Raw genomic sequence first — 53304 nt, forward strand, 5'->3', positions numbered from 1 at the left:
CCGGCCGAGACGTCACACAGTTGACGTCTCGGCCGACGCGCGTGACGCCTCGGCGAGGTCAGTCGACGGCGTCGAAGGTCTCCGGGCGGTGCTCGACGCCGAAGCGGTCGGTGGGCCAGAAGACGACGGCGACGCGGCCGACGACGTCGGAGACGGGTACGAAGGCGTTCGAGCAGGCCTCGTCGCCAGACTCCTGGCGTTCGGGGCTGCACAGATGGAAGGACGAGTCGGCGGAGTTGGCACGGTTGTCGCCCATCACGAAGATCCGGCCCTCGGGGACGACGGCCTTCCACCCCCGGCAGCCGCCCTTGACGTACGACCCGTTGTCCTGCGCCATCGGGCCGTCGCAGGTGTCGGCAGGAGCGATGAAGGACGACGCGTCCAAGGGCGTGCCGTTGACGACGACGCGGCCCGACTCGCAGCACTCCACGGTGTCGCCCGCGACCCCGATGACCCGCTTCACCAGGTGGTCGCCGGTCGGGTAGAGCCCGATCTTGGCGAGCACGGCCCTGAAGCCGGTCGGGGCAGGTGCGATCTGATTGGCGGAGAGCCAGCCGCCGGGATCGGTGAAGACGACGACGTCGCCGCGCTCGGGCGTGCCGCCCATCCAGTAGGACGGCTTCTCCACCAGTACGCGGTCGTTGACCTCCAGACCTGGCTCCATCGACTCGGAGGGGATGTAGAACGCCTGGGCGAGGAACGTCTTGATGACGACGGCGAGCAGGATCGCCGTCACCGCGATGATCAGGATCTCGACGAGCGACCCCACAACTCCTCGCTGCCGTCGGCCTGACCCCACCGACGCCTCCCGCTCTGCCCCCATGCTGAGACCCTATCCAGACGACAGGTCAGGCCCGGACGCTATCCAGAATTCGCGGGCGCGCGACGCCGCCTCTGCCTTAGGGTTCCTCACTCATCCGGACCCGAGAGGGCGTCATGACCAACGCACTGGAATCCCCGACCCATGAGCGTGCCAAGACGGGCACGTGGGCGATCTGGACCGTCCTTGCCCTGGCCGTGATCGTCGCCATCGTGGCAGGAGTCCTCGGCTATCTGGGCGTCTTGCGGGCGACCAGCCAGGCGGGACCCAGTGCGCGGACCGTGACGCTCGCCGAGGCCCTCCCGGAGACCTTCAACCTCGCGGTCAACCTGTCCTTCGAACGCGATGCGATGACGGCCGGCGTACCTCCCGTCGTGCTCCGGCCGATGCAGCAGTCCACCGACGAGTCGGTGCGGGCGTGGCAAGCTCGGGCGCAGGAGATCGAGGGCGGCGACGATGAGCTCGACGCGACGCTCACCCGGATCGCCGAAGGCGTCGATGGCATCGATGAGCTGCGTACGCAGATGCTGGACGATCGCGCCAAGGGGACGGAGGGATACACAACCCTGACCAACGACCTGTTCAGCATCGCGGACGATCTGCCGAAGACGGGCGATGGCCAGGCCGCCTCGTCGATCGAGGCGATCGGCCACATGCCCGAGGCATGGGAGGCACTGGGCCAGGAGCGCGCGATCATGATGGCCGGGCTCGCCAGGTCACCGTCGCCCGGCAAGAAGGAGATCGGCGACGACGAGATCGCGGCGCTCACCGAGGCGGAGGCCGAACTGCGGCGCTCGCTCGCCGCCTTCTACGAGGGGTCGTCGGCGGACCAGCGTAGGGCTCTCGACGAGCTGACCGACGGCACGGCCGCGGAGGGTGCCACCGGCGTGCCAGCCCACCGGGCCGTCAATGAGGTCATCGCCGGTGGAGGCACCGCACTGACCCTGGATTCGTACGTCGCGTCCAGCAACGATTTCATGCGTGGCCTGCAGGAGGTGCTCATCGCCTCCGCCCAGGAGATCGCCGAGGCGTCGCGGGCCGACCGCGACGATGCCACACGCACCACGCTCGTCGCGATCGTTCTCACGTTCGCGGTCGTGAGCGTCCTCGTCGTCATCATGATCGTGCTCGTGGTCCTGCTGGTGGTCCTGGTCTCCCGGCGCCGATCCACGAACACGCGTGGAGCACGTGGATAGGGTCGGAGCGTGTCCGACCTCGACCAACGGCTCAACGCTCTCGAAGCGGATCTCAAGACTCGGGGAAGCGTGCTGGTCGCCTTCTCCGGCGGCGCCGACAGCGCCTTCCTCCTGGCGGCCGCGGCCAGAGCTCTGGGCAGCGACGACGTCGCCGCCGCGACCGGCTATTCGCACAGTCTTCCGATCGCCGAGAGGGATCCGGCCGCCGAGTTCGCGAAGGGTCTCGGCGTACGCCTGATCACCCCGCAGACCCACGAGATGGAGCGGGAGGGCTACCGGGCCAATGGCACCGACCGATGCTTCTTCTGCAAGGCGGAGCTGCTCGACACCCTCGTGCCGCTGGCCCGTGAGCTGGGCCTGGCCCACGTGGCCACCGGCACCAACGCCGACGACGCGATCGAAGGCCTCAACGGCCTCCGGCCCGGCATCCGTGCGGCCGCCGAGCGTGGTGCGATCACGCCGCTCAAGGACGCCGGGCTGACCAAGGCGCAGATCCGCGAGGCCTCGCGCCGCTGGGACCTGCCGACCTGGGACAAGCCGGCCGCGGCCTGCCTCTCCAGCCGGATCGCCTATGGCCTCGAGGTCACCCCGAGGCGCCTCGCGCGCGTAGAGAGAGCAGAGCAGGGCGTACGCAGCGTCCTGGCGGCCCGCGGCCACGACGCCGCCAGGGTGGACCTGCGCGTGCGTGACCATGGGGAGAAGGCCACCGTGGAGCTGTCCGCTACCCTCCTGCCTCTCGACCCCCATCATGCCGACGAGGTGCTCAAGACCGTGACCGACGCAGGATTCCCCGCCGCGGAGATCGACCCACGGGGCTTCCGCTCCGGATCGATGAACCAGAAGGCAGCCAAATGAGCGAGCGTCAGCGAGCGAATCACGGGCGCAACACGCTGTCGCCTTCGTATTCTGGCGCTTGCGCTACGGAGGTGGCGGCGTGAGCGAGCGTCAGCGAGCGAACCACGGGCGCAACACGCCGTCGCCTTCGTATTCTGGCGCTTGCGCTACGGAGGTGGCGGCGTGAGGGAGTTCTGGGACACGATCACCGCGACCCAGACCGTCCCCGAAGCGCCTTGGCTGATCGGCGCCGGGTTCGTCGCCCTGGTGCTGGTCGTGTGGCGTGGAAGCTGGCGCACCGTACGCCTCGGCGTCACCGTCGTCCACGAGGCCGGTCACGCCGTGGTCGCGGTCCTGGTGGGAAGGCGTCTGGCCGGGATCAAGCTCCACTCCGACACCTCGGGCGTGACCCTCTCGCGCGGCAAGCCGTCCGGGCCGGGGATGGTGGCGATGCTCGCCGCCGGCTATCTCGCCCCGGCACTCCTCGGCCTGCTCAGCGCGACCATGCTCGCCGCGGGTCACGCCCTGGGGCTGCTGTGGCTCCTGGTGGCGGCGATGCTCGTGCTGCTGCTGTGGGTGCGCAACGGCTACGGCCTCGTCGTCCTGCTGGTGCTCGGTGCAGCCCTGGGCGCGATCAGCTGGTACGCCGACGGCCGCATCCAGACCATCGCCGCCACGCTGGTGACGTGGCTGCTCCTGCTCGCCTCACCGAGGCCGCTCCTGGAGCTCCTCGGCCGTGGCGAGCGAGGTCGCCGCGGCTCCGACCCCGACCAGCTCGCCGGCCTGACCGGCATCCCGTCGGTGCTCTGGATCCTCGTCCTGCTGGCCGTGAACCTCGCCGGCCTCGTGGTCGGCGTGCAGACCCTGATCCCCGACCTGAGCTGGATCTAGAGCTCGAACTCGTCGGCGATCTGGCGCAGCGCGGGGGAGACCTTCTTGGCCAGCTCGCGGGTGGGCGGGCGGCCCTGGGCGTAGCCGTCGCGGATGTCGTCGAGGAGCTTGATCACGTTCTCGACGATCAGCTCCATCTCCTCGGGCTTGCGGCGCTTGGCGGCACGCTGGCGCCCGGCGACGGACGGGGAGCGCTCCAGAATGGTCACCGAGAGCGCCTGCTCACCGCGGCGCCCCTGGGCGATGCCGAACTCCACCCGGGTGCCGGCCTTCAAGGTCTTGGCAGCGCCCTCGGGGAGCGCGTCGGCGTGGACGTACACGTCCGGACCGTCGTCCTGCGACAGAAACCCGAAGCCCTTGGTGGCGTCGAACCACTTGACCTTGCCAGTAGGCACGGCAGCTTGCCCCTTCCTCGCGCATCAGCGCTTCAAACGTACGTCGCCCGGCGACTGTGACGGCCGACGCGGGAGAGCCTAGTCCTCAGCGCCCAGGGACGCGTGAGGTATTCCCCTCTCTGGCATCGACGGCATCCACGGATGGCTCGCCATGTCGTCCCTCGTGCGGGTGGGGCCTATACTCCGCCTACCCCTCCATAGATTTGCAAATGATTTCGTACACCATTGGTAATCGAGACCACTTATGACGTAAGTTTGCGTCGCCAAAGACTGCAGACAGGTACGCCCGGGTGCCAGCAGACTTCGCGGCGGGGGACTGGGGTGTGCATCACAGACGGTGCATGCCTCTCGGGAATGATGTGACATGGCCACGAGAGGGAGTAATGGCCGAGCCATACGCAAGCACAACCCACCGTCCGGAACGTAAGCCCTGGCAGGGAATTCGAGCGCGCCTCATCTTCGTGCTGCTCATCCCGACCATCGCGGCGATGGTGTTCGGCGGGTTGAGCATTTCGCGCGCCCTCTCAGCCCAGGCGGAAGCACGCCAGGCCGAGACTGTCGCCCAGGCACTGCCTGACACCTACCAGCTCGCGATCAACATCCTGTTCGAGCGTGACGGTGCGCTCGCGGGTGTTCCCGAGGTCGTCATGCGGCCGCTGCAGCAGAAGACCGACGAGTCGATCGAGGCCTGGAGCGCCAAGGCGAAGGAGATCGACGCCGGCGACGACAAGGACCTCGAGAACAGCATCGTCGAGATCCAGCAAGCGCTGAACGGCATCGACGACCTGCGTGCGCAGATCCAGGAGAAGGACACCGCGGTCGAGGCCCAGCTGGCCTACACGACCGTGATGAACAACCTCTTCGGGATCTCGGCGCAGATGCCGACCCTGGAGAACGACGAGGTCTTCTCCAAGATCTCCGCGATCAGCAACGTACGTCCCGCCTCGGAGGCCATGGGCGTCGAGCGCATGATCATGATGAAGGCGCTGAGCCAGAAGGCGGTCGCCGAGAGCAAGGGTGAGGTGAACCCCGACGTCCTCACCGACGAGGAGTTCGCAGAGCTTGCCCGCGCCGAGGCCAAGTGGCGTCTGTCCACGGCCGACTACTACGCGAAGACGTCCGACGAGATCCGCCAGCAGCTCGACGAGCTGACCAACGACACCACCGACCAGGGTTCGGTCGGCGCACCCGCTCACCGGGTCGTCAACCAGGTGATCTCCAGCGGCAGCACGGACCGGGTCAAGATGACCCCGGACCAGTACACCCAGGCCAGCACGGAGTTCATCCGTGGTCTGCAGAAGATGATCGTCCAGACCGCGCAGGAGATCAGCGACGACGTCGAGCAGATCAAGAGCGACGCGACCCGCGACGCCATCGTCATCGGTCTCCTCGTTCTCGGTGTTCTGATCTTCGCCCTCGCCGTCGGTCTGGTCGCGGCCCGCTCGATCCTGTCGCCGCTGAGCCAGCTGCGTCGCCTGGCCTACAACCTGGCCAACCACGACCTGCCTGAGCGAGTCGCCTACATGAACCAGGCCGAAGGCCCGGTGGATACACATGTGGAGCCTCTGGACATCGCGCGTCGAGACGAGATCGGTGACGTCGCGGACGCGTTCGACGCGGTCCACGTCGAGGCGATCCGGCTGGCGGGCGAGCAGGCCGAGCTGCGTACGAACGTCGACAAGATGTTCATGAACCTCTCCCGCCGTTCGCAGAGCCTCGTCGAGCGTCAGCTCCAGCTCATCGACCAGCTCGAGGCCAACGAGCAGGACCCCGACGACCTCGCGAACCTGTTCCGCCTGGACCACCTCGCCACCCGAATGCGCCGCAACGACGAGTCCCTCCTGGTCCTCGCCGGTGGCGAGATCGGCCACGCGGCTCGTGGCCCGGTTCCGGTCCTCGACGTGCTCCGTGCCGCGGCCTCCGAGATCGAGCAGTTCGCCCGGGTCGACATCGACTCCGACGAGAACGCCGAGTTCGAGGGTGCGATCGCGGGTGACCTCGTGCACCTGCTCGCGGAGCTGATCGAGAACGCCACCAACTTCTCCCCGCCCGACACCGCGGTCACGATCCGCACCTTCCGCGCCGGCCCTGCCGCGCCGCTGCTGGTCGAGATCGAGGACCTCGGTATCGGCATGACGCCGGAGGAGCTCGACGCGGCCAACATGAAGCTGCGCCGTGCGACCGGCCTCGACGCCGACGTCGCCCGGATGATGGGTCTGGTCGTGGTTGCGCGCCTGGCGGCGCGTCACGGTCTCTACATCGAGCTCGTTCCCAACCGCCCCCGCGGCGTGGTCGCGCGCGTCGAGATGCCGGTCACCACGATCGTCGGCGCTCACGCGGAGGCCCCGTCGGGCCAGCAGCAGGGCTTCGACGCCTACGCCTTCCAGCAGGGCGGCTACGGCCAGCAGGCCGGCGCCTACCCGGGCACCGGCGAGCTTCCGTACGAGATGCAGTACGGGATGCCCGCCTACGACGCCCAGCCGTACGCAGGTGGCAACCCCTACGACGTGCCGGTCGGTGCTCTTCCGGCGCCCGAGGCGCCCGCGGCCTCCGCCGCGGCGCCCCCGGCCCTGCCGAGCCGTACGCCCGGTGCGTCCAACCACCCCAACCTCTCCAACGGCGGTGCGTCGGCCTTCCAGCAGCAGGGTGCCAACGGCCACTCGGGCCAGCACAACGGCTTCGGTCAGAGCGGACCGCAGACGGGCCAGCAGCCCGCATACGGTGGTGTCCCGCCGATGCCGGGCGACCCGGGCTTCGAGGGTCCGGGCGCGCGCACGGGCAGCTTCCCGGCGCAGCCGCAGCAGTTCAGCGGTGGCCAGCCGCAGTACGGCGGAGACCCGTTCGGCGGCGACCCGTTCGGCGCCAACCAGCCGTCGGCCCCGCAGCAGAGCCCCAGTGGCCAGCAGCAGAACTTCCTGTCCAACATGCTGCCTGTTCGCAAGGCCGAGGACCTGGCCGCGCGCTTCCCCGACGGTCGCTTCGACCCGAGCACCGAGACCGGCGAGCTGCCGCGTCGCGACCCGGGCGGCCAGGGCGGCAGCCCGTTCGGCACCGACACCGGCGCGTTCCGCACCTTCGAGCGCCCCAACGAGCGCACCACGCCGCGTACGCCGCCGCCGGGCTTCGGTCCCGACGACGACCCGTTCGGTCCGGCCGGTGACGCGATCGCCCCGGGCCCGATGGCTCCGGAGCCGACCAACTCGCCGAACCCGCTCGACTCGACCACCGAGGTTCCGATCCTCGACGACGAGGGCAGCTCGATCTTCGACGACCTGCAGTCCGAGTGGTTCACCCGTCGCCGCCCGCTCGGCGCGCGCCGAGCGATGGAGTCCAAGGGCGACCCGCTCAGCGACCCGATCGCCCCGGCCGCCAAGGCCGGTCCGGGACCAAAGCGCGACGTGGCCCCTCCGGCAGCCGCCCCCGCGGGCGAGCCGGTCGACGAGCCGGTCGCGCAGGACGACGAGCCGACCACGCCGATGAGCTGGTCCTCGCCGGGCGACGAGGGCTGGCGCCGGGCGCAGGAGCTGGAGCAACTGCAGGAGCAGGAGCCGGCGACGATCACCCAGGGTGGCCTCCCCGTCCGTGTCCCGGGTCAGAACCTGATCCCAGGTGCGGCGCCTTCGGTCACACCACCGTCATCAGGTCCGCGTAACATGGACGCGCGCCGCACCCGTGGCATGTCCAGCTTCCAGAAGGGCGTCAGCCGCGCCCGCAACAATCCCGCTGATGCGGAAAGCAACCCCGAAGGTGAGGAGCAGCAGTGACAACGGCCCCCGCAGGACTGGACTGGCTTGTCGACAGCCTGACCCAGCGCACCCCTGACATCGCTCACGCGATCTTGGTGTCGGCTGATGGCATGCCGATGGCCAGCTCCGTCGACTTCCCCCCGGACCGGGCCGACCAGCTCTCGGCGATCGCCTCCGGTCTCACCAGTCTTACCCAAGGAGCAGCTCGGTGCTTCGCGGCGGGTAATGTCCAGCAGATGGTCATCGAGATGGACGGTGGCTATCTGGTCCTCATGGCGGTTGGTGAGGGCTCCAGCCTTGCTGCCCTCGCCGCCCCCGACTGCGATCTGGGACAGGTTGGCTACCAGATGCAGCTGTTGATCTCGCGTGTTGCCACCGCCCTCACCCCCGATACCAGAACCGGCGCCTGATCAGTGCCCCGACCCTAGGACCGAGATCGTGAGCAACCACGCATCCGAACCGCCGCCGCTGGTCAGGCCTTATGCCCTGACTCGTGGCCGCACGCAACCCAAGCGCGTCTTCCCGATGGAAGCACTGGTGATCACTGACCGTTACGTGATCGACGGCTACGTCCGGTCGCCCGAGGAGCGGACGATCGCAGAGCTCTGCCGCGAGAGCCGTTCCGTCGCTGAGGTCGCGGCGCTCATCCGGGTGCCCCTGGGTGTCGCCCGAGTCCTGATCGGTGACCTTGCGGAGCGCGGCGTGGTGCAGGTGCACGCCAGCAAGGTCCCGGACGCCCCGGACACCGCTCTCCTCGAGCGCGTGCTGTCCGGCCTGAGGAAGCTTTGACAGGAGTAATGCAGTGACCACCGACTCCAAGCAGGCGACGATGTCTGCGAAGATCGTCATCGCCGGCGGGTTCGGCGTTGGTAAGACGACCTTCGTGGGCTCCGTCTCGGAGATCGTCCCCCTGACGACCGAGGCCGTGATGACGCAGGCGACCGCCGGCGTCGACGACCTCTCCGCAGTGCCCAACAAGAAGACGACCACGGTCGCCATGGACTTCGGCCGAGTCTCCCTCGACTCCGACCTGATCCTCTACCTGTTCGGCACCCCCGGTCAGAACCGGTTCTGGTTCATGTGGGACGACCTGACCCAGGGCGCCATCGGCGCCGTGGTGCTCATCGACACCCGTCGCCTCGCCGACTCCTTCGGCGCGATCGACTACTTCGAGTCCCGCAACGTGCCGTTCGTCGTGGCCCACAACGTCTTCGGCGCCAACCAGGCCTACAAGCCGGAGCAGATCCGCGAGGCCCTGGCTCTGCGCCCGGACATCCCGATCGTCACCTGTGACGCTCGCGACCGCCAGTCGACCAAGGCGACGCTGATCTCGCTCGTCGAGTACGTCCTCTCCATGGTCTCCACGCGCGCTCTTCAGTAGCCGAGCGTCACCAACACCCGCCGCAGCCACGCTCCGGCGGGTGTTGGCCGTTTCAAGGGCTGTCGTGACTGTGCAGTAGAGGCGTACGTCTGGGAGGATCACGCGTTGTGCGGAAGTTCAGGTTGTGGTGGCGCAAGGTGACCCCGAAGTGGCACCTGAGGCGCATGTGGGTGAAGATGTGGTCCGTGATCACGACCCCGTACGCCGATGCGACGGCCGTCGCTGCCGTCGACGAGGCCCGCGCCGCGCTCCTGTCCGACGTGCCAGCCGGTGACGTCGGAGAACATCTCGGCCATGTGGTCGAGAAGGGTGCCGGCCCGGGCGTAGTGACCCACCTGTTCGCCTGTGCCCGCAAGGGCTACGTCGGGTGGCACTGGTCGGTCACGCTCGTCACCGTGCCCTCGCTCGACGGCCCGGGATTCGGTGTCGATGCGCCGGTGACCATCAACGAGGTCGTCCTCGTCCCCGGTGACGCCGCGATCGTCGCGCCGGCCTGGGTGCCCTACCGCGAACGGATCAAGCCGGGCGACCTCTCGCCCGGTGATCTGCTCCCGGTCGAGGACGACGACGCGCGGTTGGTCCCGACGTACGCCTTCGGTGACGACCCGCTCGACGCCGACGAGAAGGCTCAGGTGCGCGAGGTCGCCAAGGATCTCGGCCTCGGCCGTGTCCGGACCTTGTCCATCTCCGGCTTCGACGCCGCCGCCGAGCGGTGGTACGCCGGTGACGGCGGCCCCGAGGCGCCGCTCGCGCAGGCCGCCCCCGACCAGTGCCACAGCTGTGGCTTCCTGGTCCGGCTGACCGGCCACCTGGCCACGAGCTTCGGCGTCTGCGCCAACGGCGACGCCAACGATGACGGCAAGGTGGTCAGCCTCAACCACGGGTGCGGTGCGCACTCGGAGGTGCGGCTGGCGAAGAAGCACGAGCCGCAGCCGCTGCCGGACCCGGTCTTCGACACGATCAGCGACGACGCCGAGGCCTTCTAGCCGAGCGGTTCTAGGCGAGGCCCTCGGCGCGCAGCCGACGGGCCTTGCGGCGCCGGGTCAGCTCGATGCCGATGGCGCCGATGCCGAAGGCGGCCAGGCAGGTCCAGATCCACCAGGTCCAGCCGCGGTCGTTGAGCAGGCCCCAGAAGGGGAGCAGGGCGACGAACCCGACCAGCCAGCCGAGGGTGGCGAGCTCGAAGGCGCGGATGCCGTCCTGGTCGACGAGCTCGATCTTCGGCTCAGGGGCGGCCTGGACCGGCTCCTCGACAGGTGGCTCGTCGTAGCCGTAGTCCTGGGGGTAACCGCCGTCCTCGGTGTAGTAGTCGCCGTTGTACCCGTCGTACTGCTGCTCCGGGTAGGTGCCGGAATAGTCGTCGTCGCGGTACTGGTCGCTCATACCTCCCAACCTTAGTGGCACTTGGGTGGGCGATAGTCTGGGGCTGTCGAGCATCTCTCGGCATCGCCCCGACGACCTGGGAGGTCCCTGATGGCTTCGCTCCGCTGCCCCTGTGGCACCAACTTCCGCACGGAGACCGACGACGAGCTGGTCGAGAAGGTGCAGGAGCACCTCGCGGAGGCTCACCCCGGCCGCACCTACAGCCGCGACGACATCCTGATGCTCGCTGCGATGTCCTGACTCTGTGACGGCGCCCTCACCAGGGCGCCGTCTCTTGCCGGAATAGTTAGCGCCGGTAAGCAGTTATGCTTGCCGACATGCCTACCGCACAGCCAGCCTCCGCGCCCGACGCGGCCTCCGACATCCCCGAGGTCGCCTCGGTGCTGCGCACCTCCGTCATGCGGATGCGCCGCCGCCTGGCCAACGAGCGCCACCCCGACAACGACCTCTCCCTGGGGTCGATGGCGGTGCTCGGGGCGTTGTACGCCAACGACGAGATGACCCTCGGCGCCCTCGCCGGGCGCGAGCGCGTCCAGCCGCCGAGCATGACCAGGATGGTCAACTTCCTCGAGGAGGGCGGCTACGTCGTCCGTCGCCAGGGTGAGACCGACCGCCGCCAGGTGCTGGTCTCGATCACCGACAAGGGCCGCCGGACCGTACGCAAGGACCGGCTCAGCCGGGACGCCTGGCTCGCCCAGCAGCTCGTCGACCTCGATGCGGACGAGCTCGCCGCCCTCCGCACAGCCGCTTCGATCATGGAGAGAATAGCCACCAGTTGAGTCCCACGTTCCGTTCCCTGCGCAGCCACAACTACCGCCTCTACCTAGCCGGCAGTGTCGTCTCCAACGTCGGCACCTGGATGCAACGCATCGCCCAGGACTGGTTGGTCCTGAGCCTCGGTGGCGGGGGAGCGGCACTCGGTATCACCACCGGTCTGCAGTTCCTGCCCATCCTCCTGCTCAGCCCCTATGCCGGGGTCATCGCCGACCGATTCCCGAAGCGCCGCCTGCTGCAGGCCGCCCAGGGTTGGATGGCCCTGATGTCGCTGCTCCTCGGTGTGCTGGCGGTGAGCGGCCACGCCGAGGTGTGGATGGTCTACGTGATCGCGTTCCTCTTCGGCACCGGCGCCGCCTTCGACGGTCCGGGCCGGCAGTCGTTCGTCTCGGAGATGGTCCACCCCGACGACCTCACCAACGCCGTCGGCCTCAACTCGGCGTCGTTCAACCTCGCCCGCCTGATCGGACCGGCCCTGGCCGGGCTCCTCATCGGCTCGCTGGGAAGCGGCCCCGAGGCGACCGGCTGGGTGATCCTCATCAACGCCGTCTCCTACCTCGCAGTGATCGGCCAGCTGCAGCGGATGAACACCGCCGAGCTGCACTCGCCCGACCCTGTCGCCAGGCGGAGCGGGATGCTGCGCGAGGGCATCGGCTACATCCGTACGCAGCCCAAGATGTTGATGGTCCTGGTGATCATCTTCTTCGTCGGCACCTTCGGGGCGAACTTCCCGATCACCTCGGCGCTGATGGCGACCGAGGAGTTCGGCAAGGGCGCCAGCGAGTACGGCCTGCTCGGCACCGTCCTGGCCATCGGCTCGCTCTCCGGCGCCCTGCTCGGTGCCCGCCGCACCCGGATCCCGCTCAAGCTGATCGTGCTGGCGGCGACCGGGTTCGGCCTCACCGTCATGGTGTCCGGGCTGATGCCGACGTACGCCCTCTTCGCCCTGATCTCGCCCGTGCTCGGCTTCTTCACGATCACGACCCTCAATGCCTGCAACGCCACGATGCAGACCGAGGCGGCCCCGGAGTTCCGCGGCCGGGTGATGGCGATCTACATGACGGTCCTGATGGGTGGCACCCCTCTGGGTGCCCCGCTCATCGGCTTCGTCGGCGAGCACTTCGGCGCCCGCACGACCCTGTACGCGAGTGGCGCTCTGGTGCTGTTGGGTACGCTTGCGGGGGTGCTGGTCCTCGCCGCACTCAGAGGTGGTATCCGGGCCGTTTTGACCCCCTCTCAAGCCGCCGGGTAGCCTCTGAAGCGTGTCTGGGACAACCAGGCCGTCGCGCGTGCCCGGAACAAGCTCGAGAGATAGGTCTCGGACCCGGGTTCGGCGCCCTCAGTACGGGGATTCGGTTCGAAAGATCCGCCAACGTGTGCGTTGAGGTAAGGGCGACACGCCCGACCTCGGGGGCGAGGCGGGACCAGTTGGTATCGCACCACCTGGATGCACAACATTGGATCCTTCGCGGCAGAGCGCCGCGTAGTGAGAGCAGAAAAGAAGGGGAACCACCGAGGTGCCCACAATCAACCAGCTGGTCCGCAAGGGCCGCGAGGACAAGGCGACGAAGTCGAAGACGCCTGCCCTCAAGGGATCGCCGCAGCGCCGTGGCGTCTGCACGCGCGTCTACACCACCACCCCGAAGAAGCCGAACTCCGCCCTCCGGAAGGTCGCCCGTGTGCGCCTCTCCTCCGGCGTCGAGGTCACCGCTTACATCCCGGGTGTGGGTCACAACCTTCAGGAGCACTCCATCGTGCTCGTCCGTGGCGGTCGTGTGAAGGACCTCCCCGGTGTGCGTTACAAGATCATCCGCGGCACGCTCGACACCCAGGGTGTCAAGAACCGCAAGCAGGCCCGTTCGCGCTACGGCGCGAAGAAGGAGAAGTGACATGCCTCGTAAGGGTCCCGCTCCCAAGCGCGCGCTCGTCGTCGACCCCGTCTACGGCTCGCAGCTCGTAACCCAGCTCGTCAGCAAGGTCCTCCAGGACGGCAAGAAGCAGGTCGCGCAGCGCATCGTCTACACCGCGCTCGAGGGCTGCCGCGAGAAGACCGGCACCGACCCCGTGGTCACGCTCAAGCGCGCCATGGACAACGTGAAGCCGGCCATCGAGGTCAAGTCCCGCCGTGTCGGTGGCGCGACCTACCAGGTTCCGATCGAGGTCAAGGGCACGCGTGGCACCACGCTCGCGCTGCGCTGGCTCGTCGGTTACGCCCAGGACCGTCGTGAGAAGACGATGGCCGAGCGCCTCATGAACGAGATCCTCGACGCGAGCAACGGCCTCGGTGCCGCTGTGAAGAAGCGCGAGGACACCCACAAGATGGCCGAGTCCAACAAGGCCTTCGCGCACTACCGCTGGTGACGTACGGCGGGGTGCCTGCCGCACAATGTGGGCACCCCGCCCATCCAGACCGAAGACAATCTCTTTAAGGAACGCTGAAGACAGTGGCCGTCGACATCACCACGGACCTCAATGTGGTCCGCAACATCGGCATCATGGCGCACATCGATGCCGGTAAGACCACCACCACCGAGCGCATCCTGTTCTACACCGGTATCTCCTACAAGATCGGTGAGGTCCACGACGGCGCTGCCACGATGGACTGGATGGAGCAGGAGCAGGAGCGCGGCATCACGATCACGTCCGCCGCGACGACCTGCTGGTGGAAGGACCACCAGATCAACATCATCGACACCCCCGGGCACGTCGACTTCACCGTCGAGGTGGAGCGCTCGCTGCGCGTCCTCGACGGCGCCGTCGCCGTCTTCGACGGTGTCGCCGGTGTCGAGCCGCAGTCGCAGACCGTGTGGCGTCAGGCGAACAAGTACGCCGTCCCGCGGATGTGCTTCGTCAACAAGCTCGACCGCACCGGTGCCGACTTCTACATGGTTGTCGACTCCATCGTCGACAAGCTGCACGCCACTCCGCTGGTGCTGCAGCTGCCGATCGGCGCCGAGTCCGACTTCATCGGCGTCGTCGACCTGGTCGAGATGCACGCCAAGGTCTGGCGCGGCGAGACCGCGATGGGCGAGGACTACGTGATCGAGGAGATCCCGGCCGACCTCGCCGACAAGGCTGCGGAGTACCGCGAGAAGCTGGTCGAGACCCTTGCCGAGGCCGACGACGACATCATGGAGGTCTACCTCGAGGAGGGCGACGTCTTCGACGTGCCCACCCTGAAGGCCGCCATCCGTCGCGCGACCCTGGCCGACAAGCTCAACCCGATCCTCACCGGCACCGCGTTCAAGAACAAGGGCGTCCAGCCCCTGCTCGACGCGGTCGTCGACTACCTGCCCTCGCCGCTCGACGTCGAGTCGATCATCGGCCACGACGTCAAGGACGAGGAGATCGAGGTCTCCCGGAAGCCTTCCGACGACGAGCCGTTCTCCGGCCTGGTCTTCAAGATCGCCTCCGACCCGCACCTGGGCAAGCTGTTCTACCTGCGCGTCTACTCCGGCAAGGTCGAGGCGGGTGCGACCGTGGTCAACCCGATCAACGGCCGCAAGGAGCGCATCGGCAAGATCTACCAGATGCACGCGAACAAGCGTGAGGAGATCAACTCGGTGGGCGCCGGCCAGATCGTCGCGGTCATGGGTCTGAAGGACTCGAAGACGGGTCACACCCTGTGCGACCCGACCCACCCGGTGGTGCTCGAGTCCATGAGCTTCCCGGCCCCGGTGATCGAGGTCGCCATCGAGCCGAAGACGAAGAGCGACCAGCAGAAGCTCGGCACCGCGATCCAGCGCCTCACCGAGGAGGACCCGACCTTCACGGTCAAGTCCGACGAGCAGACCGGCCAGACGATCATCGCCGGTATGGGCGAGCTCCACCTGGAGGTCTTCGTCGACCGGATGAAGCGCGAGTTCAAGGTCGAGGCCACCGTCGGCAAGCCGCAGGTCGCCTACCGCGAGACGCTTCGCAAGAAGGTCCAGAACCACAGCTACACCCACAAGAAGCAGACCGGTGGTTCGGGTCAGTTCGCGAAGGTCGTCATCTCCGTCGAGCCCAACATCGACGAGGAGACCGGCCTCGGTGCGGGCTACGAGTTCGTCAACAACGTCACCGGTGGTCGCGTGCCGAAGGAATACATCCCTTCGGTCGACCAGGGTGCTCAGGACGCCATGGAGTTCGGCATCCTCGCCGGCTTCCCCATGGTCGATGTGAAGGTCTCGCTCGAGGACGGCGCCTACCACGACGTCGACTCCTCCGAGCTCGCCTTCAAGATCGCCGGCAACCAGGCCTTCAAGGAGGCCGCGCGGATGGCGAAGGCCGTCCTGCTGGAGCCGATGTTCGCGGTAGAGGTGACGACCCCCGATACCTACCTCGGCACCGTCATCGGCGACATCAACTCCCGCCGCGGCCAGGTGTCTTCGCAGGAGGAGCGCCACGGCGACATGGTCGTCCAGGCTCTCGTCCCGCTCTCAGAGATGTTCGGGTACGTCGGTGACCTGCGGTCCAAGACCAGCGGTCAGGCGTCGTACTCGATGGAGTTCGACTCGTACGCCGAGGTTCCCACGAACGTCGCCGACGAGATCATCAAGAAGGCCCGTGGCGAGTGACCTTCGGGTCGCCCGTCCAGGGACTTCGGCAGCAACACCACTCAGTACGAGTCAGTAAGAAAATCACACCAGGAGGAGCCCACAGTGGCTAAGGCGAAGTTCGAGCGGAACAAGCCGCACGTCAACATCGGCACCATCGGTCACATCGACCACGGTAAGACGACCCTTACCGCGGCGATCTCGAAGGTGCTGCACGCGAAGTACCCGGACCTGAACCCGGAGTTCGCGTTCGAGGACATCGACAAGGCCCCCGAGGAGCGCCAGCGCGGGATCACGATCTCGATCGCGCACATCGAGTACCAGACCGAGTCGCGTCACTACGCTCACGTCGACTGCCCGGGTCACGCGGACTACATCAAGAACATGATCACGGGTGCCGCGCAGATGGACGGCGCGATCCTCGTGGTCGCCGCCACCGACGGCCCGATGCCGCAGACCAAGGAGCACGTGCTCCTGGCCCGCCAGGTCGGCGTGCCGTCGATCGTCGTCGCGCTCAACAAGTGCGACATGGTCGACGACGAGGAGCTCATCGAGCTCGTCGAGATGGAGGTGCGCGAGCTCCTCAGCGAGTACGAGTTCCCGGGTGACGACCTCCCGGTCGTGCGCGTTGCCGCTTACCCCGCCCTGCAGGGCGAGCAGAAGTGGATGGACTCGGTTGCCGAGCTCATGCAGGCCGTCGACGACTACATCCCGACCCCGGCTCGTGAGACCGACAAGCCGTTCCTGATGCCCGTTGAGGACGTCTTCACGATCACCGGTCGTGGCACCGTCATCACCGGTCGTATCGAGCGCGGCATCGTCAAGGTCGGTGAGGAGGTCGAGATCGTCGGCATCCGCGAGACCTCGCAGAAGTCGACCGTCACCGGCGTCGAGATGTTCCGCAAGCTGCTCGACGAGGGCCAGGCCGGCGAGAACGTCGGGCTGCTGCTCCGTGGCACCAAGCGCGAGGACGTCGAGCGCGGCATGGTTGTCATCAAGCCGGGCACCACGACCCCCCACACCAACTTCGAGGGCTCTGTCTACATCCTCTCGAAGGAGGAGGGTGGCCGTCACACCCCGTTCTTCAACAACTACCGTCCGCAGTTCTACTTCCGGACCACGGACGTGACCGGCGTTGTGACCCTCCCCGAGGGCACCGAGATGGTCATGCCGGGTGACAACACCGAGATGTCGGTCGAGCTCATCCAGCCCATCGCGATGGACGAGGGTCTGAAGTTCGCTATCCGTGAGGGCGGTCGCACCGTCGGCGCGGGTCGGGTCACGAAGATCATCAAGTGATCGTCTGACCAACGTGGAGGGCCCCCGGAGCCGAAAGGCGAAGGGGGTCCTTCGCGTTGGTCAGATGCTCCTTGCTGCTTAGGAAAGCGCTGACTCGGCGCAAACGGACCGGAGCGAAGCGAGGACCGGATTGCGCCGCGTCGGCGCGCCACGAGACCAAGGCAAGAAGAGATGACAGAGCCAAACCACCCAGTACGCCCCGCAAGACCCCACCAAAAGCTCCTGGACGACGGCCGTACCGTCCGTGAAGTCCTCACCTACACCCGACGCGGCAGCCGCCTGGACGCCAAGCAGCAGCGGGCATGGGACGCGTACGCAGCGGAGTGGGTGATCCCGGACGAGGCGGTCGACGAGCCCGGGTTCTCGTTGGAGACCTGGTTCGGTCGCAAGGGTCCGCTGATCGTCGACATCGGCGGCGGCGTGGGAGAGGCGACCGCGGTGCTGGCGGCAAACCGTCCCGAGGCCAACATCCTGGCGCTGGAGGTGTGGCGGCCCGGGGTCGCGGAGAGCCTCGCCCGGGTGGGCGCCGCGGGCGCGACGAACGTACGGTTCTGCAGCGTCGACGCGCTCTGGACGCTCGAGAATCTGGTCGAGCCGGGTTCGGTCAGCGAGATCTGGACGTTCTTCCCCGACCCGTGGCACAAGACCCGCCACCACAAGCGGCGCCTGGTGACGCCTGCCAACGCGCGGATGATCGCGGAGCGGCTCGCGCCCGGCGGGACCTGGCGACTGGCGACCGACTGGGTCGAGTACGCCGAGCAGATGGTCGAGGTGCTCGACGCCGAGCCGCTGCTGAGCGGTGGTGTCGTCGAGCGTTGGGACGAGCGCCCGGTGACCAAGTTCGAGCGCAAGGGACTGGCCAAGGACCGGGTCATCACCGACCTGCTCTACCGGCGTTGACCCGAACTACCCGTGTCGTGACTGATCTGTAGGCGCGGAACCGCGAAGATCAGCGGCATGAAGTTGTACGCCGACCGGCCCCCACGCCTCGCCGCCCAGCTGCTCGCCGACCTGCTGACGGTGGCGTGGATCGCCGGGTGGGTCCTTCTCGGCAGATTCGTCCACGAGATGGTCTCGGCGCTCGCCGTGCCCGGCGAGAAGATGGACGACGCCGGCACCTCACTCTCCGCGAAGTTGCTCGAGGCGGCTGGCAAGGTCGATGACCTGCCGCTGGTCAAGGACGGCATCGCGGTCCCGTTCGAGGGCGCCGCGAAGGCTGCCGACCAGCTCCGTGCGGCGGGAGAGGCGCAGGTCGAGGCCGTCTCCAGCATCGCGATCGGGCTGGCGATCGCGGTAGTGCTCATCCCGGTGCTGATGTGGCTGATGATCTACGTGCCGCTGCGGTGGCGGTTCATCCGCAACGCGACCTCGACCCAGCGGTTCCTGGAGGCCGGCACCGGCGCCGATCTGGTGGCGCTGCGCGCGATGGCGACCCAGCCGCTGCACAAGCTGGTCAAGATCAGCGACGACCCGGTCGGGGCCTGGCGGGACGGCGACGCCGATGTGGTGGCGAGGCTGGCCGAGCTGGAGCTGAAGGCGGTCGGGCTGAGCGCCAAGCGTCTCAAGACGTCCTAGCGTGCAGTGAGCCGCGACCGGAGCTCCTCGTCGCGGGCGAGCCGCGCCGCGTCTCGATCGCGGCGGGTGGCGAGCACGGCAGCCAGGTAGGCCTCGGGCGGGGTTCCCGGAGGTGGGCCAGGGGCGACGTACGCCTGCATGTGGGTCGCCAGGCGCTCGGCGAGAGCGTGGCGGCGGACCGGGTCGGTGTAGGTGCCGACCTCGCCGGAGAGGAACCGCCGCACCGCCAGGGACAGGCCGACCGGGATGGTGGCGACGTCCGCGCGGGAGGCCCAAGCGGCGAGCCCCGGGGGCATCTGGATCGGTGCCGGGGGACGCAGCGGCACCCGCACGCGGATGACGTACGTCCCGGCCGCGATGTCGCCCAGCCGCTTGCCGCGGGGGTGGATCATCGCGGTGAGGAACGCGGCGGCGCCGCTGGTGGCGTAGATCTCGACGACGCCGATCAGGGCACGTACGAACGCATGGTGGAAGCTGATCGCCCCGCCGTCGTCGCGCACCGTACGGAGACCGAGCGCGAGCTTGCCGAGCGAGCGGCCGCGGGTGAGCGTCTCGATGGTCGTCGGGAAGACCACGAGGACCGAGGCAGTGGCCGCGATGTAGGCGGCCCAGGCCAGGGCCTCGTCGGTCGCGGGAGCGGCGGTCATGAAGACGAACAGCGTCACGATCAGCAGCGCCATCACCACGAGCACGTCGATGAGGCCCGACAGCAGCCGCATCCCCAGCCCGGCGGCCGGCAGGTCGAGGGCGACCGCGTCTCCGGTGATCAGGTCGTCGTCGGTGAGCAGTTCCCGTTCTTGGGGGCGTTGCTCCTGGGGGCGTCGCTCGGGCGATTGCGGCGCGGAGGTCATGGCGGTCAGCGTACGCTGCGGGCGTGGATCTCGACGCGTATCTGGCCGCTACCGCCGCCGACCGGACCAGGCTCGAGCAGCTGCTGGCCGAGCGACGGCTGAACGGCGCCCAGGCCGACGAGCTGGTCGAGCTCTATCAGCGGGTGAGCACCCAGCTCTCGGTCGTACGAAGCAACGCCCCCGACCCGACGGCCGTCCAGCATCTCTCGGTGCTGCTGGCCGCTGCCCGCAACCGCACCACCGGCACCCGCACGAGCACCTGGTCGGGTTTCCTGCGGTTCTTCACCCATCGGTTCCCGGCCGCGCTCTACCGGCTGCGCTGGTGGTGGCTGGGGATGATGGTGGCCAACGTCCTGGTCACCGCGGTCATGATCTGGTGGCTGCTGCGCCACCCGGAGGTCGAGCAGTCGTTGCTCGGCCCGGAGCAGGTCAAGCAGCTGGTCGAGCACGACATCGAGGGCTACTACAGCGAGCACGCGGCCTCGTCGTTCGCCACCCAGGTCTGGGTCAACAACGTCTGGGTCTCGTTCATCTGCATCGCCCTGGGTGTGCTCGGGCTGCCGGTGATCTACTCGATGTTCCAGAACATCTCCAACCTGGCGATCCTCGGCACCCTGATGCACCGCCACGACCGCGGTGGCCTCTTCTGGGGCCTGATCCTTCCTCACGGCCTGCTGGAGCTGACCGCCGTCTTCGTCGCCGGCGCCGTCGGCCTGCGGATCTTCTGGTCCTGGATCGACCCTGGCTCGCTGACCCGCGGGCAGTCGATGGCCCGTGAGGGCCGCACCGCCGCCGGCATCGCCCTCGGCCTCATCGTCGTGCTCCTGATCTCCGGCATCATCGAAGCCTTCGTCACCCCCTCGCCCCTACCCACCTGGGCCCGCGTCGGCATCGGCATCCTCGCCGAGCTCGCCTTCTTCGCGTACGTCTTCATCGTCGGCCGCGCCGCCGCCTCCCACGGCGAGACCGGCGACATCGACGACCGTCTGCTCGAGGACCGCGTCGCCACCCAGGCTTAGAGCTGGCCGGTGGCCTTGAGCTGCAGGTAGTGGTCGGCGAGAGCGGGCGGGAGGGACTCGGCGTCGGCGTCGACGATGTCGACGCCGAGAGCGCGGAGCATGGCGGCGGTGTGGTCGCGGCGGCGGAGGGTCTGCTCGGCGGCGGCCGCGGCGTAGACGTCCTCGAGGGTTTCGCGGGAGGCGGCGGTGGCCTCGAGTTCGGGGTCGCGGACGGAGGCGATGACGACACGGTGGTGCTGGGTCAGGACCGGAAGTACGGGGAGGAGCGACTCCTCGATCGCGTGCGGATCGAGGGGCGTGAGCAGCACCACGAGCGCGCGGTGGCGGCCGAGGCCGGCGACGGCGCCGGCGAGGTTGGACCAGTCGGCTTCGGCGATGACCGGCTCGAGGTCGGCCATCGTCTCCTGCAGCCGCTGGGTGACGTCGCGCTGGCCAGCGAGGCGGACCCGGGAGCGTACGCGCAGGTCGCCGGCGATGAAGTCGATCCGGTCGCCTGCCCGCGAGGCGATGGCGGCGAGCAGGAGCCCGGCATCCATCGCGGAGTCGAGCCGTGGCACCCCTCCGCCGGCGCCCTCGATCCGGCCGGCCGAGGTGCGGGAGGTGTCGAGCACCAGCACCACGCGCCGGTCCCGCTCCGGCTGCCAGGTGCGGACCACGACGGTGCGGGAGCGGGCGGTGGTGCGCCAGTCGATGGAGCGTACGTCGTCGCCGCGGACGTACTCCCGCAGCGAGTCGAACTCCGTCCCCTGCCCGCGCACCCGGACCGCGGCCCGGCCGTCGAGCTCGCGCAGACGCTGAAGCCGCGAGGGCAGGTGCTTGCGCGACTCGAAGGCGGGCAGCACCCGCACCGAGCCCTCCACCGGGATCGTGCGCTGCCGGGCGCCCAGACCCAAGGGCCCGTACGCCCTCACCGTCACGCCCAACGCCCGCAGATCTCCGCGGCGCCTCGGCTGCAGCGGCGTACGCAGCCGGGTGCTGTCGCCGCGACCGAGGCGGATCCGATGCCGGTTGTGACCGGCGCCGGCGGTGGGCTGCCAGGCATCGCGCACCAGCGCCCGGAAGCCGCGGGCGGGGGAGCGGACCATCAGCTCTGACGTCGTCGACTCGCCCAGCCTGATCCCGCCGAGCGGAACCCTGCTGATCTCCAGGGTCGTCGGCTTGGGCGCCAGGAACACATCGAGGAGCGCAAGCACCACCACGAGCAGGATCCATACCGCCGCCGTGCTCGCGGCCGGGCGTAGCACGACAGGGACGATGCCGGCCAGCATGAGCAGTGGGACGCGCCAGGTGATCGCCATCAGCGCGGCCTCGAGCCGACGCCATCGCTGACGTCTCGATCTGCAGAACTGACATCTCGATCTGCAGAACTGACGTCTCGGCCTGCAGTAGTGACGTCTCGGCTGGGGGTGGTCATCGGGGGACGGGGACGGCGCCGATGGCGGAGGAGAGGACCTGGGAGACCTGGACACCCTCTAGCTCGGCCTCGGGGCGCAGGGCCAGGCGGTGGGCGAGGGTGGCGTGGGCGAGCGACTTCACGTCGTCGGGAGTCACGAAGTCGCGGCCGGCGAGCCAGGCCCAGGCACGCGCCGAGCGGAGCAGCGCGGTGGCGCCTCGCGGGGACACCCCGGCCGACAGCGACGGGGACTCGCGAGTCGCCCGGGCGATGTCGACGATGTAGCCGGTGACCTCGGGGGAGACCTGGACCGTCGAGACGTGCTGCCGGGCGGCCTCGATGTCGGCGCCCGAGGCGACCGCGGTGACCCCGGCACCGGCGACGTCGCGCGGGTCGAAGCCGGAGGCGTGGCGGTTGAGGATCTGCACCTCGTCGGAGCGCGACGGCACCGGGAGGACGACCTTCAGCAGGAACCGGTCCAGCTGGGCCTCGGGGAGCGGGTAGACGCCCTCGTACTCGATCGGGTTCTGGGTCGCGGCCACCAGGAACGGGCGCGGCAATGGGCGGGTGACCCCGTCGACCGAGACCTGACCCTCCTCCATCGCCTCGAGCAGCGCCGACTGTGTCTTCGGAGGGGTGCGGTTGATCTCGTCGGCGAGGAGAAGGTTGGTGAAGACCGGCCCCTCCCGGAAGGTGAGCTCGCCGTGGGAGGACTCGACCACCATCGACCCGGTGATGTCACCGGGCATCAGGTCGGGGGTGAACTGCACCCGGCGGGTCTCCACCGAGAGTGCCGCCGACAGCGACCGGACCAGCAGGGTCTTGGCGGTGCCGGGTACGCCCTCCATGAGCACGTGGCCGCCGCACACCAGCGCGACCAGCAGCCCGGAGACCGCGGCATCCTGCCCGACGACCGCCTTGGCGACCTCGGCCCGGACCGCGGTGAGCCGCTCCCGTGCGCCGTCGGGCGACACGTTGGCGATGGTCTCGGATTGGGTCATGGGTGTCGTACCTCTTCCTCAAGGGCAGCCAGCGCGTTGGCCAGCGTGATCAGGTCTTGGTCGTTCTCGATCGGGGCATCGGTGAGCAGCGCGGAGACCTCGAGATCGGGTCGTCCGGTGCGCTGGATGACGGCGCGTACGACGGCCTCCGGGGTGGCATCGCGCCCCAGCCGCAGTCTCCGGGCGAGGCGGGTGCGGGCGGCGTGCCGCAGCGTCGTCGCGGCATGCGTGCGGTCTCCGGAACGGCGGTAGAGCCGGCCCAGGCTGCGCGTCGTCTCCCCGGCTCGGACATGGACCGGCAGCGGCTCGACCGCCAGCGGACCCAGCCGCCGGCCGCGGGCGATGGCGAATGCGATGACGGCGAGCAGCAGGAGCCACAGGGCCGGCTTGATCCAGCGCGGCAGCAACGAGCTGGGGGAGTGGGCCTCGTCGGGCGCGAGGTCCTCGAAGGAGGGGACGTACCAGACCAGGTGGTCGTTCTCGCCCAGCAGCCGCAGCGCCACCGCCGCGTTGTCCGCCCGCAGGATCTGGTCGTTGGTCAGCACCTGCGGCGCACCCCAGACGGTGAGCCCCTCCGCGGGCGCCAGCACCGCGCCGCCCTCGTGCGGGAAGCAGGAGCCGGTGTCGTACGCGGTGACCGCATCGGCCTGGATGCTGAGCCCTTCCCAGCGTGGGTCGTCGCAGCCCGCCTCGACCTTCTCGGGCGTCTGGGCGACCGCGTAGGGGATGCCGAGCATCGCCGACACGTACGGGGCGGGCTCGGCCAGGATCAGCGCGGCGGCATCGTCGGTGCGCTCGCGCAGCCGGGAGGCGGTGTCCTCGCCGAGCGCGTCGGTGCCGGTCACGAAGACCGTCGTGTCCCGCCCGATCTCGGTGCTCTCCAGGCGCTTCGACGAGCGGACGATTTCGACCTCGACCCCGTGGTCCTCGAGCACCTGGACCAGCGCCCGGGTGCCGTCGGGGTCGGGGCTCTCGGGGTCGTAGGCGGCAAAGGACTCCCCGCCCTTCGGCGTCGCGACGTAGGCCAGCACGACCGCGATCATGAAGGCCAGCGCGACGATCAGGAGCGGTCGGTTCCGTCGGAACCAGCCCAATCGTCCGACGGTCGAGCCCGCCGGGGCCGGGGCCTGCGTGCTCATCGCGCCACCGCCAGCTCCTGCTCGAGAGCGAGTACGCCCTCGGCCTGCTCGCGCGTGGCGGGATGGTCGCCGTAGAGCACCTCGTTGAACAGCTCCGCGGCCTGCCCGGCGCGGCCCTCGAGCGACATCTCCCGCTCCAGGCTCGCGGCGACCTCGGCGGCGGTCAGCCCAGGATCCTCCGCGAGCCGGCCACGCTCGACCTGTCGTCTGGCCAGGGCCCGGAACCCGTCGATCACCGCAGCGCCGTGATCCCCCGAGGCGTACGCAGCCTCGGCCCGCGCCCGGAGCGCGGCCGCGGAGAGCGACTCGTCGGTGAGGACGTCCCCGTTGCGGTCGCGGGCGACCCGGGGGCTGCGCCGGGCCCGCGAGACCAGCAGGCCGATCCCGACCAGGAGCGCGGCGAAGACGACCATCGCGGCGACGGTCTGGGCCCAGGGCACGTCGCCGATCGACGGCAGGCCGTCGGACAGGGTGCGCTCGATCCAGCGCAGGATCCGCTCGATGAGGTCGAGGTCGTGGTATTCCGGCCCGGCCAGCTCGCGCCGAAGCCAGGAGCGACCCTCCTCGGGCGTCGGCGTCAGAGGAGGGGTCCGTTGGAGGAGGATCATCTGCTCAGCAGCCCGGCCTGCTCCATCAGCTCGACCTCGTAGGACTCCTTGCGGATGCGCTGGTCGAGATACTGCAGGTTGGTCACCGCACCGCTGAACGGGGTCACGATCGCAGCGGAGACCACGGTGGAGACGGCGCTGCCAGCGATCGTCGCGAGGAAGTAGAGGTCCGGCTGGACGATGCCCACGACGCTGGCGACCAGGCTGATCGGGAAGGCGATGATCTGGGAGGCGAAGCCGACGATGATGCCGGCCAGCAGCCAGATCCCGAAGAGCCGCCAGAACTGTCTCGCCGACAGCTGCCAGGCCCGCCCGATGGCGCCGAAGACACCGGTGCGCTCGAGCATCAGTGCCGGCACCGCGAGCAGGTAGAGCCGCACCGCCATGAAGAGGGTGGCCACGATCAACAGCAGGAACATCAGGACGCCGACCAGGATGGCCGGGACGGGGCTGTCGACGACGAGCGCGAGCACCACCACGGGAGTCGCCGCGATCGCCAGGACCAGGGTGAAGACCACCCCGCTCAGTAGCGCCAGCCCGATCAGCCGCCAGCGCTTGCCGTGGGTCGCCGCCCACGCCTGGCCGAGAGTGAGCTTGCGGCCGATCGCGGCGGCATGGGCGACGTGGGAGATCATCCCGGCCACCAGGATCGCGCCGATCGCCTGCAGGACCGAGCCGAGGAAGAAGGAGCCGAAGGCCACCAGCATGCCGATGATCTCGGAGCCGCCGGGCGAGTAATCGGGGTCCTCGATGCTGGTCCCGAACCACTCCAGGCTGTCGCCCGTGAAGGTCATCGCCGCGGTCACGCCCAGCGGGATGGCCATCGCGACCGCCGCCACGAGGACCGAGGCGCCGACCGTGGCGCCGGGGTTGAAGCGTACGAGCCGGAAGGCGCCGTCGAGCATGTCGCCGAGGCCCAGCGGGCGCAGCGGGATCGCTCCCGGCTTGTGGGCCGGTGGCAGCGGCTGGGCCCACGCCGGTTGCACCGGTTGGGCCTGCACCGGCTGGGAGTGCACCGGCTGGCCCGGCGGGGGTGGGGTCGACGGGTTCGCCGCGCCCTGTTGAGGTTGCTCACCCGGTGGGGGTGGCCACACTCCTGACATCTGGATGCTCCTCGTCGCGACGACCGGCGAACTCGCTCGGTTGGGGGCATCCTCTCAGAGCGACCCAGACGACACCGTTGATTTGGAGCCACCTGCGTACGCGTGACAAGATTCTCTGGTTGCTCCAGTGAACGTTCGCTGGGGTGCGCACACCTTGACTACTGAATCGCGTCACCTGAGCAGGCTGATCAGCCTGTCCGGATGTGGTCTGTGGTCGCCGTGTGCCCATCCCGAAGGCGTGGTTCCAGTGAAGCTGATGGTGAAAGTCCCGTCGAGAACTCGGCGTTCGCTTGTGGAAAATAAGCGACACGCCCGACCGCGGGGGTCGGAGCCAGAGGTGAGCAACCGGGCCGACTCAGCCGGAGGAAGCCTGTAGCACGCGGCACGCTGACCAAGAAGGACGAGAGAGACAGATGGCGGGACAGAAGATCCGCATCAGGCTCAAGGCCTATGACCACGAGGTGATCGACACCTCGGCGCGAAAGATCGTGGACACGGTCACCCGTACGGGTGCCAAGGTCGCCGGCCCGGTGCCGCTGCCGACCGAGAAGAACGTGTACTGCGTCATCCGCTCGCCCCACAAGTACAAGGACTCGCGCGAGCACTTCGAGATGCGCACCCACAAGCGCCTCATCGACATCATCGACCCGACCCCGAAGACTGTTGACTCCCTCATGCGGCTCGACCTGCCTGCTGGTGTCGACATCGAGATCAAGCTCTGAGGTTGACGACATGACGATCGAACGCAACGTGAAGGGTCTCCTGGGCACCAAGCTCGGCATGACCCAGCTGTGGGACGAGAACAACGTCGTCGTCCCCGTGACCGTCATCGCGGCGAACACCAACGTCGTGACCCAGGTCCGCACCCCCGAGGCTGACGGCTACAACGCCGTGCAGATCGGCTACGGCGAGATCGACGGCCGCAAGGTGAACAAGCCGGGCGCCGGCCAGTTCGAGAAGGCCGGCACCACGCCGCGCCGCCACCTGGCCGAGATCCGCACCGCCGACGCCGCGTCGTACTCCGCCGGCCAGGAGCTCCCCGTCGACACCTTCGCCATCGGCGAGGAGATCGACGTGACGGGCACCTCGAAGGGCAAGGGTTTCGCTGGTGTCATGAAGCGTCACGGCTTCCACGGTGTCGGTGCCTCCCACGGTGCTCACCGCAACCACCGCAAGCCGGGATCGATCGGCGCTTGCGCCACCCCGGGTCGCGTCTTCAAGGGCGTCCGCATGGCCGGTCACATGGGTACTGACACCGTCACCACCCAGAACCTGACCGTGCACGCCGTCGACACCGAGAAGGGCCTCATCCTGGTCAAGGGCGCCATTCCTGGCCCCAAGGGTGGCCTCGTGGTCCTCCGCTCGGCTGCTAAGAAGCTGGAGGCCTGATCATGGCTATCAAGACTGTCAAGGTCGACTTCCCGGCTGAGATCTTCGATGTTGAGGTCAACATCCCGCTGATCCACCAGGTCGTCGTCGCGCAGCAGGCCGCTGCGCGCCAGGGCACGCACTCCACCAAGACCCGCGGCGAGGTCCGCGGCGGTGGACGCAAGCCCTACAAGCAGAAGGGCACCGGTCGCGCCCGCCAGGGTTCGACCCGCGCGCCGCAGTTCGCCGGTGGTGGCACCGTCCACGGCCCGCAGCCGCGTGACTACAGCCAGCGCACCCCCAAGAAGATGAAGGCTGCCGCCCTCCGCGGTGCCCTCTCCGACCGGGCTCGTGCCGGCCAGATCCACGTGGCCGAGTTCACCCTCGAGGCGCCCTCGACCAAGACCGCGCTGACCGCCCTCAAGGCGATCTCGGACGTCAAGCGTTACCTCGTCGTCCTGGACCGCTCCGAGTCCGTCGCCGCACTGAGCCTGCGCAACGCCCCTGAGGTGCACCTGCTCTGGGCCGACCAGCTCAACACCTACGACGTCCTCGTCTCCGACGACGTTGTCTTCTCCAAGCCGGCCTTCGAGGTCTTCATCTCGGGCAAGCCGGTCGTCGCCGCCAAGGAGACCGTCACCATCGGTGAGGTCGAGAAGGACGCGATCAAGGAGGCTGCTGTCGAGCCCGCCAAGGAGATCGACCTCCCCGAGGGCGCTGTCGCGCCGCTCGAGGACGGCTCGGCTCCCGAGGGCTTCGACATCAAGGGCAACGTCAAGGGCAAGGACAAGAAGTTCCACGCCCCGGGCGGCCGTTGGTACGAGTCCACCAAGGCGGAGTTCTACTTCAAGTCCGCCGAGGACGCTATCGCGGCTGGTTTCGTTGAGGCCGGCAAGAAGAAGGAGGCCGACAAGTGAGCACGCTGCACTACGACCCCCGCGACATCCTGATCGCGCCGGTGGTCTCCGAGAAGAGCTACGGCCTCCTCGACCAGAACAAGTACACCTTCATCGTTCGCCCCGACGCGAACAAGACCGAGATCAAGATCGCGGTCGAGAAGGTGTTCGACGTCAAGGTGACCTCGGTCAACACGATCAACCGCAAGGGCAAGGCCCGTCGTACGCGTTACGGCCTGGGCAAGCGCCCCGACACCAAGCGCGCGATCGTCTCCCTGGCTGAGGGCGACCGCATCGACATCTTCGGCGCGTGAGAAGGACTGACTGAACATGGCTATTCGTAAGTACAAGCCGACCACCCCGGGCCGTCGTGGCTCGTCGGTGGCCGACTTCGCCGAGATCACTCGGACCACGCCGGAGAAGTCGCTGACGGTGCCCCTTCCCAAGAAGGGCGGCCGCAACAACCAGGGCCGTATCACCACCCGCCACAAGGGTGGTGGCCACAAGCGGGCCTACCGGATCATCGACTTCCGTCGCTACGACAAGGACGGCGTGCCGGCCAAGGTCGCTCACATCGAGTACGACCCGAACCGCACCGCCCGTATCGCCCTGCTGCACTACTTCGACGGCGAGAAGCGCTACATCCTCGCGCCCGTCGGCGTGAGCCAGGGCACCGTCGTGGAGTCCGGTCCCACCGCCGACATCAAGCCCGGCAACAACCTCCCGCTGCGCAACATCCCGGTTGGTACCACCATCCACGCTGTTGAGCTGCGTCCGGGTGGCGGCGCGAAGATCGCCCGCTCCGCCGGCATGAGCGCCCAGCTGGTCGCTCGTGAGGGCTCCAAGGCCACGCTGCGTATGCCTTCGGGTGAGATGCGCTTCGTCGACGTGCGCTGCCGCGCCACCGTCGGTGAGGTCGGCAACGCCGAGCAGTCCAACATCAACTGGGGTAAGGCCGGCCGTATGCGGTGGAAGGGCGTTCGCCCGACCGTCCGCGGTGTCGTCATGAACCCGGTCGACCACCCGCACGGTGGTGGTGAGGGTAAGACCTCTGGTGGCCGTCACCCGGTCAGCCCCTGGGGTAAGCCCGAGGGCCGTACGCGTAAGCGCAAGGCCTCTGACTCGCAGATCATCCGCCGCCGTAAGAGCGGGAAGGGTAGGAAGTAAGCAATGCCTCGCAGCCTGAAGAAGGGCCCCTTCATCGACGACCACCTTCAGAAGAAGGTGGACGCCGAGAACGAGAAGGGCACCCACAACGTGATCAAGACCTGGTCGCGCCGCTCGATGATCGTGCCCGAGATGATCGGTCACACCATCGCGGTGCACGACGGTCGCAAGCACGTCCCGGTCTTCGTGTCCGACTCGATGGTCGGTCACAAGCTGGGCGAGTTCGCCCCGACCCGCACGTTCAAGGGTCACATCAAGGACGACCGGAAGGGACGCCGTCGATGACCACCACCGAACGGCAGCGCATCAGCGCCCGCCGCGACTCCCTGCTCGGCGACCAGCCGGGTGCCTTCGCGAGTGCCCGCTTCGTGCGGATCACCCCGCTGAAGGCACGCCGCGTCGTCGACCTGGTCCGCGGCCTGCCCGTCGACGAGGCTCTGTCCCTGCTGCAGTTCGCGCCGCAGGCAGCCTCCGAGACTGTTTACAAGGTTCTCGAGAGCGCCATCGCCAACGCGGTGTCGACCGAGGGTCTGGACCGTGACGACCTCGTCGTCTCGGTCGCCATGGTCGACGAAGGTCCGACCATGAAGCGCTGGCGCCCCCGCGCCCAGGGTCGTGCGACCCGCATCAACAAGCGGACCTCGCACATCACCCTGGTCGTGCAGCCGGCCGACGTCGTCGAGAAGGGCGGTAAGAAGTAATGGGTCAGAAGATCAACCCGAACGGCTTCCGCCTGGGCATCTCGACCGACCACAAGTCGCGTTGGTACGCCGACAAGCAGTACAAGGAGTACGTCGGCGAGGACGTCAAGATCCGCAAGCTGCTCAGCAAGGGCATGGAGCGGGCCGGCATCGCCAAGGTCGAGATCGAGCGCACCCGTGACCGCGTCCGTGTGGACATCCACACCGCGCGTCCCGGCATCGTCATCGGTCGCCGCGGCGCCGAGGCCGACCGCCTCCGCACCGAGCTGGAGAAGCTCACCGGCAAGCAGGTTCAGCTGAACATCCTCGAGGTTAAGAACCCCGAGGTCGACGCTCAGCTGGTCGCCCAGGGTGTTGCCGAGCAGCTCAGCGGTCGCGTGCAGTTCCGTCGCGCGATGCGTAAGGCCATGCAGACCACCATGCGCTCCGGTGCCAAGGGCATCCGGATCCAGTGCTCGGGTCGTCTGAACGGCGCCGAGATGTCGCGTACCGAGTTCTACCGCGAGGGTCGCGTGCCGCTGCACACCCTTCGCGCGGACATCGACTACGGCTTCTACGAGGCCCGCACGACCTTCGGCCGCATCGGCGTGAAGGTCTGGATCTACAAGGGTGAGGTCTCCGGCTCGCGTGCCGAGCGTCAGGCCGCCCAGGCCGCCCGTGCGGGCGTCCCGGGTCGCGGTGGCGAGCGCGGCGGCCGTGGTGGCCGTGGCGGCGACCGTCCGTCGCGTGGCTCCCGTGGTGACCGCCCGAACCGCGCTGACCGCGCGGCGAAGACTGAGGCGCCGGCTGCCGCTGAGGCTCCCGCCGCCGAGACCACGACCCAGGAGGGCTGACCCATGCTGATGCCCCGTCGAGTCAAGCACCGCAAGCAGCACCACCCGAAGCGCACAGGCGTGGCCAAGGGTGGCACGAAGCTTGCGTTTGGTGAGTACGGCATCCAGGCGATCGAGGGTCACTACGTGACCAACCGCCAGATCGAGGCAGCGCGTATCGCGATGACTCGTCACATCAAGCGAGGCGGCAAGGTGTGGATCAACATCTACCCCGACGTCCCGCTGACCAAGAAGCCGGCCGAGACCCGCATGGGTTCCGGTAAGGGTTCGCCCGAGTGGTGGGTTGCCAACGTCAAGCCGGGCCGCGTGATGTTCGAGCTCTCCGGTGTCGACGAGACCACGGCCCGCGAGGCGATGCGCCGCGCGATCCACAAGCTGCCCATGAAGTGCCGTTTCATCACGCGAGAGGCTGGTGAGTTCTGATGGCTAACTCCCTGCAGACGTTCGAGCTGGACGAGCTCACCGACGTCGACCTCGAGGCGAAGCTGCGCGAGGCGAAGGAGGAGCTGTTCAACCTCCGGTTCCAGGCGGCCACCGGCCAGCTGGAGAGCCACGGTCGGCTCCGCACCGTCAAGAAGGACATCGCCCGGATCTACACCGTGGTGCGTGAGCGCGAGCTCGGCATCCGCGTGGCCCCGGGTGCCGAGACCACTGAGGAGGCCTGAGATGGCTGAGACCACCACTGAGGGCACCGAGCGCAACACGCGCAAGGTGCGCGAGGGCCTCGTCGTCAGCGACAAGATGGACAAGACCATCGTCGTCGAGGTCGAGGACCGCGTGAAGCACCCGCTCTACGGCAAGGTCATGCGCCGTAGCAGCAAGCTCAAGGCTCACGACGAGCAGAACACCGCCGGCATCGGCGACCGCGTCCTGGTCATGGAGACCCGGCCGCTGTCCGCCACCAAGCGGTGGCGCCTCGTCGAGGTCGTCGAGCGCGCCAAGTGATCCTCGTCTCGTAAGAGACGGATCCGGCTGGCGACAAACGTCGCCAAATTGACCAAAGGGCGCAGGTCCAGCGACCATTGTTCGCTGGGCCTGTGCCCATCAAATCCCATTACGTTCGGCAAGGCTCGACCGCCCTGGATGCGGTTGAGAACCAGCTCGACAAGGAGAAGTAATGATCCAGCAGGAGTCGCGACTCAAGGTCGCCGACAACACTGGTGCGAAGGAGATCCTTTGCATTCGTGTGCTCGGTGGTTCCGGTCGTCGCTACGCCGGCATCGGCGACACCATCGTCGCCACCGTCAAGGACGCTATCCCCGGTGGCAACGTGAAGAAGGGTGACGTCGTCAAGGCCGTCATCGTGCGCACCGTCAAGGAGCGCCGCCGCGCTGACGGCTCGTACATCCGCTTCGACGAGAACGCCGCCGTCATTCTCAAGAACGACGGCGAGCCGCGAGGCACCCGCATCTTCGGCCCGGTCGGCCGCGAGCTGCGCGACAAGAAGTTCATGAAGATCATCTCGCTTGCGCCGGAGGTGCTGTGATGGGTCGCTCGCACATCAAGAAGGGCGACACCGTCAAGGTGATCGCTGGTAAGGACAAGGGCGGCTCCGGCAAGGTGATCGCTGTCCTCACCCAGGAGGACCGTGTGATCGTCGAGGGCATCAACCTCGTCAAGAAGCACACCAAGGTCCAGGACCAGGGCGGCCGCGCCGGCACCACCGGCGGCATCGTGAACACCGAGGCCCCGATCCACGTTTCCAACGTCCAGCTGCTCGAGGGTGGCGAGCCGGTTCGCGTCGGCTACCGCCGTGAGACGGTCCAGAAGCGTCGCCCCGACGGGTCGACGTACGCCGCCGAGCGCAGCGTTCGCATCTCGCGCAAGACCGGTAAGGACATCTGATCATGACCGACACCGCTGTGGCCCCGCGCCTCAAGACGAAGTACCGCGAGGAGATCGCCCCGGCCCTGCAGGCCGAGTTCGAGATCCCGAATGTCATGCAGATCCCCGGTCTGACCAAGATCGTCGTCAACATGGGTGTGGGCGAGGCTGCTCGCGACTCCAAGCTGATCGAGGGCGCTGTCAACGACCTGACCGCGATCACCGGCCAGAAGCCGCTGATCAACAAGGCGAAGAAGTCCATCGCGCAGTTCAAGCTGCGTGAGGGCATGCCGATCGGTGCGCACGTCACGCTGCGCGGCGACCGCATGTGGGAGTTCCTCGACCGTCTGCTCTCGCTCGCGCTGCCCCGCATCAGGGACTTCCGCGGTCTCAACGGCAAGCAGTTCGACGGCAACGGCAACTACACCTTCGGTCTCACCGAGCAGGTCATGTTCCACGAGATCAACCAGGACAAGATCGACCGCTCGCGGGGCATGGACATCACCCTCGTGACGACTGCCACCAACGACGACCAGGGTCGCGCGCTGCTCAAGGCGCTCGGCTTCCCGTTCAAGGAGAACTGAGATGGCGAAGACCGCTCTCAAGGTGAAGGCCGCCCGCAAGCCGAAGTTTGCGGTTCGCGGTTACACCCGCTGCCAGCGCTGCGGCCGCCCGAAGGCCGTGTTCCGCAAGTTCGGCCTGTGCCGTATCTGCCTGCGCGAGATGGCCCACCGGGGCGAGCTGCCCGGCGTCACCAAGTCCTCCTGGTGAGCGATCACCGTTCCAACCACTGACGTTGAAGGTCCTCATGACTTTGTGTCGTGAGGAAACCACTACGAGAAAGGGCCGTTCGGCCAATGACGATGACTGACCCGATCGCAGACATGCTCACTCGTCTGCGTAACGCCAACCAGGCGTACCACGATGCGGTTTCGATGCCGTACAGCAAGCTGAAGCAGGGCGTCGCTGAGATCCTCCAGCAGGAGGGCTACATCACCAAGTACGAGGTGCTGGAGCCCACCGAGGGCCAGGTCGGCAAGACCCTGTCGATCACCCTCAAGTACGGCCGCAACCGTGAGCGCTCGATTGCCGGCGTACGCCGCATCAGCAAGCCCGGTCTGCGTGTCTACGCGAAGCACACCGGTCTCCCGAAGGTGCTCGGCGGCCTCGGCGTCGCGATCATCTCGACGAGCCAGGGTCTGCTGACCGACCGCCAGGCGAACAAGAAGGGCGTAGGTGGGGAAGTCCTCGCCTACGTCTGGTAATCAGGGAAGGGAGAGTAGAGAAATGTCGCGTATTGGCAAGCTCCCCGTCCCGGTTCCGGCCGGCGTGGACGTCACCATCGACGGCCAGGTCGTGAGTGTCAAGGGTCCCAAGGGCTCCCTGGCGCACACCGTGGCCGAGCCGATCACCGTCGAGAAGGGCCAGGACGATGAGGGCCGTGGCGTCCTCGACGTCAAGCGCCCCGACGACAGCCGGGACAACAAGGCCCTCCACGGTCTGTCCCGCACGCTGATCAACAACATGGTCCTGGGTGTCACCGAGGGCTACGAGAAGAAGCTCGAGATCGTCGGCGTGGGTTACCGCGTGCTGTCGAAGGGCCCGACCAAGCTGGAGTTCCAGCTGGGTTACTCCCACTCGATCGTCTTCGACGCGCCCGAGGGCATCACCTTCACCACCGACGGTCCGACCAAGCTCGGTGTCGTCGGCATCGACAAGCAGCTCGTCGGTGAGGTTGCGGCCAACATTCGCAAGCTGCGCAAGCCGGAGCCCTACAAGGGCAAGGGCGTTCGTTACGCCGGCGAGAACATCCGCCGCAAGGTCGGAAAGGCTGGTAAGTGATGGCCATCTCGCTGTCGAACAACAAGCACACCGCTTCCCGTGTCCGCTCGCGCCTGCGTCGTCAGGCCCGCGGTCGCAAGAAGATCGAGGGTACGCCGGAGCGCCCGCGCCTCGTCGTGACCCGGTCGGCCAAGCACATCACCGCCCAGGTCGTCGACGACCTGGCCGGCAAGACGCTTGCCTCGGCTTCGACCATCGAGGGCGACCTGCGGTCGGCCTCCGGTGACAAGACCGCCAAGGCCAAGCAGGTCGGCGAGCTGGTTGCGTCGCGTGCCAAGGCCGCTGGGGTGGAGACCGTCGTCTTCGACCGTGCCGGCAACAAGTACCACGGCCGTGTCGCCGCGCTCGCCGATGGCGCGCGCGAGGCCGGTCTGACCTTCTGATCGCAACGATCGAACGAGAGAAGAGGAAAGTCTGATGAGCGGAGCCCAGCGCGGACAGCGTGGTGGCGAGCGCCGAGGTCGCGACGACCGTCGCAACCAGAGCGCCGACAAGACCGCCTACATCGAGAAGGTCGTCGCGATCAACCGAGTTGCCAAGGTCGTGAAGGGTGGTCGTCGCTTCAGCTTCACCGCCCTTGTGATCGTCGGTGACGGTGAAGGTCTGGTCGGCGTCGGCTACGGTAAGGCGAAGGAAGTTCCCGCGGCGATCGCCAAGGGTGTCGAGGAAGCGAAGAAGCACTTCTTCCGCGTTCCCCGCATCCAGGGCACGATCCCGCACCCGGTGCAGGGTGAGAAGGCCGCTGGTGTGGTCCTTCTTCGTCCGGCCGCCCCTGGTACCGGTGTCATCGCCGGTGGTCCGGTGCGCGCCGTCCTGGAGTGCGCCGGCATCCACGACGTGCTGAGCAAGTCGCTCGGTTCGTCCAACCAGATCAACATCGTCCACGCGACGGTGGAGGCCCTCAGGATGCTCGAGACGCCTGAGGCTGTCGCCGCCCGCCGTGGTCTCCCCGTTGAGGACGTCGCCCCCGACGCGCTGCTCAAGGCGCAGGCCGAGGCTACGGCTCCCGCTGTGGAGGTGTCGGCCTGATGGCGCAGCTGAAGGTCCAGCAGAAGAAGGGCCTCGTTGGTCTCAAGCAGAACCAGCGAGACACCCTGCGTACGCTCGGTCTCAAGCGGATCGGCGACGTGGTCGTCAAGGAGGACCGCCCGGAGATCCGCGGCATGGTCCAGACCGTCCGTCACCTGGTGACGGTCGAGGAGGTCGACTGATATGGCACTCAAGGTGCACAACCTGGCGCCGGCTCCCGGTGCCAAGAAGGCCAAGACCCGTGTGGGTCGTGGTGAGGCGTCCAAGGGTAAGACGGCCGGCCGTGGTACCAAGGGCACGAAGGCCCGTTACCAGGTCCCCGCTTACTTCGAGGGTGGCCAGACCCCGATGCACATGCGACTCCCCAAGCTGAAGGGTTTCAAGAACCCCTTCAAGGTGGAGTTCCAGGTCGTCAACCTCGACAAGCTCAACGAGCTTTTCCCCGAGGGTGGCGTCGTTACCCCCGAGACCCTGATCGAGAAGGGTGCCGTCCGCAAGGGCCACCCGGTCAAGGTCCTGGGCCAGGGTGACCTGACCGTCAAGGTCGAGATCAGCGCCAACGCCTTCTCCGGCACTGCCAAGGAGAAGATCGAGGCCGCTGGCGGAACTGTCACGGTTCTCTGACAGTTCTACTAACGTAGAGCCTGTCACGTGGGAGCGCGGCCGGGTCGCCCCTTCGGGGTCCCGACCGCGCTCCCGCTGTTTCAGCCCTACGTGCAAGAACTGCCGTGGGGGCTGTTAGGCTGCCACGGGTTTTCGCATCGGCGCAGGCCCTGCGACCCCTGATTGTCGAAAGAGGAACCATTCGTGCTTGGCGCGTTCGCATCAGCGTTCCGTACTCCGGACCTGCGCAAGAAGCTGCTCTTCGTTCTCTTCATCGTCGTGATCTTCAGGGCTGGGTCCCAGATCCCGGCTCCTGGCGTTCACGTCGCGAACGTCCAGCAGTGTCTTGACGCGGCTCAGACCGGTGACAGCGCCGGCCTCTACAACCTGGTCAATCTCTTCTCCGGTGGCGCACTGCTGCAGTTGACGATCTTCGCGCTCGGCATCATGCCGTACATCACCGCGAGCATCATCCTGCAGCTTCTCGTCGTGGTGATCCCTCGCCTCGAGCGCCTCAAGAAGGAGGGCCAGGCGGGGCAGACGAAGATCACGCAGTACACCCGCTACCTGACCCTAGGCCTCGCGGTCCTGCAGGCCACCGGCATCGTCGCGCTGGCCCGTTCCGGCGACCTGCTCCAGGGCTGCACCCAGCCGCTGCTGCACGACGACGGCACCGCCACCTTCCTAGTCATGGTCATCACCATGACCGCCGGCACCGCGGTCATCATGTGGCTCGGTGAGCTCATCACCGAGCGCGGCATCGGCAACGGTATGTCGATCCTCATCTTCACCCAGGTCGTCGCCACCTTCCCGGCCACCATGTGGGCGGTCAAGAACGACAAGGGCTGGTGGACGTTCGCGATCGTGATCGTCATCGGTCTGGCGATCATGGCGGCGGTCATCTTCATCGAGCAGGCCCAGCGCCGGATCCCGGTCCAGTACGCGCGCCGCATGGTCGGTCGGAAGATGTTCGGCGGCTCCTCGACCTACATCCCGCTCAAGGTGAACCAGGCCGGTGTCATCCCGGTCATCTTCGCCTCGTCGCTGCTCTACCTGCCGGCGATGGCGGCGCAGTTCAACCAGAACGCGCAGAACCCGCCGGTGTGGGTCGACTGGATCAACAACTACTTCGTCCAGGGCGACCACCCGATCTACATGGCGACGTACTTCGCGCTGATCATCTTCTTCACCTACTTCTACGTGTCGATCACCTTCAACCCGCCGGAGGTCGCCGACAACATGAAGAAGTACGGCGGCTTCATTCCAGGAATTCGGGCCGGGAAGCCGACCGAGGACTACCTGTCCTACGTACTGTCCCGTATCACACTGCCGGGCTCGCTCTACCTCGGTCTGGTTGCGCTCATCCCGCTGATCGCGTTGGCGCTCATCGGCGCCAACCAGAACTTCCCGTTCGGCGGCACCTCGATCCTCATCATGGTCGGCGTCGCCCTCGACACGGTGAAGCAGATCGAGAGCCAGCTCCAGCAGCGCAACTATGAAGGGTTCCTCCGATGAGACTGATCATCATGGGCCCGCCGGGAGCCGGTAAGGGCACCCAGGCGAAGTTCATCGCCGAGCACTTCGAGATCCCGGCGATCTCGACCGGCGACATCTTCCGCGCCAACGTCTCCCAGGGCACGCCCCTGGGCGTCGAGGCAGCGTCCTACATGGACAAGGGAGAGTACGTCCCGGACTCGATCACGAACCTGATGGTCCGCAACCGCATCGATGAGCCCGACGCGGCCCAGGGATTCCTGCTCGACGGCTACCCGCGCACGCTCGCGCAGGTCGAGGAGCTCGACGGGATGATCAAGTACACCGGCCACGCGCTGGACGCGGTGGTCGTGCTGACGGTCGACAAGGACGAGATCGTGCAGCGGCTGCTGCAGCGTGCCGAGCTCGAGGGTCGCGCCGACGACACCGAGGACGTCATCCGCCGCCGCCAGGAGGTCTACCTCGAGGAGACCGCGCCGCTGATCGAGGTCTACAAGGGCCGCGGCCTGGTCCACGAGATCGACGGCATGGGTGATGTCGACGACGTCACCAAGCGGATCTTCGACGAGCTCGACATCGTCCCTGAGTCCTGAAACAAACATCTTGTACGCAACGGGGGAGCAGTGGGCTTCTTGAACAAGGTCCAGATCAAGACCCCTGAGCAGATCGAGAAGATGCGTAAGGCCGGCCTCGTGGTCGGCGAGACGCTCGAGGTGCTCCGGGCCGCCGCGCGGCCCGGAGTCACCCTTCTCGAGCTCGACGCCATCGCCGAGGACTCGATCCGGTCCCGGGGTGGCGTCCCGTCGTTCAAGGGCTACCACGGCTTCCCGGGCTCGATCTGTGCTTCGGTCGATGAGGTCGTGGTCCACGGCATCCCCGGCTCCCGGGTGCTCGCCGAGGGCGACATCATCTCGATCGACTGCGGCGCCATCGTCGATGGCTGGCACGGCGACGCCGCGATCACGGTGCCCATGGGCTCGGTGCCTGAGAAGGTCTCCGAGCTGATGCGCGTCACCGAGGAGTCCATGTGGCACGGCATCGCCGCTGCCCGCCTCGGCGGACGGGTCACCGACATCTCGCACGCCATCGAGACCTACGTCGACTCCCAGGGCGACTACGGCATCCTCGAGGACTTCAGCGGCCACGGCATCGGCACCGAGATGCACATGGAGCCGTCGGTGTTCAACTACGGCAAGCCCGGCAAGGGGCCGAAGCTGCAGCGCGGCATCGCGCTCGCCGTCGAGCCGATGCTCACCCTCGGTGGCCCCGAGGTCACCACCCTGGACGACGACTGGACCGTCGTGACCGACGACGGCTCTTGGGCGGCCCACTTCGAGCACACCTTCGCGCTCACCTCCGACGGCGTCTGGGTGCTCACCGCGCTCGACGGCGGCGAGGAGATGCTCGGCAAGCTCGGGGTGCCCTGGGGCGGTCACTGAGCCGCGCATGACCGAGATCGTGCGGTTCGCGGCAGTGGCCGAGATCGACGCCGATCTCGGGCTGCTTTCCACCGCGGAGCGGGCGCGTCACGAGCGGCTGGTCGCCGATGCCGACAAGCAGGCGTACGCCGCCGCGCACGTCCTCGTCCGCGAGTGCGCCGCTGAGCTGCTGGGCACTGCGCGCGAGGAGATCATGATCGAGCAGCGCTGCGCTCGCTGCGACAGCACCGAGCACGGAGCCCCGTCGGTGGCCGGTACGGCAGCGGTCCGGGTGAGCCTCAGCCACACCCGTGGCCAGGTCGCCGCGGTTGCGGCCGGTCGACGCTGCGGCATCGACGTGGAGAAGGTCTCGCGCGGGCCCGACCGGGCGCTCTCGCCGCGCGAGGCGGCCTGGGTGGCGGGGCAGGAGGACGCGGCGTACGCGTTCACGCGGTTGTGGGTGCGCAAGGAGGCGTTGGTCAAGGCCGGCCACGGAAGCATGGCTGCGGCGCAACGCCTCGACGTCCTCGCCGGCGACGTCCCGGCGGGCCAGGTAGGGGAGGTCCGGCTCACCCAGTGGGAGGGCTCCGGATTCCTCGGCGCGGTCGCGATCTGTGCCGACATGCGGACCGAAAACTGATAGGAAACTGAACGATTCCCGCTCATCGACGCGTCTGACTAGCGGATATGCGACATCACCTATCAGTTGACAGAGAAAGGGACCTCGGCATCTCGCGTGAGGCCCCCGACTGTGAGTAACTTGGTCAGCCCGCGGGGACAGAGAGAGCCCCGTACTCGGGAGGAAGAACCGGATGAGTACGCAGTTGCGACCACCAACGGCGGCGCGACCCAATCCATCAGCGCGGACGCGGAGCGCGATCATCGACCGCCTCAGTCCTGAGGACATCGACATGTTCTGGGACCAGATCGCCACCTCGCTCCCGCTTGTCGAGGAGACGGGCACCGGCGCGGCGGACCATGAGGTGATCGTCACCTTCTGCTGGCGCGATGACGAGGCCGAGGAGGTGCTCCTCTTCGCCAACCGGCTGACCGACGAGCGTCATCTCGCCGAGACGATGCTCGAGCGGAAGGCAGGCACCGACCTGTGGCACGCCTCGTTCCTGATGAAGGGCGACTGGCGGGCCTCGTACTCCTTCCTGTGCAAGCACCCCGGCGAGCCGGCTCCGTGGGAGAGCGAGGGTCAGGTCGAACTGCGTGCCGTGCTGCAACGCGGCTACCTCGACCCGCTCAACCCGGACTGGTGCCACAACCGGCAGGGCGTCAAGCAGTCGGTCGTCTCCCTGCCCGATGCTCCGCTGCAGCCGTGGCTGTTCCGCCGCGACGACGTCGTCGCCGGCACGGTGACGCTGGAAGTGGGCCCCGACGGCCGCGACGTCTGGCTCTACGACCCCGCCGGTGCCGGTCTCAACGTCGACCTGCCGCTCGTGGTCGCCCTCGACGGTGAGATCTGGACCGACCACCACTCGCTGCCGACCACGCTCGACAACCTGATCGCCGACGGCCACCTGCGCCACGTACGCTGCGTCCTGCCCGCCTCCGGCGGCCGCGACAAGCGGTGGGAGGAGCTCGCCGGCGGCGAGGGTGCCGACTACATCGTCAACCAGCTGCTGCCGTGGGTGCGCGAGCGTCGCGCGGTCTCCGAGGAGACGTACGTCGTGGGTCAGAGCCTCGGCGGCGTCACCGCGCTGCGTGCCGGCCTGACCTATCCCGAGCACATCCACGGGGTCGCCAGCCAGTCGGCCTCGCTGTGGCTCGACGACCTCGCGGACGCCGTCACGGCGGAGGCGAAGACGCGCGTGCACCTGGCGCACGGCACCCAGGAGTGGGTCCTCGACGAGCTCCACCACGACCTCGTCGACCGTCTCCGTGCCGCCGGAATCGACGTCACGTCCGCCGAGCACAACGGTGGCCACGACTACGCCTGGTGGCGCTCGGCCGTCGCCGACGGCCTGCGCGCGCTGCTGCCGCCGGAATAAGCGACGCCCCGGGGCGGGTTGAGACTTCACGTGAAGCTGAGCGTTCTCGACCTCGTCCCGGTCCGCAAGGACCAGTCCTCCGCAGATGCCCTGGCCGCGACACTGTCGTTGGCGAAGGTGGCCGACGAGCTCGGGTACGAGCGCTACTGGCTCGCCGAGCACCACAACATGCCGGCGGTCGGGTCGACCAACCCGCCGGTGCTGATCTCACTGGTGGCCGGCGCGACCGAGCGGATCCGGGTCGGGTCCGGGGGAGTGATGCTGCCCAACCACGCACCACTGGTCGTGGCGGAGCAGTTCTCGCTGCTCGAGGCGGCGTTCCCGGGACGCATCGACCTCGGAATCGGCCGCGCGCCGGGGACCGACCCGGTGACCTCCTGGGCGCTGCGTCACGGTGCGGGTGGCGTGAGCGACGACGCGGTCAACCGCTTCCCGGAGTACCTCGACAACATCGTCGCGATGATGGCGCCGGAGGGCGTCGGGCTGATGGCCGGCGGCCGCCAGCACGTCCTGCACGCGACCCCGTCGGCCGCGTCGGTCGCCGAGCTCTGGCTGCTTGGCTCCTCCGACTACTCCGCGCGTCTGGCCGCCGAGAAGGGCCTGCCCTACGTCTTCGCCCACCACTTCGCGGGCAACGGCACCGACACCAAGGCGATGATCGAGCTCTACCGCTCGACCTTCCAGCCCTCCGAGCTCCTCAGCGAGCCGAAGACCTTCCTGACCGTCAACGCGAGCGTGGCCGAGACCTCCGAGGAGGCCGACCGCCGAGCGCTGCCCCAGCTGCTGACCATGCTGAAGCTGCGCACCGGCCAGCCGCTGACCGCGCAGCCCAGCATCGACGAGGCCGAGAAGACGGAGATCCCCGAAGCCCACCAGGGGCTGGTCGACACGATGCGTGCCCGTTGGATCATCGGCTCCGCGGCGTACGCGAAGGCCCGCCTGGCCGGGATGGCCGAGGAGTACGGCGTGGACGAGGTCATGGTGAACCCGGTCGGATCGGCGTACGAGGGCACGGACCCGCGCACCTCGCCGGCTCGTGAGGAGACGCTGCGCCTGCTGGCCAACTGAGTTGGGCGGCCGCGTAGGATCGGGCCACCTCGTCGCGAGGTGACGGCGCGCCTGAGCCACTTGGGACGAGGGACCTAGGACACTGTCTGCTTCTGGGCGCGTAACTCTGCGCTCGCGCACCGGTTGTGCCAGTCTGATCACCGCTCTGTTTCCTTCTCCACATTTGAAAGTGCCGCCTCATGACACGCTGGAGCCTGCGCTGGTTGAAGCGCCGGGGGCCCCAGACTGCGACGCTCGCTGAGCAGTCAGATCCGGGTCTTGCTCGCTCATTCCCTCCGACCGGGGGTCAGGCCGCGCCCTTTCCACCGGTGCCACAGAACCCCGCCATGCCACAGATCTCCTCCACGCCACCACCCCTACAGGTGGAAGAGGACGAGGCCTGGCCCGAGATCATGGAGCAGTTCGGGCTCCACCTGATCAGCCTGGCCGAGCAGATGCGGATCTCGCTCGACGGCCTCGAGGCCGATGAGGACGACCCCGACCGGCTGAAGCAGCTCTATGAGGTCGACCACGCCGTCACCCGCATGCGGCGCGCGAGCCGCGACATGCGTACGCTCGCCGGCCGTGCCGAGGACGAGATGGGCGGCATCGACACCTCGCTGCTGGACATCATCCGGATGGCGCTGTCGGGCATCGAGCGCTACAACCAGGTCACGATCGGCCGGGTGAGCGACCTCGCCGTCATCGGCTACGCCGCCGACGATGTCTCCTGCCTGATCGCCGCGCTGCTGGACAACGCGACCAAGTACTCCCCGGGTGCGGTGACGGTCAACGTCCACCTGGCCGACGCCGGCGACGTGCTGTTCCGCATCGAGGACACCGGGATCGGCATCCCGGAGCGGTCGGTGGGCCGCCTCAACGCGCTGCTGGCTGGTCCGATCGTGGAGCTGGTCAGCAAGTCCGGGAGCCACACCGGGTTCCCGGTGGTGCACCGGATCGCCCGCAAGTACGACATCGACGTACGCCTCGCCACCCGACCGGCGCCCGGCAACGGGATGATCGCGATGGTGACGGTGCCGGCCCAGCTCCTGTGCGAGGTGCCGGTCACCCCGCTCGAGCCGGCCGAGCTGCCGAGGGCCTCGAGCGCGAGCAGCGTCGCGGTCCTGCCGCCCGCCCCACGGCGGCGGGGACCCCAGTCGGTGCCACAGTCCGTGCCGCAGCCGGCCGCCCAGCCCGTGCGGCGCGAGATGCGACCGTCCTTGCTCGAGCCGTTGCGCCGGCCGACGCCGTCGGCCGAACAGGTTGCGCCACAGACCGGGCAACAGCCCGTGGTGCAACAGCCTGTGCAGCAGCCGGCGGCGCAGTTCGCGCCGCCGCCCACCGAGCAGCCGTCGCCGGATATCTCCGCCGACACCATGAAGACGCCGCTCCCGCTTCCCGCTGAGACGGATGGGACGGATGAGACGAACGAGGCCTCCGTGCCCGCTGAGCAGAGCAGCCCAGTAGAGTCGGGCGCGCTCCCGCGCCGGGAGCCGGTCAGCCTGCGCAGCAAGCAGACCGTGCCCGAAGCAGCCGTTGGACCGCAGACCGAAGAGTCCTCGCCCGAGGACCAGTCGGCGGCCCGGCACTCCTTCGCCGACGATCTCGACGCGTTCTCCCTTGGTAGCTAAGACCCAGCAGTGAAAGGAACCCTTTCGTAATGGAAAGCCCGGTCGTCCCCCGCGACCCCAAGGAATTCAGCTGGCTGATCGACAACTTCGCCAGCTCCACCCCCGGTGTGACCCATGCGCTCATCGTCTCCTCCGACGGACTCCCGCTGATCGGTGCCGGCGGCATGTCCGCCAACGTCGCCGACCCGCTCGCCGCGATGACGGCCGGTGTGATCAGTCTCGGCAACAACATCGCGCGCGAGGTGGGCGAGCCCGGCTGCGACCAGGTGATGCTGAAGTTCCACACCGGACACTTCCTCTTCATGGGTATCGGTGACCTCGCGGGCTTCGCCGTCCTCGTCGGTGCCGGTGCCAACCTGGGCGTCGTCGCCCACAAGATGGCCCAGATGGTCGACGCCGTCGGCCACGTACTCACCCCCCAGATGCGCGACGAGCTGCGCCAGATGACGGTCAGCTCGATGGCGGGAGAGCGCGCGTGAGTTCCAACCCGTGGGTGCGTCCTTACGTACTGACGGGAGGCCGTACCAAGACCAACCACCAGCTGTACGTGCACACGCTGGTCTCGGCGGCGCACTTCGACGCGCGCGCGGCCGCCAAGCTGACCCCCGAGTCGCGCCGGCTCTACGACCGCGTACGCCTCGGGCCACAGTCGGTCGCGGAGCTGTCGGCACACTGCGGGATCTCGCTCGGGGTGACGCGCGTGCTGCTCGAGGATCTTGCCTCGACCGAGCACCTGCAGATCAATGAGGGGGCTTACGACTCCCCGTTCGACCACCGTCTGTTGAAGAGAGTTATCGATGGCCTTTCCGAGCTCGGCTGACCGCCCGGCACTGACCGTCACCTCTGCAAAGCTCGTGATCGCGGGCGGGTTCGGCGTCGGGAAGTCGACCCTGGTCGCCTCGGTCTCAGAGATCCCGCCGGTCAACACCGAGGCGTGGATGACGCAGGCCGGTGAGTCGGTGGACCCGCTCTCGGACTCGAGTGCCAAGACGACCACCACGGTCGCGATGGACTTCGGCCGGGTCACCCTCGCCCCCGACCTGCTGCTCTACCTGTTCGGCACCCCGGGCCAGCCCCGGTTCTGGCCGATGTGGGACGACCTGTGCCGCGGTGCCAGCGGTGCCGTCGTACTCGTCGACACCCGCCAGCTCGACGCGTCCTTCCCGGCGGTCAACTACTTCGAGAACGACACCGACGTCCCGTTCATCGTGGCGGTCAACCTGTTCGACGGGAAGCTGACCCACTCCCTGGAGAAGGTGCGCGACGCGCTCTGCCTCGACGAGCGGACGCCACTGGTGACCGTGGACGCCCGCGACCGCAGGTCGACGGCCAAGACGTTGGTCGCCTGCCTGTCGCACACGATGAAAACCACCCCCACACGCGCCTGAGCCCGGAGGCGTCCCAACTCCGAAGGAGTTTCATTGCGCAAGATCCTGATCGTCGGCGCCGGACAGGCGGGCATGCAGCTCGCTCTCAGCCTCCAGGCCGAGGGCTACGAGGTGACGGTCATGTCCGCGCGTACGCCCGATGAGCTGCGCGACGGCTGGCCGACGTCGACGCAGGTCATGTTCGACCCCGCGCTGCAGTACGAGCGCGTCTACGACCTCAACCTGTGGGAGGACGAGGCGCCCCGCATCCCCGCGGTCGGGATCTCGGTCAGCCCGGAACCCGGGGTCCGGGCGCTCAAGTTCGACGGGCCCTGGGAGCCGTACGCCATGTCCGTCGACCAGCGCCTGAAGATGTCCTCCTGGCTGGAGCTGTTCGAGGATCGGGGCGGCCGGATCATCTACCACCCGGTGATGACCTCCGACCTGGCCGGCCTGGCCTCGATGTACGAGCTGACCCTGATCGCGGCCGGCAAGGGCGAGATCGTCGAGCTGTTCGACCGCGACCCGGTCCGCTCCAAGTACGACACCCCCGGCCGCGCGCTCTCGGCGATCTACCTCCACGGCATGGTCGAGCCCGACGACTTCCCCGCCGGGAGCATGCGGATCAACGTCGCGCCCGGGGTGGGGGAGCTGTTCGTGATCAGCGCCCTGACCCAGTTCGGGCCGAGCCGGGTCGCGTTCGTCGAGGCGATCCCCGACGGTCCCTTCGACTGCTTCTGGGACCGCCCTCGCCCCGACGAGCACCTGCGCCGGCTGCAGCACGTGATGCTGGAGCACATGCCGTGGGAGGGCGAGCTGATGCTGGACTGCGAGCCCACCGACGCCCGCGCCTCGCTCTCGGGCGCCTTCACCGGCACGATCCGCAAGCCGTACGCCGAGGTCGCGGACGGCACGTTCGTCTTCGGCATGGGCGACGTCGTCGTGGTCAACGACCCGATCGCGGGGCAGGGCTCCAACAATGCCGCCCACTGCGCCGGGATCTACACCCAGGCGATCCTGGAGCGCGGCGACCGGCCGTTCGACCCCGAATGGATGCAGGCGACCTTCGAGACCTTCTGGGAGACCCGTGCCCAGCACTCGACCGGTCTGACCGACGCGCTGCTCAACCCGCTTCCCGACCACGTGCAGCAGGTGCTCGGTGCGGCCACGCAGCACCAGGCGGTGGCGGACCGGTTCACCCGGCTGTTCCCGCACCCCGAGGACCTCGGACCGTTCCTCGGCGACCCGGAGACAGCGCTCGCGTACGTCTCGGAGGTCGCTCAGGCGGACGCGGCCACCCGGGCTTGACGATTAGGGCATTGCTGTTCTAGAGGTCTAGTCTTGGTAGTCGGTCCAACGTGGGTCTGTCTCGTCGTGCCTCGCGGCTGCCCGGTCGGCGCGCTTCTGTGCGCTCGCGGGTGAGACATGCAGATGGCTTCACGAGGTCCACTCCGAGTTTTCGGAGAGGTTCCCGGACCGCCCGCGGGTCATCCGATCCGTGGTTTGAACGGTAGATGACCGACCAACAGATTGCAGAGGGCATGCCGAAGAAAGAAGGCGTGATCGAGATCGAGGGCACCGTAGTGGAGGCCCTCCCCAACGCCATGTTCCGTGTGGAGCTGAGCAACGGACACAAGGTTCTCGCCCACATCAGCGGCAAGATGCGACAGCACTACATCCGGATCCTTCCTGAGGACCGCGTGGTGGTGGAGCTGTCTCCCTACGACCTGACGCGCGGTCGGATCGTCTACCGGTACAAGTAACCAGCCGACGATCAAGAAAGGGCTGACATGAAGGTCAACCCGAGCGTGAAGAAGATCTGTGACAAGTGCAAGGTGATCCGTCGCCACGGCCGCGTCATGGTGATCTGCGAGAACCCGCGCCACAAGCAGCGCCAGGGCTGAGTCCCAGCTCGCAGCACAACTGAATACTTCATCGAGTCGCTAGGACGCAGTACCAGATCTTTCTGGGTCCGAACTCACCTCCGGAGCAGAGGCCGGAGCCCGAGGGTGCCACCCCGGGACGCGACCCGACCGACACCTCTGACGCAACCAGAAGGATCACAATGGCACGCCTCCAAGGTGTTGACCTTCCGCGCGACAAGCGCGTGGAGATCGCTCTCACCTACATCTACGGCATCGGCCGTACCACCTCGCAGAAGCTCCTCGAGGCCACCGGCGTCAACCCGAACACCCGGGTGCACGCTCTGGCTGAGGACGAGCTGGTCAAGCTCCGTGACGAGATCGAAGCCCAGGGCATCCAGACCGAGGGTGACCTCCGTCGTGAGGTCCAGGCTGACATCCGTCGCAAGATCGAGATCGGCAGCTACCAGGGTCGCCGCCACCGTCAGGGCCTTCCGGTCCGCGGTCAGCGCACCAAGACCAACGCGCGCACCCGCAAGGGCCCGAAGCGCACCGTCGCCGGCAAGAAGAAGGCCAAGTGATCCGACGCCTGTACCGGATTTTTCCGGGCAGCGTTGATCCGGCTTTCGCCTCGATCTCACAGACCAGCCAACACAGGAGTTAATGCATGCCTCCGAAGACCCGACAGGGTGCGACGAAGGTTCGTCGCAAGGAGAAGAAGAACGTCGCTCAGGGCGAGGCCCACATCAAGAGCACGTTCAACAACACGATCGTCACGATCACCGACCCGACCGGTGCGGTGATCTCGTGGGCCTCGGCCGGCACCGTCGGTTTCAAGGGCTCGCGTAAGTCCACCCCGTTCGCCGCTCAGATGGCCGCCGAGGCCGCTGGCCGCCGCGCGATGGACCACGGCATGAAGAAGATCGACGTCTTCGTGAAGGGCCCGGGCTCGGGCCGCGAGACCGCGATCCGTTCCCTGGGTGCGATCGGCCTCGAGGTCGGCACCATCCAGGACGTCACGCCGGCCCCGCACAACGGTTGCCGTCCGCCCAAGCGCCGCCGCGTTTGATCCCCACCGAGACATAGAAGGAGACTGAAGAGTAATGGCCCGTTACACCGGACCCATGACCCGCAAGTCGCGCCGTCTCGGTGTCGACCTTGTCGGCAACGACGCGGCGTTCGAGAAGCGCCCCTACCCTCCCGGCCAGCACGGCCGCGGCCGCATCAAGGAGAGCGAGTACCTCCTCCAGCTTCGTGAGAAGCAGAAGGCTCGCTTCACCTACGGCGTGATGGAGAAGCAGTTCGCTTCCTACTACGCCGAGGCCCACCGTCGCGGTGGCAAGACCGGTGACAACCTGCTCCAGCTGCTCGAGGGCCGCCTGGACAACGTCGTCTACCGCGCCGGCTTCGCCCGCACCCGCCGCCAGGCCCGCCAGCTGGTCGTTCACGGCCACTTCCTGGTCAACGGCAAGAAGGTCAACGTGCCTTCGTTCCAGGTCTCGGCTCACGACGTCATCGACGTTCGCGAGAAGTCGCTGGAGATGACCCCGTTCATCGTGGCTCGTGAGACCCACGGCGAGCGCGTCGTCCCCGCGTGGATCGAGGCCGTGCCGTCGCGCATGCGCATCCTGATCCACCAGCTCCCGGTCCGGGCCCAGATCGACGTCCCGGTCCAGGAGCAGCTGATCGTCGAGTACTACTCGAAGCTCTGATCAACCCTCAGCAGTAACCACGGTGAGTCCCCGGCGTTCAACTTCATACGAAGTCGTACGCCGGGGCCTTGCCAGCCCCACAGCCTTCCGTCATCACCCCTTGAAGTTCGGGTCCGTCAAATAGCGGTCGGCCCGGAAAGGACAAATCAGTGCTTATCGCACAGCGCCCCACCCTGTCGGAAGAGTCCGTCGAGGAGTTCCGCTCCCGCTTCGTGATCGAGCCCCTCGAGCCGGGCTTCGGTTACACGCTGGGCAACTCTCTTCGCCGCACCCTGCTCTCCTCGATCCCCGGTGCTTCGGTCACCTCGATCAAGATCGACGGCGTCCTCCACGAGTTCTCGACCATCGAGGGCGTCAAGGAAGATGTCACCGAGATCATCCTCAACCTCAAGGGTCTGGTCGTCTCCTCGGAGCACGACGAGCCCGTCACCATGTACCTGCGCAAGTCCGGTGCCGGTGACGTCACCGCCGCCGACATCGCGCCGCCGGCCGGTGTCGAGGTGCACAACCCCGACCTGAAGATCGCGACGCTGTCCGACAAGGGCAAGATCGAGCTCGAGCTCGTCGTCGAGCGTGGCCGTGGCTACGTCTCCGCGGTCCAGAACAAGGGCGCCGAGAACGAGATCGGCCGCATCCCGGTCGACTCGATCTACTCGCCGGTCCTCAAGGTCAGCTACAAGGTCGAGGCCACACGTGTCGAGCAGCGCACGGACTTCGACAAGCTCGTCATCGACGTCGAGACCAAGCCGTCGATCGCTCCCCGCGACGCGATCGCCTCGGCCGGTAAGACCCTGGTCGAGCTCTTCGGCCTGGCCCGCGAGCTGAACGTCGACGCCGAGGGCATCGACATCGGCCCGTCGCCGGTCGACGAGCAGCTCGCCGCCGACCTCGCCCTCCCGGTCGAGGACCTGCAGCTGACCGTTCGCTCCTACAACTGCCTCAAGCGTGAGGGCATCCACACCGTGGGTGAGCTCATCTCGCGCTCGGAGCAGGACCTGCTCGACATCCGTAACTTCGGCGCCAAGTCGATCGACGAGGTCAAGCTGAAGCTGCACGAGATGGGCCTGTCCCTCAAGGACAGCGCTCCGGGCTTCGACCCGTCCGCCGCCCTCGCCGCCTACGGCGACGATGACGACGACGCGTTCGTCGAGGACGAGCAGTACTGAGTTTCCACCAAAACCGCCCCGTGAGGGGCGTCTACCCCGGTACCTGATACGGCCGGAGAGAAGGAGCAGGCACGATGCCTACCCCGAAGAAGGGTGCCCGTTTCGGCGGTTCGCCCGCGCACCAGAAGCTGATCCTCTCGAACCTCGCCACGGCGCTGTTCGAGAACGGCCGCATCACCACCACCGAGGCCAAGGCCCGGCACCTCCGCCCCGTCGCGGAGAAGCTGATCACCAAGGCCAAGAAGGGTGACCTGCACAACCGTCGCGAGGTCCTCAAGACCATCCGCGACAAGTCCGTCGTGCACACCCTCTTCACCGAGATCGCCGAGCAGTTCGCGGAGCGTCCGGGTGGCTACACCCGGATCACCAAGATCGGTCCCCGCAAGGGCGACAACGCTCCGATGGCTGTGATCGAGCTCGTCAACGAGGCCTACGAGCCGAAGACCAAGGCTGCTCCGGCTGCCGCGGCTCCGGTTGAGGCTCCCGTCGAGGAGGCCCCGGTCGAGGAGGCTCCGGTCGAGGAGACCGCCGCCGACGAGACCGAGGTTGCTGCCGAGGAGGCTCCCGCTGCGGAGACCACCGAGGCCAAGGCCTGATCTGTTCTGAACTGTGGCCCGTCACCCGCGAGGGTGACGGGCCACTGTCATTTCCCGGCGACCTGCTCGGATCGGGCCAGCAGCCAGCAGATGATTCCGCCGACCACGATGACCACGGTCGTCGCGACGGTCGAGAGGGCCGACAGCAGTTGCGCGGCGGCGATGTTGTCGAGCGACATGGCCGGCGCCAGCGCGAGCGACAGCGGCAGCTGCACCACGATGAGCAGCACGTAGGTGATGGGCAGTCCGATCAGCCAACGGTTACCGGCCCAGGCAGCACATCCCCAGCCGGCCAGCACCAGCATGAGGAACAGCGGTCCGAGAAAGCCGATGACGGCTGGGTTGTAGAAGTCCAGCAGTCGGATGAGGCCGTACCAGAACACCGTGCTCAACAGCCAGGAGAGCATCGGCAGCACGATGCCGAGGAGTCGGCCCGTCGGGGTGCGGGCGATGTACGCGGCGCCACCTGCCACCACGGCGTACACCAGCGCGTTGAGCACGATGGTCACAATGTTGGAGATGGACATGCTGGCGATCGTGCCGCCAAGAAAGTACGTCAGGGCGAAGCCGATCAGGGCGATCGCGATCTGCAGGATCAGCACCGCGACGATCACGGCGATGGTGGCGCCCATGGTCGATCGAGGGGCGGACCCGGTGGCGTGGGTCGGCGGCAGCGGCGACGGAGGAGGCGGGGGAGGAGGCGGCGCGGCGTGGCTCATGGCAGGCAGCCTGCCGGACTCGCTGCGGACCTGACCACCCCTTTCGGAGGCGGCTGTCAGAGATCGGCGAGGAAGGTGGCGCCGTCGAGGCTGCCCGGCGCCGCACCCGTGCGGGCGATCGCGTGGACCGCGCGCTGGATGGCCTCGTTGACCGGGGTCGGGACGCCGTGGAGGCGACCCAGCACCACGATCTCGCCGGAGAGGTAGTCGATCTCGACCCCGGTGCCGCGGGTGAGGCTCTGCCAGGTCGAGCTGTTGTTGGTACGGCCGCGTCCGGTGATGTGGTCGGCTCGCCGCGTACGGTCCTGGTCGGCGGTCACGACGCTGATGCCGGCGGCAGCGAGGGCGGCCTCCGCCTCGGCCAGGCAGCGGGCGTAGATCTCCTCGTCGCTGGGGCCGGGGGCGATCGCGGCGTTGATGCCGTTGCCGAGGTTGTTGAGGAGCTTGCGGTGCTTCCAGGCCATGATGTCGGCGCGCGGCTCGCTCAGGAAACCTGCCTTGACCAGGTCGTTCGCGATCGCGGTGGCGGTCTCGTCGACGCCGGTGGGGTAGTGGCCGATGTCGAGGATGCCGGGCATGTTGCCGGAGTCCTGGACGACCGCGCCGGGGGTCAGGAAGGTGGCGGGCAGCACGACATGGATGGCGTAGGTGTTGGCGAAGCGCCGCAGGATCCGAGGCTCGTTCGCTACGCCGTTCTGCATCGCTACGACCGGCGTGTCCGGCGGAGCGTACGCCGCCAGGTCCTCGAGCGCGGCCTCGGTCTGCTGGCCCTTGACGCTGAGGAGGACGACGGTGTCCTCGGTCCAGGCGACCTGGCTCGCGTCCTCGACGGCGGGTACGTCGAGGGTGAGCACGCCGTCGGGGGTGTCGAGGCTGAGGCCGGTGTCCTGGATCGCGCGGAGGTGCTCGCCGCGGGCCACCAGGGTGACGTCGATCCCTGCTCTGTGCAGCAGACCGCCCACGACGCCGCCGACCGCTCCTGCTCCGAAGATCACGTAGCGCATGGGCAGAGTCTGGCAAAGCGCCCTCGCGCATTCCGCCCGGGGCAGGTGTTGCTGGGACAATGAGTGACGTGCGCATCAGGATCGACCTCGCCTACGACGGCACCATGTTCCACGGCTGGGCGACCCAGCCGGGGCTGCGTACCGTCCAGGGGGAGCTCCAGAACGCGCTGGCGACCGCGCTGCGGGTGCCGGCGACGGGGGAGCGGTCCCAGGTGTGGGTGACGGTGGCGGGGCGTACGGACTCGGGTGTGCACGCCCGCGGACAGGTCGCCCACTTCGATATCGACGCTGACGTGCTCGAGTCCTCACGGGGACGGTCGGAGCAGTCGCCGATCGACTCGCTGGTGCGGCGCTTGAACGGGATCCTCCCCGCCGACCTGCGCGTTCGCGCCGCTGTCGAGGCGCCGGTGGGCTTCAACGCCCGGTTCTCGGCATTGTGGCGACGCTACGTCTACCGGATCGTGGACGACCCGGCGTACGTCGACCCGCTGCAGCGCGGGCACGTGCTCTACCGGACCCGTCCGCTCGACCTGTCGCTGATGAACGTCGCCTCCGCCGATCTCGTCGGGCTCAACGACTTCGCCAGCTTCTGCAAGCCGCGCGAGGGCGCGACCACGATCCGCGATCTGCGCCAGCTCAGCTGGGAACGACGCCCCGACGGGATCATCGAGGCGACCGTTCTCGCCGACGCCTTCTGCCACTCCATGGTGCGCTCGCTGGTCGGGTGCCTGATGGTGATCGGGGAAGGCCGCAAGGACGTCACCTGGGCCAAGGAGTCGCTGGCCTCGCGCTCGCGGTCCTCGTCGATCCCGATCGCGCCGGCCAACGGTCTGACGCTCGAAGAGGTCGCGTACCCGCCCGACGAGATGCTGGCAGCGCAGCACGAACGCACCATGAATCGCAGAGAGGCGAGCGAGCTTGACCGGGACCGATGACGAGCACTACTTCTCCGCCGACCCGTCGGTGCCCTTCGAGCGGATCCCCGTCTCGACGACCGTGTGGGACATGGACCTTTCGTTGGTCTCCGGGTCGGGCGTCTTCGCCAAGGGACGCCTCGACATCGGCACCTCGGTGCTGTTCAA

The 53304-nt window shown here is 67.9% G+C and carries 71 protein-coding genes (1 of these 71 only partly in view); 60 read left to right on the forward strand and 11 right to left on the reverse strand.

Going from position 1 to position 53304, the window contains the following annotated elements; translation table 11 throughout:
• Positions 1-58 precede the first annotated feature (58 nt).
• Positions 59-769 carry a signal peptidase I gene (lepB, locus tag ACFX43_RS04990; RefSeq protein ID WP_378817783.1) on the reverse strand — a complete coding sequence of 237 codons (711 nt, stop codon included), beginning with the start codon at positions 767-769 and terminating at the stop codon, positions 59-61.
• Positions 770-936: 167 nt separating this feature from the next.
• Here lepB and ACFX43_RS04995 point away from each other — a divergent pair, with 167 nt between their 5' ends.
• The 3 genes from ACFX43_RS04995 (at position 937) to ACFX43_RS05005 (ending at position 3741) form a co-directional block, all read left to right on the forward strand.
• Positions 937-2016, forward strand: coding sequence for a nitrate- and nitrite sensing domain-containing protein (locus ACFX43_RS04995; RefSeq protein WP_378817786.1), 1080 nt, complete (start codon positions 937-939; stop codon positions 2014-2016).
• Positions 2017-2025: 9 nt separating this feature from the next.
• Entirely contained in the window at positions 2026-2871 is an 846-nt protein-coding gene (locus ACFX43_RS05000; RefSeq protein WP_378817788.1) for an ExsB family transcriptional regulator, read from the forward strand.
• A gap of 162 nt (positions 2872-3033) precedes the next feature.
• Positions 3034-3741, forward strand: coding sequence for a M50 family metallopeptidase (locus tag ACFX43_RS05005; RefSeq protein WP_378817791.1), 708 nt, complete (start codon positions 3034-3036; stop codon positions 3739-3741).
• Here the strand turns inward: ACFX43_RS05005 and ACFX43_RS05010 are convergent.
• Positions 3738-4136, reverse strand: a complete 399-nt coding sequence (locus ACFX43_RS05010; protein WP_160026974.1) for a cold shock domain-containing protein — start codon at positions 4134-4136, stop codon at positions 3738-3740. The genes ACFX43_RS05005 and ACFX43_RS05010 overlap by 4 nt on opposite strands.
• A gap of 461 nt (positions 4137-4597) precedes the next feature.
• Here ACFX43_RS05010 and ACFX43_RS05015 point away from each other — a divergent pair, with 461 nt between their 5' ends.
• The 5 genes from ACFX43_RS05015 to ACFX43_RS05035 all read left to right on the forward strand — a co-directional run bounded on the left by ACFX43_RS05015 (position 4598) and on the right by ACFX43_RS05035 (position 10249).
• Positions 4598-7900, forward strand: a complete 3303-nt coding sequence (locus ACFX43_RS05015) for a nitrate- and nitrite sensing domain-containing protein (RefSeq protein WP_378817794.1) — start codon at positions 4598-4600, stop codon at positions 7898-7900.
• Complete coding sequence (locus ACFX43_RS05020; protein WP_008360946.1) at positions 7897-8292, forward strand: roadblock/LC7 domain-containing protein; 396 nt, start codon at positions 7897-7899, stop codon at positions 8290-8292. The genes ACFX43_RS05015 and ACFX43_RS05020 overlap by 4 nt, the downstream gene beginning before the upstream one ends.
• Before the next feature lie 28 nt (positions 8293-8320).
• Positions 8321-8671 carry a DUF742 domain-containing protein gene (locus tag ACFX43_RS05025; RefSeq protein WP_008360948.1) on the forward strand — a complete coding sequence of 117 codons (351 nt, stop codon included), beginning with the start codon at positions 8321-8323 and terminating at the stop codon, positions 8669-8671.
• Between the two features lie 40 nt (positions 8672-8711).
• A complete protein-coding gene (locus ACFX43_RS05030; RefSeq protein ID WP_084101379.1) occupies positions 8712-9263 on the forward strand; it encodes an ATP/GTP-binding protein in 552 nt (183 codons plus the stop codon).
• Between the two features lie 176 nt (positions 9264-9439).
• Complete coding sequence (locus ACFX43_RS05035; protein WP_378817882.1) at positions 9440-10249, forward strand: DUF3027 domain-containing protein; 810 nt, start codon at positions 9440-9442, stop codon at positions 10247-10249.
• Between the two features lie 10 nt (positions 10250-10259).
• On the opposite strand, the gene ACFX43_RS05040 is transcribed toward ACFX43_RS05035, so the two are convergent.
• Positions 10260-10646 (reverse strand): DUF2530 domain-containing protein, encoded by a 387-nt coding sequence (locus ACFX43_RS05040; RefSeq protein WP_378817797.1) that lies wholly within the window; start codon positions 10644-10646, stop codon positions 10260-10262.
• 90 nt (positions 10647-10736) lie between these two features.
• Between ACFX43_RS05040 and ACFX43_RS05045 the strand changes: the two genes are divergently transcribed.
• The 9 genes from ACFX43_RS05045 to ACFX43_RS05085 all read left to right on the forward strand — a co-directional run bounded on the left by ACFX43_RS05045 (position 10737) and on the right by ACFX43_RS05085 (position 18832).
• The gene (locus ACFX43_RS05045) at positions 10737-10886 is read left to right on the forward strand and encodes a DUF1059 domain-containing protein (protein WP_091052351.1); all 150 of its coding nucleotides are present in this window, start codon (positions 10737-10739) and stop codon (positions 10884-10886) included.
• 77 nt (positions 10887-10963) lie between these two features.
• Positions 10964-11425: a MarR family transcriptional regulator gene (locus tag ACFX43_RS05050; RefSeq protein ID WP_355224319.1), complete on the forward strand. Its 462-nt coding sequence runs from the start codon at positions 10964-10966 to the stop codon at positions 11423-11425.
• Positions 11422-12672 carry an MFS transporter gene (locus ACFX43_RS05055; RefSeq protein ID WP_378817800.1) on the forward strand — a complete coding sequence of 417 codons (1251 nt, stop codon included), beginning with the start codon at positions 11422-11424 and terminating at the stop codon, positions 12670-12672. The genes ACFX43_RS05050 and ACFX43_RS05055 overlap by 4 nt, the downstream gene beginning before the upstream one ends.
• A 265-nt stretch (positions 12673-12937) precedes the next feature.
• Positions 12938-13309 carry a 30S ribosomal protein S12 gene (rpsL, locus tag ACFX43_RS05060; protein WP_091052356.1) on the forward strand — a complete coding sequence of 124 codons (372 nt, stop codon included), beginning with the start codon at positions 12938-12940 and terminating at the stop codon, positions 13307-13309.
• Position 13310: 1 nt separating this feature from the next.
• Positions 13311-13781: a 30S ribosomal protein S7 gene (gene rpsG / locus ACFX43_RS05065; protein ID WP_292648923.1), complete on the forward strand. Its 471-nt coding sequence runs from the start codon at positions 13311-13313 to the stop codon at positions 13779-13781.
• Between the two features lie 83 nt (positions 13782-13864).
• A complete protein-coding gene (gene fusA, locus ACFX43_RS05070) occupies positions 13865-15979 on the forward strand; it encodes an elongation factor G (RefSeq protein WP_378817803.1) in 2115 nt (704 codons plus the stop codon).
• A gap of 84 nt (positions 15980-16063) precedes the next feature.
• Positions 16064-17257, forward strand: a complete 1194-nt coding sequence (tuf, locus tag ACFX43_RS05075; RefSeq protein ID WP_141806232.1) for an elongation factor Tu — start codon at positions 16064-16066, stop codon at positions 17255-17257.
• Positions 17258-17428: 171 nt separating this feature from the next.
• A complete protein-coding gene (gene trmB / locus ACFX43_RS05080) occupies positions 17429-18157 on the forward strand; it encodes a tRNA (guanosine(46)-N7)-methyltransferase TrmB (protein WP_378817806.1) in 729 nt (242 codons plus the stop codon).
• Between the two features lie 57 nt (positions 18158-18214).
• The gene (locus tag ACFX43_RS05085; RefSeq protein WP_378817808.1) at positions 18215-18832 is read left to right on the forward strand and encodes a hypothetical protein; all 618 of its coding nucleotides are present in this window, start codon (positions 18215-18217) and stop codon (positions 18830-18832) included.
• Here the strand turns inward: ACFX43_RS05085 and ACFX43_RS05090 are convergent.
• Positions 18829-19683, reverse strand: a complete 855-nt coding sequence (locus ACFX43_RS05090; RefSeq protein WP_378817811.1) for an RDD family protein — start codon at positions 19681-19683, stop codon at positions 18829-18831. The genes ACFX43_RS05085 and ACFX43_RS05090 overlap by 4 nt on opposite strands.
• Positions 19684-19706: 23 nt before the next feature.
• On the opposite strand from ACFX43_RS05090, the gene ACFX43_RS05095 reads away from it, so the two are divergent.
• The gene (locus ACFX43_RS05095; protein ID WP_378817814.1) at positions 19707-20702 is read left to right on the forward strand and encodes a stage II sporulation protein M; all 996 of its coding nucleotides are present in this window, start codon (positions 19707-19709) and stop codon (positions 20700-20702) included.
• Here the strand turns inward: ACFX43_RS05095 and ACFX43_RS05100 are convergent.
• From ACFX43_RS05100 to ACFX43_RS05120, 5 genes are all read right to left on the reverse strand, one after another.
• Entirely contained in the window at positions 20699-22000 is a 1302-nt protein-coding gene (locus ACFX43_RS05100) for a DUF58 domain-containing protein (RefSeq protein WP_378817817.1), read from the reverse strand. The two genes, ACFX43_RS05095 and ACFX43_RS05100, sit on opposite strands and share 4 nt — an antisense overlap.
• Positions 22001-22112: 112 nt before the next feature.
• Entirely contained in the window at positions 22113-23096 is a 984-nt protein-coding gene (locus tag ACFX43_RS05105) for a MoxR family ATPase (RefSeq protein ID WP_350660676.1), read from the reverse strand.
• On the reverse strand, positions 23093-24235 hold the full coding sequence (locus ACFX43_RS05110; RefSeq protein WP_378817819.1) for a DUF4350 domain-containing protein: 1143 nt from the start codon (positions 24233-24235) through the stop codon (positions 23093-23095). The genes ACFX43_RS05105 and ACFX43_RS05110 overlap by 4 nt, the downstream gene beginning before the upstream one ends.
• Complete coding sequence (locus ACFX43_RS05115; RefSeq protein WP_378817821.1) at positions 24232-24843, reverse strand: DUF4129 domain-containing protein; 612 nt, start codon at positions 24841-24843, stop codon at positions 24232-24234. Before ACFX43_RS05115 ends, ACFX43_RS05110 begins: the two co-directional genes overlap by 4 nt.
• Positions 24840-25946, reverse strand: coding sequence for a hypothetical protein (locus ACFX43_RS05120; protein WP_378817824.1), 1107 nt, complete (start codon positions 25944-25946; stop codon positions 24840-24842). The genes ACFX43_RS05115 and ACFX43_RS05120 overlap by 4 nt, the downstream gene beginning before the upstream one ends.
• 413 nt (positions 25947-26359) lie before the next feature.
• Here ACFX43_RS05120 and rpsJ point away from each other — a divergent pair, with 413 nt between their 5' ends.
• From rpsJ to rplQ, 39 genes are all read left to right on the forward strand, one after another.
• Complete coding sequence (gene rpsJ, locus ACFX43_RS05125) at positions 26360-26668, forward strand: 30S ribosomal protein S10 (protein ID WP_008360994.1); 309 nt, start codon at positions 26360-26362, stop codon at positions 26666-26668.
• Between the two features lie 10 nt (positions 26669-26678).
• A complete protein-coding gene (rplC, locus tag ACFX43_RS05130; protein ID WP_378817826.1) occupies positions 26679-27335 on the forward strand; it encodes a 50S ribosomal protein L3 in 657 nt (218 codons plus the stop codon).
• A gap of 2 nt (positions 27336-27337) precedes the next feature.
• Positions 27338-28231, forward strand: a complete 894-nt coding sequence (gene rplD / locus ACFX43_RS05135) for a 50S ribosomal protein L4 (protein WP_160027006.1) — start codon at positions 27338-27340, stop codon at positions 28229-28231.
• Positions 28228-28524 carry a 50S ribosomal protein L23 gene (rplW, locus tag ACFX43_RS05140; protein ID WP_008360999.1) on the forward strand — a complete coding sequence of 99 codons (297 nt, stop codon included), beginning with the start codon at positions 28228-28230 and terminating at the stop codon, positions 28522-28524. The genes rplD and rplW overlap by 4 nt, the downstream gene beginning before the upstream one ends.
• Positions 28525-28540: 16 nt before the next feature.
• A complete protein-coding gene (rplB, locus tag ACFX43_RS05145) occupies positions 28541-29377 on the forward strand; it encodes a 50S ribosomal protein L2 (protein ID WP_160027008.1) in 837 nt (278 codons plus the stop codon).
• A 3-nt stretch (positions 29378-29380) separates the two neighbouring features.
• Positions 29381-29662, forward strand: coding sequence for a 30S ribosomal protein S19 (gene rpsS, locus ACFX43_RS05150; RefSeq protein ID WP_008361004.1), 282 nt, complete (start codon positions 29381-29383; stop codon positions 29660-29662).
• A complete protein-coding gene (rplV, locus tag ACFX43_RS05155) occupies positions 29659-30078 on the forward strand; it encodes a 50S ribosomal protein L22 (RefSeq protein ID WP_091052384.1) in 420 nt (139 codons plus the stop codon). Before rpsS ends, rplV begins: the two co-directional genes overlap by 4 nt.
• Positions 30078-30911 (forward strand): 30S ribosomal protein S3, encoded by an 834-nt coding sequence (rpsC, locus tag ACFX43_RS05160; protein WP_350660660.1) that lies wholly within the window; start codon positions 30078-30080, stop codon positions 30909-30911. Before rplV ends, rpsC begins: the two co-directional genes overlap by 1 nt.
• Before the next feature lie 3 nt (positions 30912-30914).
• Entirely contained in the window at positions 30915-31334 is a 420-nt protein-coding gene (rplP, locus tag ACFX43_RS05165; RefSeq protein ID WP_141806215.1) for a 50S ribosomal protein L16, read from the forward strand.
• Complete coding sequence (gene rpmC, locus ACFX43_RS05170; protein WP_378817829.1) at positions 31334-31576, forward strand: 50S ribosomal protein L29; 243 nt, start codon at positions 31334-31336, stop codon at positions 31574-31576. The genes rplP and rpmC overlap by 1 nt, the downstream gene beginning before the upstream one ends.
• Before the next feature lies 1 nt (position 31577).
• Entirely contained in the window at positions 31578-31856 is a 279-nt protein-coding gene (gene rpsQ / locus ACFX43_RS05175; RefSeq protein WP_357335433.1) for a 30S ribosomal protein S17, read from the forward strand.
• Between the two features lie 172 nt (positions 31857-32028).
• Entirely contained in the window at positions 32029-32397 is a 369-nt protein-coding gene (gene rplN / locus ACFX43_RS05180) for a 50S ribosomal protein L14 (RefSeq protein ID WP_008361015.1), read from the forward strand.
• On the forward strand, positions 32397-32756 hold the full coding sequence (rplX, locus tag ACFX43_RS05185) for a 50S ribosomal protein L24 (RefSeq protein WP_091052390.1): 360 nt from the start codon (positions 32397-32399) through the stop codon (positions 32754-32756). Before rplN ends, rplX begins: the two co-directional genes overlap by 1 nt.
• A 2-nt stretch (positions 32757-32758) precedes the next feature.
• Positions 32759-33319 carry a 50S ribosomal protein L5 gene (gene rplE, locus ACFX43_RS05190; protein ID WP_091052391.1) on the forward strand — a complete coding sequence of 187 codons (561 nt, stop codon included), beginning with the start codon at positions 32759-32761 and terminating at the stop codon, positions 33317-33319.
• Between the two features lies 1 nt (position 33320).
• The gene (locus tag ACFX43_RS05195; protein ID WP_017932844.1) at positions 33321-33506 is read left to right on the forward strand and encodes a type Z 30S ribosomal protein S14; all 186 of its coding nucleotides are present in this window, start codon (positions 33321-33323) and stop codon (positions 33504-33506) included.
• Between the two features lie 86 nt (positions 33507-33592).
• Positions 33593-34000, forward strand: coding sequence for a 30S ribosomal protein S8 (rpsH, locus tag ACFX43_RS05200; protein ID WP_040755997.1), 408 nt, complete (start codon positions 33593-33595; stop codon positions 33998-34000).
• A 22-nt stretch (positions 34001-34022) separates the two neighbouring features.
• Positions 34023-34577 (forward strand): 50S ribosomal protein L6, encoded by a 555-nt coding sequence (gene rplF, locus ACFX43_RS05205; protein WP_378817831.1) that lies wholly within the window; start codon positions 34023-34025, stop codon positions 34575-34577.
• The gene (gene rplR / locus ACFX43_RS05210; RefSeq protein WP_008361025.1) at positions 34577-34960 is read left to right on the forward strand and encodes a 50S ribosomal protein L18; all 384 of its coding nucleotides are present in this window, start codon (positions 34577-34579) and stop codon (positions 34958-34960) included. The genes rplF and rplR overlap by 1 nt, the downstream gene beginning before the upstream one ends.
• Before the next feature lie 34 nt (positions 34961-34994).
• Positions 34995-35606 carry a 30S ribosomal protein S5 gene (rpsE, locus tag ACFX43_RS05215; RefSeq protein ID WP_160027014.1) on the forward strand — a complete coding sequence of 204 codons (612 nt, stop codon included), beginning with the start codon at positions 34995-34997 and terminating at the stop codon, positions 35604-35606.
• The gene (gene rpmD / locus ACFX43_RS05220) at positions 35606-35788 is read left to right on the forward strand and encodes a 50S ribosomal protein L30 (RefSeq protein WP_008361029.1); all 183 of its coding nucleotides are present in this window, start codon (positions 35606-35608) and stop codon (positions 35786-35788) included. The genes rpsE and rpmD overlap by 1 nt, the downstream gene beginning before the upstream one ends.
• A gap of 1 nt (position 35789) precedes the next feature.
• Entirely contained in the window at positions 35790-36230 is a 441-nt protein-coding gene (rplO, locus tag ACFX43_RS05225; RefSeq protein ID WP_091052397.1) for a 50S ribosomal protein L15, read from the forward strand.
• 183 nt (positions 36231-36413) lie between these two features.
• Positions 36414-37724: a preprotein translocase subunit SecY gene (secY, locus tag ACFX43_RS05230; protein ID WP_378817834.1), complete on the forward strand. Its 1311-nt coding sequence runs from the start codon at positions 36414-36416 to the stop codon at positions 37722-37724.
• The gene (locus ACFX43_RS05235; protein WP_378817835.1) at positions 37721-38296 is read left to right on the forward strand and encodes an adenylate kinase; all 576 of its coding nucleotides are present in this window, start codon (positions 37721-37723) and stop codon (positions 38294-38296) included. The genes secY and ACFX43_RS05235 overlap by 4 nt, the downstream gene beginning before the upstream one ends.
• A 30-nt stretch (positions 38297-38326) precedes the next feature.
• The gene (map, locus tag ACFX43_RS05240; protein WP_378817838.1) at positions 38327-39142 is read left to right on the forward strand and encodes a type I methionyl aminopeptidase; all 816 of its coding nucleotides are present in this window, start codon (positions 38327-38329) and stop codon (positions 39140-39142) included.
• A gap of 7 nt (positions 39143-39149) precedes the next feature.
• Complete coding sequence (locus tag ACFX43_RS05245) at positions 39150-39761, forward strand: 4'-phosphopantetheinyl transferase family protein (RefSeq protein WP_378817840.1); 612 nt, start codon at positions 39150-39152, stop codon at positions 39759-39761.
• Positions 39762-39933: 172 nt separating this feature from the next.
• Positions 39934-41118, forward strand: a complete 1185-nt coding sequence (locus ACFX43_RS05250; RefSeq protein WP_378817842.1) for an enterochelin esterase domain-containing protein — start codon at positions 39934-39936, stop codon at positions 41116-41118.
• Positions 41119-41148: 30 nt separating this feature from the next.
• Complete coding sequence (locus ACFX43_RS05255; protein ID WP_378817845.1) at positions 41149-42186, forward strand: LLM class flavin-dependent oxidoreductase; 1038 nt, start codon at positions 41149-41151, stop codon at positions 42184-42186.
• Positions 42187-42512: 326 nt separating this feature from the next.
• Positions 42513-43796, forward strand: coding sequence for an ATP-binding protein (locus ACFX43_RS05260; RefSeq protein WP_378817848.1), 1284 nt, complete (start codon positions 42513-42515; stop codon positions 43794-43796).
• Between the two features lie 29 nt (positions 43797-43825).
• Entirely contained in the window at positions 43826-44275 is a 450-nt protein-coding gene (locus ACFX43_RS05265) for a roadblock/LC7 domain-containing protein (RefSeq protein WP_091052410.1), read from the forward strand.
• Positions 44272-44616 (forward strand): DUF742 domain-containing protein, encoded by a 345-nt coding sequence (locus ACFX43_RS05270; RefSeq protein ID WP_160027031.1) that lies wholly within the window; start codon positions 44272-44274, stop codon positions 44614-44616. Before ACFX43_RS05265 ends, ACFX43_RS05270 begins: the two co-directional genes overlap by 4 nt.
• 34 nt (positions 44617-44650) lie before the next feature.
• Positions 44651-45184, forward strand: coding sequence for an ATP/GTP-binding protein (locus ACFX43_RS05275; RefSeq protein ID WP_378817884.1), 534 nt, complete (start codon positions 44651-44653; stop codon positions 45182-45184).
• 33 nt (positions 45185-45217) lie between these two features.
• Positions 45218-46471 (forward strand): styrene monooxygenase/indole monooxygenase family protein, encoded by a 1254-nt coding sequence (locus ACFX43_RS05280; protein WP_378817851.1) that lies wholly within the window; start codon positions 45218-45220, stop codon positions 46469-46471.
• Positions 46472-46704: 233 nt separating this feature from the next.
• Complete coding sequence (gene infA, locus ACFX43_RS05285; protein ID WP_011757309.1) at positions 46705-46926, forward strand: translation initiation factor IF-1; 222 nt, start codon at positions 46705-46707, stop codon at positions 46924-46926.
• A 27-nt stretch (positions 46927-46953) separates the two neighbouring features.
• Positions 46954-47067: a 50S ribosomal protein L36 gene (gene rpmJ / locus ACFX43_RS05290; RefSeq protein WP_008361054.1), complete on the forward strand. Its 114-nt coding sequence runs from the start codon at positions 46954-46956 to the stop codon at positions 47065-47067.
• A 161-nt stretch (positions 47068-47228) separates the two neighbouring features.
• Positions 47229-47606 (forward strand): 30S ribosomal protein S13, encoded by a 378-nt coding sequence (gene rpsM, locus ACFX43_RS05295; RefSeq protein ID WP_008361056.1) that lies wholly within the window; start codon positions 47229-47231, stop codon positions 47604-47606.
• 86 nt (positions 47607-47692) lie between these two features.
• Positions 47693-48094, forward strand: a complete 402-nt coding sequence (gene rpsK, locus ACFX43_RS05300) for a 30S ribosomal protein S11 (protein ID WP_091052417.1) — start codon at positions 47693-47695, stop codon at positions 48092-48094.
• A 34-nt stretch (positions 48095-48128) separates the two neighbouring features.
• Positions 48129-48737 carry a 30S ribosomal protein S4 gene (rpsD, locus tag ACFX43_RS05305; protein WP_091052418.1) on the forward strand — a complete coding sequence of 203 codons (609 nt, stop codon included), beginning with the start codon at positions 48129-48131 and terminating at the stop codon, positions 48735-48737.
• Between the two features lie 149 nt (positions 48738-48886).
• Positions 48887-49903, forward strand: coding sequence for a DNA-directed RNA polymerase subunit alpha (locus ACFX43_RS05310; RefSeq protein ID WP_008361061.1), 1017 nt, complete (start codon positions 48887-48889; stop codon positions 49901-49903).
• 74 nt (positions 49904-49977) lie between these two features.
• Positions 49978-50499, forward strand: coding sequence for a 50S ribosomal protein L17 (rplQ, locus tag ACFX43_RS05315; RefSeq protein WP_183544321.1), 522 nt, complete (start codon positions 49978-49980; stop codon positions 50497-50499).
• A gap of 47 nt (positions 50500-50546) precedes the next feature.
• Here the strand turns inward: rplQ and ACFX43_RS05320 are convergent, their stop codons facing one another.
• A complete protein-coding gene (locus ACFX43_RS05320; protein ID WP_378817855.1) occupies positions 50547-51131 on the reverse strand; it encodes a hypothetical protein in 585 nt (194 codons plus the stop codon).
• Between ACFX43_RS05320 and ACFX43_RS05325 the strand changes: the two genes are divergently transcribed.
• Positions 51130-51252: a hypothetical protein gene (locus tag ACFX43_RS05325; RefSeq protein WP_378817858.1), complete on the forward strand. Its 123-nt coding sequence runs from the start codon at positions 51130-51132 to the stop codon at positions 51250-51252. The two genes, ACFX43_RS05320 and ACFX43_RS05325, sit on opposite strands and share 2 nt — an antisense overlap.
• Before the next feature lie 22 nt (positions 51253-51274).
• Here ACFX43_RS05325 and ACFX43_RS05330 read toward each other — a convergent pair whose 3' ends face one another.
• Complete coding sequence (locus ACFX43_RS05330) at positions 51275-52222, reverse strand: ketopantoate reductase family protein (RefSeq protein ID WP_378817859.1); 948 nt, start codon at positions 52220-52222, stop codon at positions 51275-51277.
• A 68-nt stretch (positions 52223-52290) separates the two neighbouring features.
• Here ACFX43_RS05330 and truA point away from each other — a divergent pair, with 68 nt between their 5' ends.
• Complete coding sequence (gene truA / locus ACFX43_RS05335; RefSeq protein WP_378817886.1) at positions 52291-53157, forward strand: tRNA pseudouridine(38-40) synthase TruA; 867 nt, start codon at positions 52291-52293, stop codon at positions 53155-53157.
• Positions 53141-53304: the start of a class I SAM-dependent methyltransferase gene (locus ACFX43_RS05340; RefSeq protein WP_378817861.1), read on the forward strand. The gene runs 454 nt beyond the window's last position; 164 of the gene's 618 nt are visible here — the first part of the coding sequence; its start codon is at positions 53141-53143; its stop codon lies beyond the right edge, outside the window. Before truA ends, ACFX43_RS05340 begins: the two co-directional genes overlap by 17 nt.

The sequence above is a fragment of the Nocardioides sp. YIM B13467 genome, from assembly GCF_042788075.1.
Classification (GTDB): Bacteria; Actinomycetota; Actinomycetes; order Propionibacteriales; family Nocardioidaceae; genus Nocardioides.

Coding starts and splice junctions, on each gene's coding strand:
- ACFX43_RS05050 (WP_355224319.1), top strand. CDS start 10,964: ATGCCTACCGCACAGCCAGCCTCCGCGCCCGACGCGGCCTCCGACATC.
- rpsE (WP_160027014.1), top strand. CDS start 34,995: ATGAGCGGAGCCCAGCGCGGACAGCGTGGTGGCGAGCGCCGAGGTCGC.
- ACFX43_RS04995 (WP_378817786.1), top strand. CDS start 937: ATGACCAACGCACTGGAATCCCCGACCCATGAGCGTGCCAAGACGGGC.
- rplR (WP_008361025.1), top strand. CDS start 34,577: ATGGCCATCTCGCTGTCGAACAACAAGCACACCGCTTCCCGTGTCCGC.
- ACFX43_RS05100 (WP_378817817.1), bottom strand. CDS start 22,000: ATGGCGATCACCTGGCGCGTCCCACTGCTCATGCTGGCCGGCATCGTC.
- rplC (WP_378817826.1), top strand. CDS start 26,679: ATGACGATCGAACGCAACGTGAAGGGTCTCCTGGGCACCAAGCTCGGC.
- ACFX43_RS05260 (WP_378817848.1), top strand. CDS start 42,513: ATGCCACAGATCTCCTCCACGCCACCACCCCTACAGGTGGAAGAGGAC.
- rpsK (WP_091052417.1), top strand. CDS start 47,693: ATGCCTCCGAAGACCCGACAGGGTGCGACGAAGGTTCGTCGCAAGGAG.
- rpmC (WP_378817829.1), top strand. CDS start 31,334: ATGGCTAACTCCCTGCAGACGTTCGAGCTGGACGAGCTCACCGACGTC.
- rpsJ (WP_008360994.1), top strand. CDS start 26,360: ATGGCGGGACAGAAGATCCGCATCAGGCTCAAGGCCTATGACCACGAG.
- ACFX43_RS05045 (WP_091052351.1), top strand. CDS start 10,737: ATGGCTTCGCTCCGCTGCCCCTGTGGCACCAACTTCCGCACGGAGACC.
- infA (WP_011757309.1), top strand. CDS start 46,705: ATGCCGAAGAAAGAAGGCGTGATCGAGATCGAGGGCACCGTAGTGGAG.
- rpsQ (WP_357335433.1), top strand. CDS start 31,578: ATGGCTGAGACCACCACTGAGGGCACCGAGCGCAACACGCGCAAGGTG.
- rpsM (WP_008361056.1), top strand. CDS start 47,229: ATGGCACGCCTCCAAGGTGTTGACCTTCCGCGCGACAAGCGCGTGGAG.
- rplQ (WP_183544321.1), top strand. CDS start 49,978: ATGCCTACCCCGAAGAAGGGTGCCCGTTTCGGCGGTTCGCCCGCGCAC.
- rpmJ (WP_008361054.1), top strand. CDS start 46,954: ATGAAGGTCAACCCGAGCGTGAAGAAGATCTGTGACAAGTGCAAGGTG.
- ACFX43_RS05110 (WP_378817819.1), bottom strand. CDS start 24,235: ATGAGCACGCAGGCCCCGGCCCCGGCGGGCTCGACCGTCGGACGATTG.
- ACFX43_RS05115 (WP_378817821.1), bottom strand. CDS start 24,843: ATGATCCTCCTCCAACGGACCCCTCCTCTGACGCCGACGCCCGAGGAG.
- ACFX43_RS05325 (WP_378817858.1), top strand. CDS start 51,130: ATGGTCGATCGAGGGGCGGACCCGGTGGCGTGGGTCGGCGGCAGCGGC.
- rplX (WP_091052390.1), top strand. CDS start 32,397: ATGGGTCGCTCGCACATCAAGAAGGGCGACACCGTCAAGGTGATCGCT.
- ACFX43_RS05195 (WP_017932844.1), top strand. CDS start 33,321: ATGGCGAAGACCGCTCTCAAGGTGAAGGCCGCCCGCAAGCCGAAGTTT.
- rplN (WP_008361015.1), top strand. CDS start 32,029: ATGATCCAGCAGGAGTCGCGACTCAAGGTCGCCGACAACACTGGTGCG.
- rplF (WP_378817831.1), top strand. CDS start 34,023: ATGTCGCGTATTGGCAAGCTCCCCGTCCCGGTTCCGGCCGGCGTGGAC.
- ACFX43_RS05035 (WP_378817882.1), top strand. CDS start 9,440: ATGTGGTCCGTGATCACGACCCCGTACGCCGATGCGACGGCCGTCGCT.
- ACFX43_RS05250 (WP_378817842.1), top strand. CDS start 39,934: ATGAGTACGCAGTTGCGACCACCAACGGCGGCGCGACCCAATCCATCA.
- rplV (WP_091052384.1), top strand. CDS start 29,659: ATGACCACCACCGAACGGCAGCGCATCAGCGCCCGCCGCGACTCCCTG.
- rplD (WP_160027006.1), top strand. CDS start 27,338: ATGGCTATCAAGACTGTCAAGGTCGACTTCCCGGCTGAGATCTTCGAT.
- rplE (WP_091052391.1), top strand. CDS start 32,759: ATGACCGACACCGCTGTGGCCCCGCGCCTCAAGACGAAGTACCGCGAG.
- ACFX43_RS05040 (WP_378817797.1), bottom strand. CDS start 10,646: ATGAGCGACCAGTACCGCGACGACGACTATTCCGGCACCTACCCGGAG.
- rplB (WP_160027008.1), top strand. CDS start 28,541: ATGGCTATTCGTAAGTACAAGCCGACCACCCCGGGCCGTCGTGGCTCG.
- ACFX43_RS05085 (WP_378817808.1), top strand. CDS start 18,215: ATGAAGTTGTACGCCGACCGGCCCCCACGCCTCGCCGCCCAGCTGCTC.
- ACFX43_RS05265 (WP_091052410.1), top strand. CDS start 43,826: ATGGAAAGCCCGGTCGTCCCCCGCGACCCCAAGGAATTCAGCTGGCTG.
- rpsS (WP_008361004.1), top strand. CDS start 29,381: ATGCCTCGCAGCCTGAAGAAGGGCCCCTTCATCGACGACCACCTTCAG.
- rpsC (WP_350660660.1), top strand. CDS start 30,078: ATGGGTCAGAAGATCAACCCGAACGGCTTCCGCCTGGGCATCTCGACC.
- ACFX43_RS05030 (WP_084101379.1), top strand. CDS start 8,712: ATGTCTGCGAAGATCGTCATCGCCGGCGGGTTCGGCGTTGGTAAGACG.
- rpsG (WP_292648923.1), top strand. CDS start 13,311: ATGCCTCGTAAGGGTCCCGCTCCCAAGCGCGCGCTCGTCGTCGACCCC.
- rplP (WP_141806215.1), top strand. CDS start 30,915: ATGCTGATGCCCCGTCGAGTCAAGCACCGCAAGCAGCACCACCCGAAG.
- rpsD (WP_091052418.1), top strand. CDS start 48,129: ATGGCCCGTTACACCGGACCCATGACCCGCAAGTCGCGCCGTCTCGGT.
- ACFX43_RS05330 (WP_378817859.1), bottom strand. CDS start 52,222: ATGCGCTACGTGATCTTCGGAGCAGGAGCGGTCGGCGGCGTCGTGGGC.
- trmB (WP_378817806.1), top strand. CDS start 17,429: ATGACAGAGCCAAACCACCCAGTACGCCCCGCAAGACCCCACCAAAAG.
- ACFX43_RS05235 (WP_378817835.1), top strand. CDS start 37,721: ATGAGACTGATCATCATGGGCCCGCCGGGAGCCGGTAAGGGCACCCAG.
- ACFX43_RS05120 (WP_378817824.1), bottom strand. CDS start 25,946: ATGTCAGGAGTGTGGCCACCCCCACCGGGTGAGCAACCTCAACAGGGC.
- rplO (WP_091052397.1), top strand. CDS start 35,790: ATGGCACTCAAGGTGCACAACCTGGCGCCGGCTCCCGGTGCCAAGAAG.
- rpsH (WP_040755997.1), top strand. CDS start 33,593: ATGACGATGACTGACCCGATCGCAGACATGCTCACTCGTCTGCGTAAC.
- ACFX43_RS05320 (WP_378817855.1), bottom strand. CDS start 51,131: ATGGGCGCCACCATCGCCGTGATCGTCGCGGTGCTGATCCTGCAGATC.
- ACFX43_RS05090 (WP_378817811.1), bottom strand. CDS start 19,683: ATGACCTCCGCGCCGCAATCGCCCGAGCGACGCCCCCAGGAGCAACGC.
- ACFX43_RS05245 (WP_378817840.1), top strand. CDS start 39,150: ATGACCGAGATCGTGCGGTTCGCGGCAGTGGCCGAGATCGACGCCGAT.
- rpmD (WP_008361029.1), top strand. CDS start 35,606: ATGGCGCAGCTGAAGGTCCAGCAGAAGAAGGGCCTCGTTGGTCTCAAG.
- ACFX43_RS05105 (WP_350660676.1), bottom strand. CDS start 23,096: ATGACCCAATCCGAGACCATCGCCAACGTGTCGCCCGACGGCGCACGG.